Below are 54,161 nucleotides of genomic sequence, written 5' to 3'. Positions count from 1 at the left end.
TCCGCTCAACACCAAGATCCTTCTTAGCGCTCGGTGCGGCTGGGTTGGCCGGTGGGGTCGAGGGTGAGGCCGAGCTCGATGCAGGTGGCGAGTTGGTGGGCCCAGGGCCAGGTTGCGGGGATGCGGATCTTGCGTTCGCGTCGGCCGCGGAGCTCGGGCTCGGCACGGCCGCATGCAACCCCACGGGTGCCCGACTTGGCGTCCACTTCACGCTCAAACGCGGAAGTCGATTCATTCGGGTCGTCTTGCTGTGCGTCGTCATCGCGCTGGTCGTCAGGCTCGCCTAAGACCAATTGCGTCGTGGCCACGAGCGAACCTCATCAGGGCAGCGCCTACCGAGATCCGGTCCGCCTCGAGGGCAGCCAGGATCAGCCCGTCAACCGTGACCGTGACCAGCCGGGCCGCCACGCCGGATTCGCCCTGCAGCCGCACGGGCCCGTTCGGAGTCGTGATCGCGTGGCTGGGAAAAGGATTGGACGGGCTGATGCTCGTACTTGTAGCTTGCAGTTGATCGTGACACCGACCGAGGAGGTGAGACCCATGAACGCTGTATCGATGTGGGTGCTCCCCCTTGCTGTCACGGTCGGGCGATTGACGTAGGTGTCGCCGGGAGCGCCTCGCCAACAAGGCACTCCCGAAAGGCAACACCTATGCACTCTCAGCAGGTCACCGCCGAGCTGTCGTCGAACGACGGGGTCGAGCGTGACTCCACGGTGGGCGACGTCTCCGGACGCCGGTCGCCGGCCTCCGGCGCCGATCGCGCGGCCCTCATGTTCGACGTGATCATTGCCGGGTGCGGGCCGACCGGTGCGATGCTGGCCGCCGAACTGCGGCTGCACGACGTGCGGGTACTCGTTCTGGAGAAGGAAACCGAGCCCGTGTCGTTCGTCCGCATAGTCGGTCTGCATATTCGCAGTCTCGAGCTGATGGCGATGCGCGGTCTGCTGGATCGCATTCTCCAGCACGGAAGACAGCGTCCGGCCGGCGGTTTCTTCGCCGCCATCCCCAAACCCGCGCCCAAGGGCCTGGATTCCGCGTACGCCTATCTGCTGGGCATCCCGCAGCCGGTCATCGTTCATCTGCTCGAAGAACATGCGATCGAACTGGGTGCGCAGGTCCGGCGCGGTTGTGCGGTGGCCGGTTTCGAGCAGGACGACGAGGGTGTGACCGTCGAGCTGGCCGACGGGGAACAGCTGCGTTCGCGCTACCTCGTCGGCTGTGACGGCGGGCGCAGTACGGTGCGTAAACTGCTCGGTGTCGGCTTCCCCGGCGAGCCCTCACGTACCGAGACGCTGATGGGCGAGATGGAAGTGGGCGTGCCGCAGGAGGAGATCGCCGCCAAGGTGACCGAAATCGGCGGGACCCATCAGCGATTCTGGCTCCGGCCCTTCGGCGAAGGGGTCTACAGCGTCGTAGTCCCCGCCGCGGGAGTCAGCGACCGCGCGGAACCGCCCACGCTCGAGGATTTCAAACAACAGTTGCGCACCATCGCCGGAACCGATTTCGGCGTGCACTCCCCGCGCTGGTTGTCCCGCTTCGGGGATGCCACCCGGCTGGCCGAACGTTATCGGGTCGGGCGGGTGCTGCTGGCCGGCGATGCGGCACACATCCATCCACCCACCGGCGGACAGGGCCTCAACCTGGGCGTTCAGGACGCATTCAACCTCGGCTGGAAACTGGCCGCACAGATCCGCGGCTGGGCCCCGGAAACGCTGCTGGACACCTACCAGGCCGAACGTCATCCGGTCGCCGAGGACGTGCTGGACAACACCCGCGCCCAGATGGAACTGCACTCCACCGAACCGGGCCCGCAGGCCGTGCGCAGGCTGCTCACCGAACTGATGGACTTCGACGAGGTGAACCGCTATCTGATCGAGAAGATCACCGCGATCGGCATCCGCTACGACTTCGGCGAAGGCCCCGACCTGCTCGGCCGCCGCCTGCGCGACATCGACGTGAAACAGGGCCACCTCTACGGTCTGCTACATCGCGGCCGTGGCCTGCTGCTGGACCGCACCGAACGCCTGACCGTCGGCGGCTGGTCAGACCGGGTCGATTACCTTGCGGATCCCACTGCGGAACTGGATGTCCCGTGCGTCCTGCTACGCCCCGACGGCCACGTCGCCTGGATCGGCGAGGATCAGCAGGACCTGGACGACCACCTCTCCCGCTGGTTCGGCAAGCCCGCGAACTGATTTCGCCTGAGCAGTGGTCACCCTGCACATATGTGGCGAGATGGCGAACAGATCTGCGGCGGAGCTGGGAGTGGTCGGCGTTCTCGTCGGACATCCACCGCCCGCTGGCATGGCGGGAAATGGCCATGCCGGCGTGTCGGTAGCCGGTCGTGCTGTCCGGGTCTCGACCAGGGTCCCGGCGAGTCTGATGTTCATGTCGGCCTGATGCGGTGAAGGTCTGTGTGTGGCGGGGTGTCTGGTTTGACAAGCGGGCACGGTTTTCCAAGGTCGAAAGCGCCAGCCTGAACCGACCATCGGAAAGCCGTGCCCGTGTCGCTGTCTTCCCCGATCGATGTCACCTTCGGCGAGTTGTCTGAGTCTGTCGCTGATGATGAGGCCGCCGGCGCGCGTTGGTCGCCGAGATCGTCTCGGCGCGCAGGTACCCCTGGTCGCCCTGCTGGAGACGAGCGCGCGTCAGCGCGGACACGTTCGGCTTCTCGATCGGCACCAGCCCGACGTTGCACGTCTCGGCCACCAGCAGCCCCGCACAGGATGACCGCGAAGTCCTCCATCGGCGAGTCGGCGCCAGAGATGTGTGTGAAGTCGGCCGACAGCCCGGTCCGGTCGAACACCTCCAGCAGCAACTCGGGGAAGTCCACCCACGGCAGCATCCCGTCGATCAGGGCGCGGAACGCGGTCATCAGCGGCGGCTCGGCCAGCGGCCCGAGCTTTCCACCTGCAGACGTCCGCCGACGGGCTGCGCCGCAGTGTTGCTCCCCAGCCCGTCCAAGACCCGGGCGCAGGCCCCCTCCAGTGCCGAGGCCAGATGCCCGGCCGGTTCCTCCTCCAGCTCCAGCGCCACCAGCACCCGCGACCGCGCGGCCTCCCATCCCTCGCCTTCCAACAGGCGGGCGCGCGGGTACCGGGCCGGCGACGCCAGCTTCACCGTCGGTACCGGCTCGGTCTCGACGCGCCCGGCCCCGATCCCACCGATCTCGGCGACCCGGTCCAGCTCCCGCACCCGCCCCGACGCCTTCACCGGCGAGGTCCGCAGCTGCTCCAGCTCCGACACCCGCCGGTCTTCCGGCACCTGGAGCAGGCCCCGCAGCGCCACAGCGGTCTCGGCAGGCGTCCGCTCGGCCGGCAGCCTGTACAGCCGGGATTGCTCGGCCCGACGCACCTCGCTGACCAGCCGGGTCAGCGTCGTGATCCCAGCAGGCAGCAAGATCCCGGCCGCCAGCATGTACGCCACCGCCCGGTCGGACAACGCGCGCGGCCCCTCGGCCGAGGCCCACACCCGTGCCGCGATGAACGCCCGCACGTCCTGCTCCCGGCCGGCGAACTCCGACAACCCCAGCAGGTCGCGGATCTCCCAGGAATGCTCGTAGGCGGTCTTGCGCCGGGCCAGGTAGTCCGGCGCGCACGCCGGATCGACCTCCACCTGCTCGGCGGCGAACTCGACCACCTCTGCCGGCACCTTCAACGGAGTGTCCGCAAGAAACGTCTCCAGCATCTGGACCGTGCCCCACTGCACCACCCAGCCCAACTTGCCCGCCACCACCGCCCGCGCCTTGGCATCCAGGCGGAAGAACTGCTCCAGCTCGTCGACCGTCACCTCACCACGAAACCGCCGATACCGCCGATACCGCGCCCGCGATGTGATCGTGTGGCAGACCGGCACCGCCCGGCTGCTGGCAGGGCGCAAGACCGGCCCGGTGTTTCTCACCGACCGCAAGGCGCGCCCCTCGGTGGCGCTGGTCGACGTCGACCCCCGCACCAGCCGTGCCCGGCTGTCGTACCGACGGGCAGCGGAGGTGTTCGAACAGCACACCACCGACCTACCGGGCGGGCTGTACACGCTGCACCAGCTGCGCCACTCCGGCCTGACGCACGCCGCCGAGGACGGCGCCTCCACACCGATGCTGATGGCGCTGTCCGGGCACACCTCGGTGCGATCACTGGCCGAGTACGCCCGGGTGTCGGCCGAGGCGCTCGGCCGGTGGCAGGCCGAACGCGACCCCGCCGGGCGCAGAGCTGGAGGCCGACGATGACCGGGCCGGACTACGCGGTGGCCCAGTAGCGGCCCCACGCAAGGTGCTGGACCCCACTGGCCCTTCAGCAGCAGGCGCCGAAAACAACGCTTAGCTGCGTCGGCGCTGGTAGAGAGGTAGGTACTCGCGGATCTTGCGGCGCACGTGCGGCCGCTGGTCGCCGAGTGAGATGCCCAGCGTCGGGAACTGCTTGGCGATCTCCAGCGCGGTGAGAGGGCCCGGCGCTGTAGCTGTGTGACCAGGCGTTTGCGAGGGTGAAATCGAGATCCGGTCGGTGGTGCTCGAGCCCGCCGAGTACGCCGTGCTGAGTCCGGAGCGCGAGGAACCCCCGGGACACAGATCGCGCACCGATTAGGTTTCCGCGCCGCGCCCGTCTGTACGTGTGAGATCGACTCACGAGAGGCTGGCACGATGCGGAAACTGATCTTCGCCATGAACGTGACCCTGGACGGCTACATCGCCGCGACCGGCGACGACCTCGGCTGGAGTGGTGGGGAGGGACCGGACTCATCGCCGAGCGCCGAGCTGTTCCAGTGGTGGTCCGACCGGGTGGGGGTGACCGGCCTGGCGCTGTACGGGCGCAAATTGTGGGAGGCGATGAGCTCCCACTGGCCGACCGCCGACCAGCAGCCTGGCGCCACACCGGCGGAGATCGAGTTCGCCCACCGCTGGCGGGACATGCCGAAGGTGGTGTTCTCCTCGACGATCGACAAGGTCGACTGGAACACCCGCCTGGTCACCGGCGACGCGGTCGCCGAGATCGCCCGGCTCAGGGCCGAGGACGGCGGCTCGATGGACATCTGCGGCGCGACGCTCGCCGGGGCGGCCATGCGGGCCGGGCTGATCGACGAGTACGTGCTGGTCACTGCACCGGTCCTGGTGGGCGGCGGCACGCCGTTCTTCACCGCGCTGGACAGCTGGGTGAACCTAAACCTGGTCGAGACGCGGACGTTTCCCGGCGGCGTGGTGCTGACCCGATACGAGACGAGGCGATGAGCACGGACCAAGTGCCCGGCCCGTAAGGCCAGGTCGAAATCCTTCCTGGCGTGCTCACCGTGACCCTCGGCGATGAGGGAACCTTCCCCGGCCCTTCCTCGCGTTCCGAGTGAGCTGTTGACCGACTCGCTGAAGATGAGGACGCCTGCCCGTGCGCTGGGCTCGTCGACGATGGGGACTTGTCTGATCACAGCGTCGCGGGCAGGCTCAGCCATGGTTTGTCGGTGGCGTCGAATCCGGTGAGCTCGGCGACCTTCCCGTCGACGATGTGCAGGACCGCGATGTTGAACAAACGGTATTCCGGGTCGTCGGGGGTGCGGAGGTACAGCACGGCGGCAGGCATGCGGTTGACCGTCGTGGCGATGCAGCGCCAGTCGTCGTAGCCGCGCTGGAAGAGCCCATTGGAGACCCAGCCGTCCACCGCGTCCTTGGCCGTGACGATCAAGGTGCCCGGCTCGGGCAGCATCGCGAAGCGCAGGTCGTCGCGCAGCAGGGCCATCAGCCCGTCGAGGTCGTTGCGCTCGTGGGCGTCCATATACGACTTCACCACGCCGCGCTCGTCATCCGACAGCTCGTGCGTGGCAGGGCTCCGCCAGTCGAGGCGGCGGTCGGGCAGTTGCTCGCGCATCGTCACGCGCGCCCGCTGCAGTGCGCTGGTCACCGATGCGACGGTCAGCTCGAGGGCGTTGGCGGCCTTCGACGCCGGCCAGCCGAGGACGTCGCGCAAGATGAACACCGCCCGCTGCCGCGGCGGCAGGTGCTGGACGGCGACGATGAACGCCAGCTCGATCGTCTCCCGCGCCACCACCGATTCCTGCGGGTCCTCCGGGAGCATCCGGTCCGGGTAGGGCTGCAGGTAGTGCACTTCCGAGCCCTCGCCCGGCAGCTCGGCAGGCACGGGTGTGCGGTCGTTGCGCTTCTCCAGGAAGTCGAGGCAGGCGTTCGTCGCGATCCGGTACAGCCAGGTCCGCAGTGCGGCGTGGCCCTTGAACGACTCCCGCTTGTTCCACGCCCGCAGGAACGTCTCCTGCGTCATGTCCTCGGCGTCCTCGTAGTTCGCGAGCATCCGGTAGCAGTGCACCTGCAGCTCACGCCGGTAGCGCTCCGTGATGAGCGCGAACTGTGCTGCGTCATTTGAGCGGGCCGCCGCGATGAACGCGGCCTCGTCGTCGCTCAGCAGTCTGGCGTCGGTCATGGTCGTCAATCCTTCCGCAGGTGGCGAGGGGCTACCAGAACTGACGACGTGGCGGAGGATTTCTGAGCGGTGAAGCCGCTGACACCTGGCCGTTCGTCAGGCCGGATGGGTCGGTCGATCCAGGGGACGTGTTCGGGTCGGGCACACCCTCGGTGTCGAGGTGGGGTCCCCGTAGTACTGGGGAAAGATCGGGCGGATCTGGCTGGTCTGGCTGATCGCCCAGTGCAGCGGCCGATCCCGGCCGGCCAGCGGCAAGCCCTATGCGTCGTCTTCGGCGTCCGGGTCACGCAACGGGCGGTGGCTGCCGCCGAGGTCGGGTAGGTGAAAGCTGTAGTGCCCGTCGAAGCTGATGTGGTGGCGCACGAACGGCGACAACCGCGGCACGTCCTCGACGAGCACCGGATAGCCCTGGGCGCGCAGCTCGGCCAGGGCGCGGTCCATGTAGACGGTGTTCCACAGCACGATGCAGTTGAGCACGAGGCCCAACGCGGACAGCTGGTCCTCCATGCCGTCGTAGTAGGCCTTGGTGACCTCGCCCTTCTTGCCGTGAAACACGCGTCGCGCCAGGTCGTGGCGGCCCTCGGTGAGGTTGGCCTGGGACTTGATCTCACGCCGGTAGGGCTCGTCGTCAGCCAGGCGGAGGATGTGCAGGGTTTTGAAGATGCGGCCGTAGTGGGCGATCGCCTGCCCGAGCGAGGTCGGGTTGCCGTCGCGGGAGATCATCCGGGTGACCTCGTGCGCGGACACCTCACCGGAGTGGATCGACACCGCGACCCGGCACATGTCCTCCCAGTGCTGGGTAATCCGGTCGAGGTCGATGCGGCCGCGGGCGGCGCGGTCCAGCGGGCCGTAGTCGGCGGCAGGGTCGATGCGCCACAACCGCTGATCTGGCAGGTTGGCCGGCTGGGGCCGGTACTGGCGGCCCAGCAGGTGCAGCAGGCCGAACACGATGTCGCTGTAGGACCCGGTATCGGTGATGATCGCCTCCGGCGCCACGCCGCCCTGCTGGCGTAGCACCACATCGACGGCGTGCAGTGAGTCGCGCGGGGTACCGGACAGCACTTTCGCCGCGAGGCCGGCGGCCTGGTCGTTGATCATGTTGAGCCGGGTGATGCCGCGTTTGCGGCCGAAGCACTTCGGGTTCGGCCGGGCGTAGAGGGTCCGGACCGGGACGACGAACCGCAGCCCGTCCACCGAGGCAACCAGCCCACCACCCCACGCCTGCGCCGGCTCGATTTCCGCCTGGGCCTCCACCAGGGGCACGTTCGCGCCCAGCACCGCGGCGACCGACAGGCGCACGTCGACCAGCGACGCCGGATCGGGCACCGCGGACAGCGCGGCCACGTGCAGCCGGCCGTCGGCGTCCACGGTGGCCGGGGTGTCCGCGTCCAGCCGGGACGCCACCTCGCGGTGGGCGGCGTCCAGCGCCGTGGCGTGGCCGGTGAGCATCGGCGCCGGTTGCTCGGGCAGGCCGAGCGCGTTCATCCCCGGCCCGCGGGCGGTATCCCATGCCGCGCCGGACAGCAGATGAGCGCGCGGGTCGCGCCGGCGGGAGGACGCGGTGGCGAAGATGCTGCGGTGCTTGATGTGCCGGTGGAACTGCTCCAGCAGGCAGAACACGTACGCCGCCCGATCGACGGTGCCGTTCGGGTGGCCCGGCGCGTACACCACCCGCTGCCAGCCCCCGGTGATCAGGTCGTGGTTGACCTGCCGGGCGTCCAGGTAGCTAGCCGGGAGCTTCGACTTCACCGTCAACAACGTGGCTAGCGTCCTCATCGCCGCCAGCACCGCAACACCGTCGCCGGTCGCGCCTAACTCCACCGTCTCCATCAACAGCGGCAGGAACGGCCGCACCGTCGCCAGCCAGCCGACCGGCCAGCTCCTCCATCCGCTGCCCGTCCAGCTCGGCGTCGGTGGGTGGCACCAGCTCGTCGATTGCCGCGACCGCCGCGGCGAGCTTGCCGGCGTTGCGGGACACCCGCGGGTAGCGGCGCAACTTCTCGTTCGCCGACGGCGGCCTGCCGTCCCTCGGCGACCAACCGCTCCAGTGTGGCGATGCCGGGCAGCAGCGCTCGCCGGTCCCGCAGCCACGCGATCGCACCCTCCAGGATCGCCTTCGGCCCGTCCCCGGTCACCCACGCCTGATCGGCGATCCACGCGGACAGCTCGGACTCCACTGCGGCGAACGAGCTCAGCCCGCACTCCTGCTGAATTTCCCAGGCGTGTTCGAGCTTGGTCTTCTCCCGTTCGGTGTACTGCTTGACGCAGGACGGGTCCTCGATGTCCAGCTGCTCGGCCAGGTAGTCCACCAGCTCGACCGGCACGTCCAACGGATCGGCCAGGAACATGCCCAGGTGCCGAACCGTGACGACCTGGAGGGCGAAGCCCAGGCGCGAGTGATCACCACGTCGTTTGCCGATCAGCCGGGCGATCCTCGTCATCGAGATGGAAGAACCGCTCCAGTTCCACCCGCGACAGCGACCCGAACCGGCCGTAGCCCTCCAGCCCCTGGCTGGTCACGGCGACATGATCGCAGACCTGCCTGAATAGCCCACAACGAGGGCCCTTACCGCCGGATCTCGCGGACTTGTTCCTCACGGGGTGGTTCGGGCGCCAGTAGTCGGCCAACGGGGAAGGGAGGGCCCAGAAGGCTGCCGATCAGTGGGCGATCAGCCGTAGTTCTGAACCCACACCCTGACCGTGTGGGACTTGGGGCTGAGAGTGACGGTGGCCCTCCACTTCTCGCCGGCCCTCGCCCAGTTGATACGGGTGTACATCTTCCCGCCCACGCAGTAACCGCGGTCGCGCTTCGCGTTGGCCCACCCACCACCTTTGCCGAAAGCACCGGGCACCCATTTATACAGAGTGGCCGTGGCCGCGGTGCCGTCCCCGCCGTTCCAGCACTGGGTGACGATCTGCAGGACCTTGGCCTGGCTCTTGATCGCCCCGGTATCGATGCCCCTGGTGTTCCCGCCGCCGTCCCAGATGGTGAACCAGCGGGGCTGGCTCACCTGCTGGACGGAGACGGCGGCCGTCGCCGGAGTCGCCGCCTGGGCGGCGGGGGCGAGAAGCGTGCCATTCGTAAGGGCGCCGGCGGCCAGGATCAGTGGTAGACGTCTCATCGTGCTTCCTTTCGCTGGTCGTCGTGGACATGGGAAAGGTAGGCCGGCGCGCGTTGAGTCCTTGTTGAGTCCGGGTTGAGGCCCAGCAGGCGCGCTCGATCGGGGTGTCGGTGAAACAGGAGGCCCCAGCGCTGAGGACGAACGAGCGAGGACACAAGCCCGCACCCGCTCGTCACCATGCCCCCATGGCCGCGGCGACCTTCGACATGCTGATCGAGCAGGGCATCGACGACGACTACGTCCTCACCGTGCGTTCCCCGGCGGAAGCCCTCAGGGTGGCGGCCCGCCGCAGCCTTGGGAGCCCCTGGCCTTGTCCAGGGCATGCCCTGGACAGCACGTGCTGTCCCGGCTTAGCGCTAATACTCGCAAGTAGAGTCCCGGCACCCCAAGACCACCACTCGGCTCCTCAACGAAGGTGGCGGCGCATGGAACCGCTACGCCGCCGGGCAACACGCACGGTCACCATCGAGCTCCACGGAGCCGACAGCTCGTGACAGTTGAACAGGCGAGAGACCGGTACCCCGGAAGGTGCACCGTTCGTCCTATCAGGGTGTCTCGCGCTGTAGGTCTTCCTGCGGCAAGTCGGCGATCGCGCCCACCAGGAGTGGTCCGTTCAGCAGGTCGGCGGTGAACGTCACGTCGGTGAGGCGGGCCGCCATCGCGAACATCCGCGCGAGGCCGTGTTCGGACAGGTCGCCGTACTGCTGGTCCCAATCGTCGTCCGAGCTCGCTTCCAGGGGCAGGCCGAACTCGCGCATGAGGCCGGCGAGCCGGTCCGTGTCGGCACCGGAGCGATGCTCGGGAGCGGTCGGGTCGAAAGCGGTGATCACGATGCCGTCGGCGGCGTAGTGGAAGTAGTCGCAGGCGTAGTCATGTCGTAAGACGGACACCACGTCGGTGCCAACCGACAGCCGCGACAGCGTCGGGTCGTCCGTCCCCGACCAGCCGCACGGCTCCACCGCCGCGCACCCATCGCGGGGGCCAGACCAAGTACGAGAGAAAGGGGCAGTGCCCTGCCCTGCCTGAGATGTCGCTGATCAGTGGGTACGGCGACGGGGTGCCAGGACCTCGGTGACCTTGGCGATGGCTTCGGCGCCGGGTTTGACGTAGCGCATGGCGGTGCGGGGGTTCTTGTGGCGGGTCTTGCCCATGATGAGCTGCAGCGGGATCTCGGCGTCGCCGAGGTGGGTGGCGGCGGAGTGGCGCAGCTGGTGCAGGTCGAGCCCGGCGTAGGTGTCCAGCAGGACGCGGGCGCGGTCGTAGCCCAGGCGGGCGCGGCCGGTGTGCGGGCAGATGTCGCCGGCCGCCGGCCGCCTGGCCGGGACGGGGCGGCGTTCGGACAGGAACAGCGGCCCGTGCGTGCGCGTGCTGCCGTCGGGGAGCCGGAGGCTGCGGGGCAGTAGGTGGGCGGTGCCGGATTCCCAGTACACCCACTCGATGGCGCCGCCCTTGGACCGGACCGGCGCCCGCCGATGCTCCAGGTCGAGGTCCTCGACGTTCAGCGCCAGGATCTCCGCTGCTCTGGCGGCCGTTTCGTAGAGCATGCGCCACAGCGTTCGCCCCCGGAGCGGGATGTCCCGGCGGGACAGCAGCCGGTGGATGGTGGTCTTGGCGACGGCGCGGGTCTCATCCGCGGTTTCCTTGCGGCGTTCGGCGTCGGCCGGGACCGAGGGGGCGGCCCAGTGCTTCTTGGTCTGGCACCAGGTCAGCCAGGAGGTGACGGCGGCGCGGTTGCGGTTCCAGGTCGCCGGCGCGCGTCCGCCCCACAGCTCGATGAGCGCCTGGCCGACTTCGGCGTCGGTGACGTCGGCGAGCGTGCGGTCGCGGCCGAGCAGGACGGTGGTGCGGTCGATGGCCGAGGCGTAGGCGCGGTGGGTGTTGGGGTTGGCGGTGCGCGCGGTGGCGAGGAAGGCGTCGGCGGCCGCCGCAAGCGTGACGTGCCCGCCGCGAATGGCTGTGATCTTCGGCGCGGCGCTCATGCCGCCCGCCAGACGACGCCTTCGGCGATGTACCGGATAACGTGCCGGAGTCGCGCAGCGTCCCGGTGGAGGGTTGTCCTGGTTGTCGCGCCGTCGTGATCGTTCATGTACGTGATAATAGATCATTATCACGTACATCTCTTGGGCGGTGCGCAGGGCCGGAAACCGGGCTCTCGGGGTTCGGAGGACGCAGATTTCCCCGTCTGCATGAAACGGCCGACGGCCCAGCCTGTGAGGAAGGCGGAGCCGCCGGCGGGATTGAGGGCCGGGTCAGACGGGATCGTGGACGATGCGGTGCACGTCGCTGCCCGGTTCGGTGTGGAAGTGCAGGCCCTTGGCGGCCAGGCGCTTCTCCATCTCCTCAGGGTTCTGGTCGGCGGTGTCGGGCAGTTGGTAGTACTCCTCCAGCAGGGCGCGGGCGGCGTCGTTGTCGCTGACCGCGCAGTCCCAGAGCACCTGCTCGCCGTCGAGGCGGATGCCGAAGGCGAAGAAGGCGCAGCACGCCTTCTCGCGGGCGGCCAGGTCGCGTACCTGCTCTTCGACGCCGGGTTCGGCGCGCAGCCGGAAGCGGATGCCCTCGGCGGTCTTCTCCCTGCCGAGCAGGTACCGGCCGAACAGGTGTCGGTATTCGTCCAGGCGCTGCTGGGGAGTGTCGGGGGCGGTGGTCATGTCGCAGACGATCGGGGTGGAGGCGGGTGGGATGTCCATGACGGGGACTCCTTCGTGAAGGGGGCGCCGGTGGCCTTGTGGCGCCGTCGCCTCAACCGTAGAGTCTGGACCATACTCCAGAGTCAAGAGGTGGTGCGGCGTGAAAATCGGGCAGGTCGCCGGCGAGGCCGGAGTCAGCGTGGACACCGTGCGTTTCTACGAACGCCGCGGCGTTCTCCCGGCCGCCGGGCGCAGACCGTCGGGGTACCGGATCTTCGACGCCGCGGCAGTGGAGCGGATCCGTTTCGCCAAGGGGCTGCAGGAACTGGGCTTCACCCTGGATGAGGTGGTCGACGCGCTGGCCGCGCACGACGCGGGCGGGGCCACCTGTGACAGCGAGCGGTGGCGGCTGGAGGCGGTGGTGGAGCGGATCGATGCCAAGATGGCCGAGCTGGCCAAGGCCCGGCGGGCCGCCGTGGAAAGCCTGCAGGACTGCCGGTCCGGCCGCTGCCGGTTCGGTCAAGTCACCCGCGACTGAGCGCCTGGCCCTGCGGGCGCGGCCCCCGTCGCTTGCCGGCCGTTCAGGCGCTGACGGGCCGGTCAGCGCAGCGGGAGCAGCCGGGGCACCAGGCGGACGTAGACGACCATGCCCATCACCTCCACCAGGGTCTGGGCGATTACGACCGCGGCGGCGATGGCCAGCGCGTCCGGCAAGGCCAGCGCGAGCGGCAGCACGACCAGGGAGTTGCGGGTGGCGCCGGTGAACACGATCGCCCGCCCGGCCGGTGCGTCCAGCCGGAACAGGCGGGCCACAGCGAGGCCGGCGGCGGCCATCACGGCCAGGAACAGCACGTAGAACGGCACCACGGCGGCGACCGCGGCCAGGTTGCCGTCCAGCTTGGGCACCTGGGAGGCGACCACCGTGATCAGGGTGACCGCCATCAGCGGCACCATCGCCGCCCCGGCCACCCCGACGACCGCGCGCCCGGCCGGGCGGCGGGCCGCCCACGCCTGGGTGAGCCAGGCCAGCGCCAGCGGGATGACGATCAGCACCAGAAACGCCTCGACGAACGGCCCCGGCTCGACGATGCGCCTCAGCTGCTCGCCCATGAACGCCACCAGCAGCACCGGCAGCGCGATCATCTGGGCGAGCAGCAGCAGCGGGGTGGCGGCCAGCAGCCGCCGGGCATCGCCCCCGGCCAACCCGGAGAAGACGATCACGTAGTCGACACACGGCGTCAGCAGCACCACGATGAAGTTCACCACCAGCGCGGCCACCAGGAACCGGCCCGCGCGCAGCGCGCGCACCAGCTCGGCGGCGGGCACCTGCAGGAACGTCACATACAGCAGAGCCGCCAGCACCGGGTTGATCGCATGCTCCAGCACCGGCCCCAGCCCCGGACCGGCCCACCCCGCCACGGCACCGGAAGCGATCGCCCCCACGTAGATGGCGACCTGATGCCGCTCCATCCCCGCCACCGGTCCCGCCTCTGGGCCCGCCTCTGGGCCCGGCGTCGGCTGTGCCTGCTGCGTCACCGCTCATCTCCCGCTCGTGCCGGCCCATCGCCCGAGGTGACGGTACCGGCACCACCTGACCGGCTCGGAGCCGGGCAGGAGCGTGCCACGTTCGAGGTCAGCACCCGCAGCTGCTCCCACCACAGCCGCAGCCGGCGCCCGTGGCCGCGCCGGCGGCCGTACGCGAGGTGCGGCGGCGGTGCAGCCACCACATGCCCGCCGCGGCGGCGATCAGCAGTCCGGCCACGGCGAGCAGCGTCTGTTCGGCCAGCGCGGCGCCGGCGCCGGTGAGCAGCCCGGCGCCGATCAGCACCGGCAGGGCGCAGCACGCCGCGCACGCCAGCACAGCCAGCGCGGCGGTGACCTTGCTGCGCAGCGGCGGCCCGCCACCCTCGGTGGTGCGCTCGCCCGGCGCCCGCCGCCGCGTGCGGTGAGCGGTACGGTGAGCGGCGCGGTGACGGGCACGGCGGGTGCGCTGGTGGATGCGCGGTGGTCGTGGTGGGTGCTCACGTCGCCAGTTCTCCTCGGGAGGGTTGGGGGGCGCGGTTGCCTTCGGCCAGGCCGGCGAACGGGAGGGGACAGTCGGGGCAGGTGCAGTGGGTCAGGCTGTCGCAGCCCGCAGTGACCACCTGCTGCAGCGCGGTCCGGATGGTGGTCAGGTCGGCGATCTTCGCCTCGACTTCGGCGATCTTGGCTTGGGCGCGCTCGCGCAGGTCCGGGGTGCGGTGGCCGTGCCGGCCGGTGTCGAGGAGTTCGGCCACCTCCTCCAGGGTGAAGCCGAGCCGCTGCGCGGCTTTGATCACCGTGAGCAGGGTGACGGTCTCGGGTGGGTAGGTACGGTGCCCGCCGGGGCTGCGCGCCGGTTCGGCGATCAGGCCGCGGCGTTCGTAGTAGCGCAGCGTCTGCAGGTTGACCCCGGCCTGCTCGGCCACCTGCCCGCTGCGCAGGTACGGCCCGTCCCACCCTGGCCGGCCGTCCTGCAGCACGATGTCCTGCCTCACGACGGCCGTCCCGCCCCGGCGGCCTCACCGATGAAGGCGCCGCCGGCGGTGCTCGTGGTGGTGGCCGCGCGGCTGCCCTCGAACGCCAGCCCGGCCTGCGCCCAATCCTGTTTGCCGCCCGCGTAGACGCGCACGTCGGCGTACCCGAGCCGGGCGAACGCCGCAGCGGCGATCTTCGAGCGGTTGCAGTACGGGCCCGAGCAGTAGACCACCACCAGGGCGGCCCGATCGGGCGCCACCTGCCCGGCCAGCTCGGCCGACACCTGATCGGGCACGTTGCGCGCGCCGGGCAGGTGCTCGGCGGCGAAGGCGTCGACCGGCAGCGCCTCCACCAGTTGCACGCCCCCGCGCTCCAGCAGCGCGAGCAAGTCCTCACGCGTGATGCGCTCCATCACCAACCTCCGCTCCCGGCCGCGTTCACGCCGACGCGCCGGCGCGCTCGGCCAGCGCGTCGAGCACCTCGACGTGCGCGGCCGGGACCGTCACCTCCAGTGCCAGGCTGCCGTCGGCGATGGTCAGGGTGAAGGTGAAGAAGGAGCAGCAGCCGTTCTCCCGCGCGGCCAGCTCGGCGGCCCGGGCGGCGTGGGCCGGGCTGAAAGCGAGTTCCAGCCGCAGCCGCGTCGGCTCGGGCCGGGCGAGGGCCTGGACCGCGTCGGCGAACAAGGCGTCGAACTCGGCCACCCGCAGCGGTTGCTCGGCGGTGGGCAGGGTGCACGCTGAGGGAGCCCATCCCAGGTCAAGGGCGACGTTGTGTGTCATACCCCGACGGTAAACCTGTACCCAGGTACCGGATGCAAGCCCCCTCATGGCGTAACGCCGAATCCGATCCCGTCCCGAAGGTCCGGCAGCAGCTTCCCCTTTCCACTTCCATCGAATATCGTCGATTGACGATGAACAAGGACGAAGGGGCGCTGCCGCGTGCGGAGGCCGAGGAGTACGCGAGCTGGTTCAAGGCGTTGGCCGACGCCACCCGGATTCAGATCGTGTCGTTGCTGGCCCGCCGGCGCGCGCCGATGAGCGTGGGCGAGATCGTGGCCGTGTCCGGGGTGGGCCAGTCGACCGTCTCGCACCATTTGAAGATCCTGGCCGAGGTTCGGTTCGTGCTGGTCGAGCGGCAGGGCACCTCCAGCCTGTACCGGATCAACGAGAACTGCGTGAGCTGTTTCCCGACCGCCGCCGACGTGGTCATGGGCAACCCCGTGCCGGCCGCGCCCACCTGCGAGTGAAGGAGCGTCGCCATGGCGCATGACGAGATCATCGACCGCTACTCCGCCCTGGCCCGTGCCGCGGACGCCGGCCGGACGGTCGCCGACTGCGGGCAGGACGCGTTCGAGCAGGGCGGCTTCGGCGCGGCCGGCTACGACGACCTGACCGTGCTGCCCGAGGGGGCGGTGCGGGCCAGCCTGGGCTGCGGCAACCCGGTGGCCGTCGCCGAGCTGCGACACGGCGAGACGGTGCTCGACCTCGGCTCGGGCGGCGGCATCGACGTGCTGCTGTCAGCGCGCCGCGTCGGCCCGTCCGGGACGGTGTACGGGGTGGACGCCAGCACGGACATGCTGAGCCTGGCCCGGCGTAACGCCGAGCAGGCCGGCGCGGCCAACGTGGAGTTCCTGCACGGCACGATCGAGCGGGTGCCGCTGCCGGACCGGGCGGTGGACGTGGTCATCTCCAACTGCGTGATCAACCTGTCCGGCGACAAGGCGGCGGTGCTGGCCGAAGCGTTCCGAGCGCTGCGACCCGGCGGCCGGTTCGGCGTCAGCGACGTTGTCGCCGCGCACGTCCTGGACGAGCAGGCGCGGCAGCGGGCCGAGCAGCGCATCGGCTGCGCCGCCGGATCGCTCACCGTGCAGGAGTACCGGGACCTGCTGGCCACGGCTGGCTTCGTCCACATCGCCATCACGCCGACCGCCGACCACGGCGACGGTGTGCACTCGGCCATCGTCCAGGCCGTCAAGCCCGCCATCGGGCCCGGCCTGGAAATCCGGCCGATGCGAGAGAGCGATGCCGAACAGGTGCTGGCCATCTACCAGGCCGGGCTGGACACCGGCCAGGCCAGCTTCGAGACCACCGCACCCAGCTGGGAGGCCTTCACGACGAGCCGGTTGCCGCACCTGCGATACGTGGCGACCGATGGCGATACCGGCCAGGTGCTCGGCTGGGTGGCCGCCTCGACGGTCTCGGCCCGTCCGGTCTATGCCGGAGTGGTCGAACACAGCATCTACGTCCACCCGGGGTGTCAGGCTCAGGGCATCGGCCGAGCACTGCTGGTGGCGTTCCTCGCCGCCAGCGAGGACGCGGGCGTTTGGACCGTCCAGTCCGGCATCTTCCCTGAGAATGCCGCGAGCCTGGCCCTGCACCAGGCGCTCGGGTTCCGGGTGGTCGGTACCCGTGAGCGCGTCGGCTGCCACCACGGTGTCTGGCGAGACGTGCTGATGATCGAGCGTCGCAGCACCGTGGCCGGAGCCTGACTCTCACTCGGCATCGTCGGCGGGAACATCGGCGGTCCCGCGGTGGTTGTATGCCTCGTGGCCGGTGTGCTCAGTGTCCCCGGGCCTCACCTTTCGCCTTCGCGGACTACCGTTCGGCTGGAGCCGCGTTGCGCCTTTCGCCGAGAGGCGACACGCACACCGGTGCGCACACGTTGAAGGCCCCGGGCCGTCTCTTTGACGGCCGGGGCCTTCGTCATGTCCGGGCTGTCGCTGCGGAGTCGGCGGCCAGGTGCTCGGCTCCTGGGACCGGCAGCGGACTCGCCTGCGGATACAGCAGCCGGATCAGAGCCAGACCGAGCGCGGTCCCGGCGAGCTGGGCGGCGATGAAGCCGGGCGCGGAGGCGGGGGCAATGCCGGCGAAGGTGTCGGTGAGGGTGCGGCCGAGGGTGACGGCCGGATTGGCGAAGCTGGTGCTGCTGGTGAACCAGTAGGCGGCGCCGATGTAGGCGCCGACGGCGGGCGGCGCGAGCGCGGCGCGGCCGGTGCGGGACAGGGAGAAGATCAGGGCGATCAGCCCGGCGGTGGCCACGATCTCGCCCAGCCACAGCCCGCCGCCGGTGCGCTGGTGGGTGGAGGCGGTGACGGCGGGCAGCTCGAACATGAGGTGGGCCAGCACCGCACCGCCGAGCGCGCCAGCGACCTGGGCGGGCAGGTACGCCAGCAGGGCGCGCCCGGCCAGGCCGTCGCCGGTGCGGCGGGACAGCAGCCAGTCGGCCAACGAGACGACGGGGTTGAAATGGGCTCCGGAGACCGGCCCCATGATGAGGATGAGCGCGGTCAGCGCGAAGGCGGTCGCGGTGGAGTTCTCCAGCAGTTGCAGGCCGACGTCGCCGGGCGAGAGCCGCTGGGCCATGATGCCCGAGCCGATCACCGAGGTGACCAGCAGACCGGTGCCGACTGCTTCGGCGACGGCTCGCCGGGCCAGGGCGCTCACGAGCTGCCCGCAGCCGCCGGGACGCCGAGTTCGGCCAGCAGGGTCTGTACCCGGCGTTCGATCTCGTCGCGGATGGGCCGCACCGCCTCCACCGACTGCCCGGCCGGGTCCGCCAGAGCCCAGTCCTCATAGCGCTTACCGGGGAAGACGGGGCAGGCATCGCCGCATCCCATCGTGATGATGACGTCGGCGGCCTGGGCGATCTCGTGCGTCCACGGTTTCGGGTACTCGCCGGTGATGTCGATGCCGCGCTCGCGCATCGCCTCGATGGCGGAGGGGTTGATCTGCTCGCCCGGCTCCGAGCCGCCGGACCAGCCGATCGCCCGGCCTGCGGCCAGGTGGGTGAAGAAGCCGAGCGCCATCTGAGAACGGCCGGCGTTGTGCACGCACAAGAACAGCACGATCGGCGTGCCGGAGCTGTCCTTGCCCTCGACGCGGGCCAGGGCGCGCAGCCGCTGGCGGGCGAAGCGCTCGGCGATCAGGGGCAGGAAGTTGGCCACGGTGGCGCGGCCGGCGAACTGGTCGTAGCTGGTGTGCAGGAACCGGTCGATGGTCTCGGCGCCGAAGGTGCCGTCGAACTCGCCCGCCAGAGTGCGGGCGGCAGTCAGCAGGGCGTGCTGCTGGTCAATGGTCAGGTCGGAGCGGCGGTAGGCGGGCTGCGTCATGGCGTGTCCTTGGGCAGACGGTGATGCTCGCCGGTGCCGGTGGCTGGGGCCAGGGCGGTGGCGAGCCGGTCGACGCGGCCCGACAGGTCGGTGTAGGCGCGTTCGAAGGCGTCGTCGGTGTCGGCGGGCACGGGGTCGGGCACCGACCAGTGCAATGGTGGCCGGGCGGGCAGGTGTTCGTAGGCGTTGTCGCAGACGGCCACCACGAGGTCGCCGTCGCGGACGGTGTCGCTGATGTGAGCGGTGGCGGCCGGGTTCAGGTGCAGGTGGTGGCGGCGGGCGGCGGACAGGGCGCGTGGGTGCACGCGGGTGGCGGGCATGGTGCCGGCCGAGGTAGCGGGCAGGCGGCTGCGCCGCTGCCACAGCGCGGCGGCCAGCTGGGAGCGGGCGGAGTTGTGGGTACAGACGAACACCACCCGCTGCGTCGGCTCCGTCGCCGGCAGCGCCGGTGCGGGGACGAGGCCGGCCAGTGCGGCGGGTACCAGGCGGACGTAGCTGCGCCGCCGATCGGCCTCCGAGCGCGCCCGCACGATCAGCCCGGCCTCCTGCAGCACCTTGAGGTGGTGGGCCAGCAGGTTGGACGACAGGCCGAACGCCTCGCCGAGCTCGCCGGGTGAGCGGTCCCCCAGGAGCAGGTCGTCGATCATCGCCAGCCGGATCGGGTCTCCGAGTGCGGCATGGGCGGCGGCCCGCCCCTCCACATCTGATATCTCAATCATAATTGAGTCAATTTTGACTGAGATGAATGCGGGCGTCAAGCTACCCACGTGCACCCGCCTTCCGGCCCGTCAAGACGGCCACGTGTACGCCACCCGCGGCAGAAGATCGCCGGGTGACTGTCGGTAGCGGATGGTTTGCTCGGGTCTATGACACCGGTGAATTGGGAGCGCTTACCGGGCGAGACGGTGGAGGAGTTCGTCGCGGCGATGCTGCTGCTGAGGAACCCGCACGGCAACCGGATCACTCCCTCCCGTGGGGACCGCGGCGTGGACATCCGCATCGCCAACCCGGACGGCTACGACATCTACCAGGTCAAGCGCTACTGCAGGCCGCTCACCGCCCGGCAGGCGAGCGACGTCGAGGAGTCCTGGCGGCGTTTCGTCGCCGAGACGCTGCCCGTGCTTGCGGTCCGCTCGTGGACGCTGGTCATGCCGTGGAATCCCACCCACGAGCGGCTGGAGTGGCTGGAACGGCTGACCGCGGGCAGCGGCCTGCGCATCGCCTGGATGGACCGCGACCGTCTCGATGCCATGGCGGCCGACCATCCGGCGCTGATCGCCTACTACTTCGGCGACGGCGGCGAGCGGATTCAGCATCTGATGGCGCAGGCGTTCCAGGGTGCCCGGCCCATGCCTGAGCCCGCGCAGCTTCCGGCGGAGAATCTGCTGGCGGCCGCGATCGAGCGCTACGAGGGGCTGGCCACGGCCTTGACCGACGTCGATCCGTTCTACCGGTACGAGTTCGAGGTCCGTGAGGGGCGGGTGAGGCAACTGCCCTGGGACGCGGACGCCGACAACCACGCTCTGATCGCCTTCGTGCGATACCTGCAGCTCAACGAGCGGCACTACCTGGTGATGCGGCTGGTCGCGCGGGCGGTGGAGTCGTTCAGCCTGCGCCCGATCACTGGCACCTTCGAACTGCAGGTCCCCATCGACTCGGCCGAGCAGCAGGCCGTGGAGGAGTTCCTGCGCTACGGTGCCCCCTTCGTCGACATCGACGGCGCCATCGCCCACACCTCGGGACCGCCCGGCCTGCCCGGCGAGTCCGGCCCCGGCAGGCTCAGCTTCATGGTCACTGCCGGCGCGGCCGGTGATCGTCCCGATCTGGAGGTCCGTCTGATCGGCCCCGACGACACCGTGCTCCACACGCTGGACCTGGTGCAGGTGCGCGCCTCACGCGGCGTCGACGGCTTCGGCATCTGGCTGGAAGGCCAAGACCCGAGCGGCCTGCTGCGCTTGCGGTTCCTGCTCAACGCCGGCGACCGCGACATCCTGCGGCCTGTGGTGGACCTGGCCGAGTTGCCCGGTAAGACGCCCGCCGAGGCGCTGCCAGCGATGCGCCTGCTCGCGGACTTTGTGCCGGGAACGACCGTCGTGCTGGCGGTGCGTGGTGGCCGGGCCTATCCGCCGCGCTGGCCGGCGCAGGATTCTGACTTGGCTGTGCAGGCCCGGCGGGAGCTGAAGATCCTGGAGGCCATGCAGGTGATCCAGGCTCACAGCTACCAGCGCATCGTGATTCCGGAGCCGGGCAGGACATCCAGCCAGGAGCTTGCCCAGATCGTGCGGCTGGCCCGGCTGTTGCAGGGCCCGGTCGAGGCGACCTGGACGTACGTGGACTTCCCGATCCACTCCGCCGCCGGCCCGCCATTCGCCGCCGGTGAATCTCCCGTCGCCGTCATGCACGAGTTGCACGCACAGCTGGGTGGACGCCAGATCCCCTTGGGCATGTACCGGTGTGTCAGCTACCTCGCCGCGCGCATCGCCGACCCCGCCGAAGCTGCCGCTCCCCAGCCGGGCGGCACCATCCGCCTGCTGCCAGGTTCGAACAACCGAGCGGTCATCACCGCGATCCCAGCCGAAGAGGCCATCGCCGCGCTCACCGCTCAGGCCGACACACCGCCGAACCGGTGAGCCCCGGACGCATCAAAGGCGGGCGGGCTCGGCCAGCGGCGTGAACAGCGCGCCCAGCCGGGCCACCTGGCCAGGGACGATCCAGTAGTAGACCCAGGTGCCGCGCCGCTCGCTACCGATCAGCCCCGCGGTGCGCAGCACCTTCAGGTGGTGGCTGATGGTGGGAGCGGTCAACTCGAAGGCGTCGGTCAGGTCGCACACGCAGGCTTCGCCGCCGGCGTGGGAGCCGATCATCGACAGCAGCCGCAGCCGGACCGGGTCGGCCACGGCCTTGAGCAGTACGGCCAGTTCGGCCGCCTCGCCTTCGCCGAGCGGCTGGCGGGCGATCGGCGCGCAACACACCGCGCCCTGCGCGTCCTTGCTGTTCGGAACGAGGGGCAGGGCGGTGGCGGTCATGCGGGAGCCTCCGAGACTGGCGGGTGGTTCGACGTTCGTCTAAATGATAGGCGGTGATAGCCGACCAGCGAGGCGGCGGCGACCAGACAGGTCAGCGTGACGGCGGCCATCACCCAGCCGTACCCGGCCGCGTGCGCGACGGCCAGGGCGGCGGCCGGACTGACGGCCTTGGCCACGGTGGCAGGCAGGGCCAGGCGGCCGGACAGGCCGGCGTAGGCGGTGGTGCCGTACCGTTCGGTCAGCAGGTGCGGCTTGGTGATGGTGCCCACGCCGAAGCCGAGCCCGAACAGCAGCACCGCGGCGATCGCGCCGGCGGTGGTGGCGCCGATCAGCGGCAGCGTGGCGGCGGCTATGGCCTGCAGGGCGAAGATGGCGGCGGCGATCAGCGCGGCGGGCAGGCGGCGCTGCAGCGCGGTGGTGATCAGCCGGCCGGTGACCGACAGCACGCCGAGCAGCCCGGCCACGCTCGCGGCCAGCAGCGGCGGGTGGCCGAGGTGGATCAGGTAGGTGATCAGCAGGACCGAGACAGTGGCCACGCCCGTGCCGTGCAGGGTGAAGGCGGCTCCCAGCAGCCAGAAAGCCGCCTGACGGGTGGCGGTGCGCACCAGGACCGCCCGCTCACCCGCCCCGCTCCGGGCCTGGCCGGGCACGGAGGCGGCGGCCGAGGCGGGAGCCGGTGCCGGCGGCGCGGTCCGGGCCGCGCGGGGCCAGCGCACGGCCAGGGCGTGCAGCGGAATAGCGGCCGCGCCGTAGAGCACGGCGAGGATGACCAGGGCCTGACGCCAGCCGTACGCCTGGGCCAGGGCGCCGGTCAGCGGCATGAAGATGGAGGAGGCGAACCCGGCCACGACGGTCACCGCCAGCAGCGCCGTGGCGCGGGCTGGGGCGGTGAAGCGGGCGACGATGACGGCGAAGGCCGCCTCGTACAGCACCATGCCCGAGGCGACGCCGATCACCACGAACACCGCGTACAACTGGGCCACGGTGCGCACCTGCGACCAGGCCAGCAACGCTGCCGTGCCGAGCACCGAGCCCGCTGTCATCAGGGCGCGGCCGCTGCGGGCGGCCCGCCACCGGCGCGCCCAGCGCCGCGACGAGCACCGAGGTCGTCAACGCCAGCGAGACGCGGGAGGCGCTCGCGCCCAGGTCGCGGCTCATCGGCGTGAGCAGCACCGAGAAGCTGTAGTACAGCACGCCAAAACCGATGGTCTGGGTGACGGCCAGCGCTGCCACCAGCCGCCACCCGCTGCCCGCAGGGCGGCCCGGCGCGACAAGAGGGCCGCTCTCGCCGCCGACCGAGGCAGCGGCGAGAGGATCGACGGCGGGCATGAGGTTCTCCTTGAAGGGGATGCGGCAGCAGGCGGGGGTGCTCGGAATGCGGGTCAGCCGCAGCAGCCGCCGCCCTGGGAGACCCCAGCGGTCGCCAGCGGCAGCGGGGTGCCCAGCAGGCCGCCGCTGATCCCGGTGGCCAGGCCGACCCGCTGCTCCTGGGCCTCGGCCAGGCTGGAGGAGCACACGCCGGTCTCCGGCAGTTCCAGCTGCACGTCCCGGGCGGCCTCCCAGTCACCCGCCAGCGCCGCGACAACGGAGCGGGCCTGCTCATACCCGGTGGCCAGCAGGAAGGTCGGGGCCCGGCCGTAGCTCTTGACCCCCACGGCGTAGTAGCCGTCCTCGGGGTGCGCGAGCTCGTCGGCGCCATGCGGCGGCACCGTGCCGCAGGAGTGCGCGTTCGGGTCGATCAGCGGTGCGAGCGCGCGGGTGGAGCCGAGGACCGCATCGAGGTCCAGACGCAGCTCGCCGGCAATGGCGTGGTCGGGGCGGTAACCCGTCGCGCTGACGATCTGGTCCACCGTCACGTTCTGCTCGTGGCCGGACGGGTCGCGGCTGATCACCCGTACGTGCTCGCCGTCGCGTTCGATGGCGTGGGTGAAGAAGCCGGTCACCAGGCGGATGCGGCCGCTTTCGACGTGGGCGTGCAGGCGGGTGCCGAGCGCGCCGCGGGCGGGCAGCGCGTCGGCCTCGCCGCCGCCGTAGGCGCGGCTGGCGTTGCTCGCGCGAATCGCCCAGGTGATCGGAGTGTCGGCCAGCTGGGCGAGGGCGAGCAGGGTGGTGGCGGCCGAGTGGCCGGCGCCGACGACCAGGACGTGCTTGCCGGCGTAGCGGTCGCGGTCGGCGCCGAGTACGTCGGGCAGCGCGTGGTCGACCAGATCCGCCGCGTCGGCCTCGCCGTGGGCGGGCAGGCCGGAGGCGCCGAGCACGTTGGGGGTGGCGTAGGTGCCGGAGGCGTCGATGACGGCGCGGGCGTGCAGCTCGCTGCCGTCGGCCAGGTGGATCAGGAACGGCGCCTGCTCGCGGCCGGCGGTGCGCACGCGGTCGTAGCCGAGCCTGCTGATCGCGCTCACTTTCGCGCCGGTGCGGATCCGGTCGCCGAACAGCTTGGCCAGCGGCGCCAGGTAGTCCTCGATCAGCTCGGCTCCGGTCGGCAGCCACTCGGCGGCCGGCGCGCTCCAGCCGTCGGCTTCCAGCAGACGGCGGGCGGCGGAGTCGATGTTGTACTTCCACGGGCTGAACACCCGGACGTGGCCCCACTGGGCAACCGACGCGCCCGCCTGCTCACCCGCCTCTAGCACCACGAAGTCGAGGCCCCGCTCAGCGAGGTGGGCCGCCGCGGCCAGCCCGATCGGGCCGGCGCCGATGACCACGATGGGCAGGTCACCGGGCTGTGCGGCTTGGCGGCTGGGCTCCAGTTCGACGGCGGTGGGACCGCAGCATCCGCTCATGGTGCTTCTCCTCAGTGTTGCGCGGGCCGTACCGGTCCGCGCTGTTTTGAAGGCTGTCTAAGTAGCTCGTCGGCAGGATGCCCGACAACTTAGAGGCATGTCAAATTAGAGGTGCATCTAATCAGAGGGCACACGAATCTGGGGCCGCTCATGCGCGGGCGCATCGATTATCTTGGGTTGTCGGACCCTTCCAGCAGGTCAGAGGATGATGATCTCTTCTTTCACGTAGGCCAAGTTGACCGAACTCAGGTCCGCTGGGTCGGCGTCCTCCTCCCGATGGTTATCTGGGGTTGTCAAGCGAAGTAGCTAGGAGGCCGGTGCCCAGGCGGGTGATCTGGTGGATCACCATGTTGGCGTGGCGGGTGCTGGTGATCAGTCCAGCGCGTTGCAATACCTCCTGATCGGCTCGGCCATCGTCCTGCTCGGTACGGCAACAGGAGGCTCGGTCAATCCGGCACGCCAGTTCGGACCGGCCGTGGCGTCCGGCCGCCTCGACCTTCTGTGGGTATACATGCTTGCGCCCCTGGTCGGGGCGGGGATCTCCGCCACCATCCTGAACCGTGTGCACAAGCGCCGCGAAGTGCTGACGCACCGGCTCTGCGGTACACATCCGAATGGTTCCCCGCTGTGAACATGAGCCGACGTTCCGGCCAGCACACCACCCCTGCCGCGCCCATCCTGCTGGCCATCACCGGCTACCCACCTCCACCAGTGATCTCGCCAGGAGTCCCCATGCCCACCAGCACCCTCCCGCCCGCCACAGCACCAGCGCCTGAGCTGATCGACGCCTTCAACCGCGACGGCTACGACCCGCTTCTGTGCGCCGAACTGCGCCCGCGTCTCATCCACTGATGGACATCGTGCAGGTCAGTGCCCAGGTCGATGCCGAGCGCCGGGTGTCCAGCCAGGAACTCCTGCGCTCGCTCGCGCACGACCACGGGGTGGCCGTCTTCTCCGCGCGCGACCTTTGGAGACCGTTCGATTACACACGGTAGCTACGATGTGGTCATGGAGCTCTTCCCTGCCATGCCGCTCGCGGAGTGGGCCGAGGCCAAGGAGACCTTTCACCGGTTCACGCAGATTGTCGGCAAGATCCGGCTGTCGGTGAGCAACCGGCGCAACCACTGGTGGCACGTGCCCTTTCATCTGACCGGGCGCGGGCTGACCACCCGGCCGATGGGTGGGCTGGGTGAGCAGCCGCTGTTCAGTATCGACTTCGACCTCGTACGCCACCGCCTGGTGGTGGACGTGCTGGACGGCCGCAGTGCGGAGTTCAGCCTGATCGGCCGGTCAGTGGCGTCGTTCCACGAGCGGCTGTTCGAGACGCTGGCGGGGCTGGGGATCCGGCCGGAGATCTGGGCGGTGCCGTTCGACCTGAGCGACGACACGCCGTTCGCCGAGGACACCCTGCACGCGCGCTACGACCCGGTGCTCATCAACCGGTACTGGCGGATCCTGTCCCAGGTGGCGCAGCTCCTCGACCGGTTCGCGGCGGACTTCTCCGGCAAAATCAGCCCCGTGCACCACTTCTGGCACACGTTCGACATTGCCGTCACCCGGTACACCGGGCGCGCCGCGCCCATATCGCCGGAGACCGATCCGGTGACGCGCGAGGCGTACAGCTGGGAGGTCATCAGCTCAGGGTTCTGGTTCGGCGACGAGGAGCGGCCGTGGCCGGCCTTCTACTCCTACACCGCGCCGGAACCCGAAGGGCTGGAGCGGGAGCCGCTCCGTCCCGAGCAGGCCGAGTGGATCGCCGCGCGCGGCAGCCACCTGGCGGTACTCCGGTACGACGATGTCCGCGCGATGGGTAATCCGGTCGCCGCCGTGCTGGAGTTCCTTGACAGCGCCTATCAGGCGGGTGCCCGGCTGACGGGGCTCGATGTTCACGCGCTGGCCTGTCCGGGGGGCGTCACGGACCCGCATGACGCGAAGGCCTGAACACACGAGAGCGCCCGCCCTCCAGGGAGGGCGGGCGCTCAACGAGTGCGTACCGGTGCGCAGGTCGCCTCTCGACGAAAGGGGCAACGCCCACCTCGCACGGTCGCATGGACGTCCTCTCCCAGTCCGACGACGGACGGTCCCTGGTCGCGGACTACCATGACGACACATGGGCACCGCCTCGATGTTTACCGTCGTCGGCGGGAAGGCCGGCCGAATCGACACCGGTCAGGCGGACCGGGTACGCGGCCTCCCACTCTGACGATCGTAAGGGGAACGGATGACGCGCGATCAGCGATCGGCGAACCCGACTCGGGCCAGGCGATGGCTCCGCACGATGCGGGCGCGGGATCCGCGCGAGGCACACCGCGCTGCTACCCCGCTGGAGCTGCTGTTCGACCTCTGTTTCGTGGTCGCGGTGGCGCAGGCGGCCGCCCAGTTGCACCACCACGTGACCGAAGCCCACCTCGGCGTCGGGCTGTTGGGCTATGCGATGGTTTTCTTCACGATCTGGTGGGCGTGGATGAACTTCACCTGGTTCGCCTCGGCCTACGACACCGATGACGTTGCCTATCGGCTGCTGACTCTGCTCCAGATGGCGGGTGCTCTGGTACTGGCGGCCGGGGTGCCCGCCGCCGCGACCTCCTATGACCTCACCGTGATCACCATTGGTTATGTGGTGATGCGCGTGGCGCTGGTCGCCCAGTGGCTGCGGGTAGCTCGGCAAGACGCCACCGGCCGCCCGGCGGGGATCCGGTACACCGTCGGCATCATGGTGGTCCAGGCAGGCTGGCTTGTTCGGTTGGCGCTGCCGCATCCATGGGACTACACGGGGCTCGCGGTGCTCGTGATCGCCGAACTACTGGTGCCGATGTGGGCCGAGTTGCGGGGCACGGCCACGTCTTGGCACCCTGGCCACATTTCTGAACGCTACGGGCTGTTCACCATCATCGTCCTCGGCGAGGTCATCTTCGCTAGCCTTACCAGCATCCAATCCGCATTGTCCGAACACGGCGTTTCCGGGCAAATGCTGCTGATAGCCGCTGGCGGCCTCATCCTGGTGTTCACAATGTGGTGGATCTACTTCATGGGCCCGGACACCGCCCTGAGCACGCCGCGTATCGCATTGCTCTGGGGTTACGCCCATTACCTGCTGTTCGCCGCAGTCGCCGCACTCGGCGCAGGCCTACAGGTCGCCGTTGACGTGGCCGTGCATCGCGCCCACGTGGCCGCGACGACCGCGACGTTCGCCGTGGCGGTTCCCCTGGCCGGGTTCCTCCTGGTCATGTGCTGGCTGCGCCGACTGACACACACCGGCCTGGCACATCCGAACCTGATGGTTACCGGGGCAGTCATCGTGCTGGTGCTGGCCTTGGCCACCCCCGTCCTAGGCGTCGGCGGGGTGATCCTGTCCATCGGCATCGCCGCTGCGGCCACGCTGACAGCAGCTCTTGTGGCCACGCACCGCGACGGGGTACCCCACCCTCCACCGGAGGCACGGTGACATGGTGCTCGATCTCCATCGACTGGCACACCTCATTGCCGTGGCGGAGGACGGCGGCATCGCCACAGCCGCACGCGCCTGACAAGTCCCAGCAAGCATCGCGATCACGCTCATGCCGAGAGGATGCTCGATGGGTCAGCGTCCTGTCAGCCGCGCGCCGTGGTAGGCCTTCGCTCCCAGCGGCGGGAACGTGTCTTCGACCGGACGGTCCATGGGTCGTCCCTTTCGCATGGCCTGGGATTCAGTCCGTGACCTTGCTGGCCGCCCGGTACTCCAGGTGCGCGTACTCGGGGTGCCGGATCAGCCACCCCGCGATGAAGGGACAGACCGCGAGCACCCGCAGGCCCTCCGCCCGGACGGATTCGACGCCTTCGCGCGCCAGCATGGAACCCACACCTCGTCCTTCATAGGCCGGATCGACCTCGGTGTGGACGAAGGCGACAAGCTCCGCCGTGCGAATGTAGGCGGCGAACCCCGCGAGCGTCTCGCCGTCGTGGGCCTCGAATCGGTTGGCGGTGTGATTGTGGGTCACGATGATCATGTGGTGGTCTCCGAGGGTCGGGTGATGAAGCAGTCGGTGTGGGTGCCGGCTCAGGCCGCGATGGTGGCGTGCATCTCCCACACCAGGATCTCGGCCGGCTCCGTGGCGATCACCCGCTGGCCGCCGATGGCGGTGAACCGGGCCGCGTCGCCGGTCACCAGCTCCCCCGCCCCCTCCAGGCTGACGGCGCCGCGCGCGACGAACAGGTGCAGGTAAGGGGCCTCGGGGAGTTGGACGGCCTGACCGGGCTGGAGCCGGGCGGCGTACAGGGCGGCGTACTTGTTCCTGATGCGGATCGCCGCTTCGCCGTCGTGCTTGCTCATGCCCGAGGCGACCGGGACCAGGCCACCGGAGAGCAGTTCGTGCTCGATCTCCAGTTGTTCGTAGCCGGGTGTGATGTTGTTCTCATCCGGTACGACCCACATCTGGATGAAGTGCACCGGGTCGCGGTGGACTTCCCCGCCGAGTCGCCAGGAGTCGTTCTTCTCCGAGTGCAGGATGCCGCGGCCGGCGCTCATCCGCTGCGCCAGGCCGGGATAGATCACGCCGTTGTGGCCGGTGGAGTCCTGGTGGACCAGCGAGCCCTCCAGAACCCAGGTGACGATCTCCATGTCCCGGTGCGGGTGGGTGTCGAAACCGGTGCCGGCGTCGACGACGTCGTCGTTGTTGACCAGCAGCAGACCGTGGCGAGTGTTGCGGTGGTCGTAGTGCTGGCCGAAGGAGAACGAGTGCTTGGAGTCCAGCCAGCCGAAGTCGCTCGTGAAGCGCTCCGCGGCGCGGCGAATGTCCACGCCGTCCGGAAGGATGATGTCGCTCATGGTGCCTGACCTCTCTATGGGTGGTGAACCGGGTGCGTTTCAGGCGGTCTTGATCGCCGAGACCTCGAACTCGAGGACGATCTTGTCACCGACCAGGACGCCGCCGGTCTCCAGCGCGGCGTTCCAGGTGATGCCGTAGTCCTTGCGGCTGATCGTGGCCGAGCCCTCGAAGCCGGCCCGGAGGTTGCCGAACGGTCGGTCGAGGCGCCCTCGAACTCGAACGGGATGGTGATCGAGTTGGTCACGCCCCTGATGGACAGGTCACCGGTCAGCTCCAGGCTCGTCTCGCCGGTCTGGCGGACGCCGGTGGTGACGAACGTGATCTGCGGGTGCTCGTCCATCGCGAGGAAGTCGTTGCTGCGCAAGTGCGCGTCCCGCTGCTCGTTGCGGGTATCGATGCTGGCGGCCTGGATGGTGACGTTCGCGCTGGACCGGCTCGGGTCGGCGCCGTCGGCGGTGAAGCGGCCCTCGAACTCGTTGAACGAGCCGCGGACCTTGGTCACCATCGCGTGCCGGGCGACGAACCCGATCCGGGTGTGCGCCGCGTCGATGACGTAGACGCCGGACAGGTCGGCCAGCGCGGGGGGATGGCGTGGGCGGTGGTCATTGCTCTGCTCCTTCTGGTCAAGTGGGCGTTACCCATTTAGGTGACGCATCACGTACATGACGCATCCAACTTAGGTGATGTGTCAAGTATTCCCGGGTAGGCTTCTGTCCATGGACGCAGCGAGCCCGTGGCTGACCGAGCAGCAGCAGCATGTCTGGCGCAGGTGGTTGGCGTTGAACGCGCGGCTGCCGGCGGCCCTCCACCGTGAGCTGCAGGCAGACGCCGGTCTGTCCCTGCAGGACTACGACGTGCTGGTCCGGCTCACCGACACGGCCGAGGGCCGCATGCGGGTCTCCGACCTCGCCCGCGCCCTGCAGTGGGAGCGCAGCAGGCTGTCGCACCATGTCACCCGTATGGCGAGCCGCGGACTCGTCGAGCGCGAGGAGTGCTCCGACGACGGGCGCGGCGCCTTCATCGTGCTGACACCGGCAGGGCGTGCGGCCATCGAGCAGGCGGCACCGGCTCACGTGGGCACCGTGCGCAGACTCGTCTTCGACTCGCTCTCCGAAGAGGAGCTCGACAGCCTCGCCGCCATCACCGACAAGGTGCTCACCCAGTTGGAGCGGGACGCGACGCCTTGAACGCGGCAGATCCCCGCGTTGGCGCACCCGGCGTTGGGCGCCGAGGTGGAGTTCGAGCGTGTCGCGGTCACCGCCGAGCCTGTCGTGATCTATGTTGACTGCCCGCCTTCGGCCACCGAGTGCGGGCTGTCGTTGGTCGTGGCCCATGGTGGCTCAGCGGGTGTCGCGGGCCGTGCGCTTGATGAGGTCGGTGACCGCGGCGGGTTCGGAGACGGAGACCGCGTGGGAGGCGTCTTCCACGGTGACGGTGCGGGCGTCGGCGCGTTCGGCCATCCACTGCTGGGCCTTGGGCGGGATGTTGTAGTCCTGTCCGGCGATCAGAGCGTAGGAGCGGATGTCCTTCCAGGCGGCCTTGGTGGCCTTCTCCTCCAGGGCCAGGATGGAGACCGGCCGCTGGGTGGCGGCCATGATCGCGGCGGTGGTGGCGGGCACGTCGGCGGCGAACTGCTTGCGGAACTTGTCCTGCTTGATGGTCAGCTCGGTGCCGGTGCGGCCGCCGGGCAGGGGGTAGAAGGCGGTGTTGAGGGTCTCGGCCAGGGTGCTGCCGGGGAACTTGGCGGCCAGCTCGCCCGCGCTCTCGCCTGCGTCGGGGATGAACGCGGCGATGTAGACCAGGGCCTTGACGTCGGGATCGCCAGCGGCGGCCTGGGTGATGACCGAGCCGCCGTAGGAGTGGCCGACCAGGACCACGGGCCCTTGCACGGAGTCCAGGACGCTGCGCAGGTAGGCGGCGTCGCTGCTCAAGGAACGGCACATGTCACGTGCCCCTCTCGTGGGCCGCGCATAGCGGCCAAGGCTCGCCAGATGCTGGTGGCGGCTCTCTTGGCCTGAAGCTTGGGTGCGGTGCGTCCGGCTTGCGCGAGATGCTGCAGCGCCGAGTGCCGGAGCTGATGCAGGGTCCAGCCCTGGCGGTGCGGGTCGAGTTCGGCGGAGGCGGTCTTGAACAGGTACTCGGCGCGAGGGTAGGACAGCCGCCCCCGGCCGGTGGTGGGGTCGATGTCGGCTGTGGCCGGCGCTCGGCGTCCGGAGGCAGGGGGCGCGCCGGTCGGCCAGGAACACCGGCCCCGAGGTGCGGCCGGTCAGCAGGCGGGGCAGGATCCGGGCGGTGGGGTGGGCCGGTGCACGTATTGAATGGCGCCACCCTTGGAGACGACGCGGGCCCGACGGAACTCCAGATACGTCCGCCTGGGTGAGGAGACCTCCGCGTGTATCACCACCGAAGCCGACCCCGTCCAGCGCCGCCGTCCCCGCTGAGCTCGACCCTCCAGCCGGATGAACTCACCAGGTCACGTGATCGGCCACACTCGCAGCACCTGATCGTCGTCGGGATCGAGCGCGACCCGGTAGCCGACCGCGTGCAGCGCCTCCTCATGCGCCGCTCACGCCCGTCCCGGCCGGACGGGATCAGGCGGGCGGGTCTGCGTAGACGTCGTGCAGCATGCCGGTGGCTTGGCCGACCTCGATGAGGTGCCCGTCCGGGTCGCGCATGTAGCAGCGGATCTCGGCCTTGCGGTCGATAGGCTCGGTGAGGAACCGGGCGCCGAGCGTCGTCGCGTGCGTGTGGAAGGCGGCGATGTCGGCTACGCGGACGTTCATGAAGGCGGTCACCGGGTCGCCGGGCTCGGGCGCCCGCAGCGTAACGTCCGGTTTGTCCGGGGTGGGGCCGCCGCCGGGGTTCATGATGATCCACGTGTTGGCGACCTTCACGATCGCCGGGTTCTCTTCAAGGACGACCTCGCCGCCCAGGACGTCCGCGTAGAACGCGCGCGAGCGGGCCACGTCCCGGACAGTCAGAAAGTGCGTGACTACGAGCCCCTCGACGGGCGCGGGCAGTTGTTCGCGGTCGACCATGCTCATCCCCTCACAGGTTGTGGTGCGCTTTGTGCGCCCAGCGGGCGGGGTCGGCTCCAGGGCGTCCCGATCCCAGCGGGCGACCTCGGCAGCGGGCCTCACTGCAAGGTGTCACGGGTCTCGTGCGAGTCGGCCACGCGCAGCCGCGGCCAGACCTGCCGCCCCATCGCCGTCCCCCCTCGGCCGGATCGGTCGTGCGCCGTTCTCGCGCAAGGGGGTCATGCCCGGCCGGACGGGGGTTAGTCAGGCAACGAACGTCACATCTGGCCGACGTCTTGGTCTGCTTCGCGACGTAGTCGACCACCTCGTCAGGAAACTCCGCCCACCCGCGCGGGAACCGCCCGTGCTGCGTGAAGTACTTCAGCAACAGCGCAAAGGCCAGACGAGTGCCCTCCTGCTTCGCACTGGCCAGGCCGACCTCATCGCTCAGGACGGTCCAGTGCTCAATGATGTCGGCGTACGGCTACCAGTGCCGAGTCATGTACAAGCAAACGGGCTCTGTCGCTGATCTTGGGACGTGGAACGATCTGGTAGTTGATCGTTTGCGGAGTGCGTTCCGGGATGTGTTGAAGAGTTACTCTCGCATTGGGCGGGGATCGTGGTCGAGGTCGTGGAGCGGGTCGCGGGGATGGTGACTCTGCCCGCCCGGTGCCGAGCCGACGAGGGGACCTGTCCACACTGCGGTGTGGCGTCGGGTCGGGTGCATGACCGATATGTCCGGCGGCTGGCCGATGCCGCGCTGAGCGGGGTCAAGACCGTGCTGGCGGTGACAGTACGGCGCTTCAAGTGCATGAACGCCAGGTGTGCGGCGGCGACGTTCGCCGAGCAGGTGGAAGGGCTGACCAGCCCGCACGCCCGCTTCACCCCGCTGCTCAGGCAGATGCTGACGTCGGTGGCGGTGGGCATGGCCGCCCGGGCGGGTGCCCGGCCGGCGGCTCGACTCGGGATGCTCGGTCGCCAAGGGGGGTCCCGGTAGCAATGAAGAAATTTTCAACGAAATAGCGTCTGACCTGCGGATAGCCCGGTCTCTGCGGCTAAGGTCTCGATTCGCTTACGGTGCGGATCATGGAGCGACGATCCCAAACTTCAGCGAGGACTGACCTTTTGCAGCGAAGTTTGAGCATTGTCACCGAAGTTTGAGTGGTGAGGGAGGATGATCGCCGGTGTTGGCCTTCTGCCGTTGAGTGACCAGACGCTGTTGGTTGGCGGTCCAGCGGCAGCGCTCTGAGCACCATTTCGGTGAACGCCCCTTGGCGATGGGGAGTGGAGTGCCGCAGGTCCAGCAGGCTCGTTGGCGGAACCTCTTGAGGAAGGCGTTCTGGCATATGCTGGAGCACCAGCGAAGACGGTTGTCCGAGCCGATGTATTTTCCGCATTGCTCGCAGGTGGAGGTGATGGGCGGCCAGGGGTCGGGAGCCGGTCTGGGATCGCGCCTGGGACGGGTCGCTTGTCGGCATTGGTGGGAACACCAGCGAGCCGAGCGTCCGGCCAGCGGGGTGGTGACCCGGGAGGCGACGAGATATCCGTCGCATCCGATGCAGCGGCCCCGCCCAAGGATGCGTCGGAGGAGAGAGGCGTCGCGGCCGGCGACTGCTTCCAGACGTTCCCAGCTGAATCGTCCTATGCGACGTGGAGGGGTCCGCACGTAGGTGCGCAGGGCTGTGGGTTTGAGGTGGTTGACGCGGGCCAAGCGATCGATGTAGGAGTCGATGCTCTCTCCGTGGCGGGGGCGGGCGTCGATGGGTAGCCGGGAGGGCAGGCGCTCGTCTGTCATCGCGGGCCTGTCAGCCGGGCATCGGAGCTGTGGTCGAGCGGGATTGCCTTCAGGCTCTCCTTGGTGATCTTCTCGCTGCCGGTCAAGATGGCGTCCAGGGCGGCGCCGCGGATCAGGTGAGACAGCGAGCCGATCATGCCGCTGGTTCGGTCGTGGAGATAGCGGTCCAGGCCGGTGAGGCGGCCGGGCTTGTGGTTGTGCAGGCGCAGGGAGCCTTCCAGGGTGGCGACCAGGCCCTGCCATTCGGCGTTGTAGGGGAGCGGGGCGGTGGGGATCAGAGTGAAGCGTCCGGCGATCTGCTGTCCGCGGGTGCCGTCGAACAGGCCTTCGCGTTCGACGTTGATCCCGGCGTAGACGAACGTCGCCGGGATGCGTTCGGAGAAGTACTTCAACGTGTCGGAGACCTCGGCTCCAGCCCTGGTCGACAGTGAGATGTTGTGCAGTTCGTCGACGAGGACCAAGCCCACCCGGGCGTCGGTCAACACCCCGCAGGCCGACTCCAGGATGTCGGTGATGTTCGAGCGCGGGCGGATGGGCAGCCCGAGGAATCGGGTGAACTCCACCGCCACCATCCGCGCTGTGGCGGCGGGCGGGACGGTGATGTAGACGACCGGGTCGATCGCTCACCCCGGGATGGCGGGCCCGATCCAGCAGTTCGTGGGAGCGGCCGAGTTGGGTGATCGCGGTGGTCTTGCCCGTGCCGGCCGGGCCGGAGACGATCAGTCCGCGGCGGGCGCTGACCGCGTGCCGGTTCAGCAGTAGCAGGCGGCGCCCGCAGGTGACCGTGCGCTGGACCGTCGAGGTCGCCACCACCAGCAGTCGGGTGTGATAGTCGATCCGGGCCTCGTCATAGCGGGTCTGTGCGGTGGTGGTGAGCGCATCGCGTTCGACGTCACTCATGAGTTCAGGGATGGGCGGCTGGTCCGCGACGAAGGCCCGCCAGCCGGGCAGGGTTGTCAGATGGCGGTCCGGTTCTTGCGGGCCGTCGCCGGAAGAAGTGAGTGTGCCGTGCGGTTGTGTCATCGCCTTTTCCAGGGGTCGGCGAGGGGATCGAACAGGCCCAGCGGGATCACCTTGGCCAGCGGTTCTTCCTCCTCCGGCGGCGGTGGAGCGGTGTCCGGCGCGGCAGTCGGTGGCTTCGCAAGGGGCGGGCTGGCCTTGGTGCGGGCGGCCACCCGCTTGTCGCGGCGGGTGTGCTTGCTCGGCTTCGGCTTCGCCCTGCCGTTTTCCGTCTCCGGCGGGCCGGCATGGGCGCGGGTCAGCAGGGCTGCGGCGGCTTGTGCGATCTCTGCCTCGGTGCCCTCGGGAAGGCTCTGGGCGGCGTGGTCCCAGGCCAGTTCGCCGAAGGGGACCGGGGTGTGGCGCAGGTGCTTCCAGGTGGCTTCGATCCATTCCCCATCGCCGTGGTGGTTGCGTACCCAGATCCGGGAGATGTCGTAGGGGTCGTGGTGGACCTCCCACAAGCCCTTCTTCTCCGTGATGCCGGAGTGCTGGCGACGGATCAGATTCGGCCCGTCGTAGGTGCGCCGCTTGATCTTGATGCCGTAGTCGTTCACCGCCCGCCAGGCCGCGGGCAGCAACTCGATGTAGTCGTCGGCGCTGAGCGCGACCGGGACGTAACCGCAGGCCTCGACCAGGGTGGCGTACTTCTCGTTGGGCGTGAACGACCGGCCCGGGAGCAGCGGGTCACGCAGCCCATCGTGTTCACGGTTTTGCCACTGGGCAACGAGCCATTCGTCCAACAGCTCCTGCAACTCCGGCAGCGACCACAGCGGCTGCTTGTCCAGGTTGCGGCCGCGGTGGTCGGTGCTGCGGCCGGTGTAGCCGGCCACGAACTGCGCGAAGAGAGTGCCGACCGAATCCAGCATCTTCTCCACGTGCCCCTTCTGGAACGGGGCCGCCTTGTGCGTGGGCTGGAAGTCGATCTCCAAGAACCGGCAGGAGGCGCGGAAGTTGCGGGAGATGAACGCCTTGCCGTGATCACACACGATCATCTCCGGCACGATCACCGGTTTGGCGGCCGCGTGCTCCAGACGCTCGTCGATGTCCAGCAGCCGACGGTAGGGCAGGACCGACCGCGACATCCGTAGGGCGTCCACCCAGCCTGGCCGCATCAGCTCGGGGGTGAGGGTGCGGGCCAGCAGCACGCTGGCATCAACCGCTTTCGTGGTCGGCCGCAGCACCGCCGCGGTCACCGTCCTGGTCGCGACATCGATCATGCCGGTGAGCTCGATCTTGCCCACCACCCCGTCGTCGAGGCGGACCAGCACATCCAGTGGGGTGGAGTCGATCTGCACCACCTCGCCCGGCGCGAACACCGTCCACTGCCCGAACGGCGCCTTCGCCCCATGAGCGCGCGAGCGGCGGGTGCGAGCCGTGCCCGAGATGAGGCTGCCTTGAGACAGCTTGCCCACCAGCCGATAAAGCGTGGTCTGCGAGGGCAGCTCGACCGACTTACCCGTCTCCTTCAAGATTTCGCCGGTCCGCCAGATGAGGTAGGTCCCGGTTCGGGTGGAGTCATCCTCAGCTTCCTTGATCGCCTGCCGCATGGCCTCGACCACCGCGTCATCGGTGTTCCCGAACCGCGGTCGCTTGCGCACCGGCCGGCGATCTACCAGCCCCAGCAGCCCTTCGGCCAGGTAGCGACGGCGGTAGTTGCCGACCGTGCCCACGCCGACCCGGTAGCCCGCAGCCGTCAGTTCAGCGGCCTTGGCCCGCTCCCGCGCGGTCAGCGAATGGCGGGCCGGGTCGTACTCGGCCCGCGGAGCCGCATCCTCACCTGCGGCGGGATCGACGCCGTGGAGAACTTCCAGGATGTGGCCCTCCCACCACAGAGCCTTCGCCCGCGCATACTCCGGCAGCGCCTCCAGCAGCGAGACCGGCGGCAGCGGCATCCGCACCGGGCTGCTGAGCACCTCGAAGCTCTCATCGCCCAGCAGCATCGCCAGCGCAACCTTCCGCGGCGAGCCGTCCTCGTCGGTCAGCGTCACCGCCTGGGCGGACACGGCGAGCACCGCCCGCATCTGCCCGCCGAACCGCACCCACTCGCCCACCCCGATCGAGGTCGGCCTCGTCGGCCTGCGCATCTGGTTCTCCTCACCGCGTGTGCCTGACCTTGGACGCAGCAATCGGCCGTGACCCCGGCTCGCCCGCTCCAGCCCGCCAGTCATCCCGTCGCCCGTCCCGTCGGACATACACACCACAGTGGCACTGCCCAGCAGGGCGCCACCGAGATCAGCGTGAAGCGCCCCGGTCCAGAGCAGGTGGAACAGCATCGGCAACACCCGCAGGACATTCCCGGTTTCCTCGGCTCCCGCGCGCAGCGGGCGCGACTGCCGGAAGACCTCGGCCAAGCGCTTAGCGACGTCCCGCTCACGGCCGCACCGCTGGTGCCGGTAACGGGCCAGCCACCGCAGATTCGCCATGAACACCGGATCCGGGACGCCGACGTGCACAAACTCCCAGCCAACCGCCGAACAGGCCCGCTCGGTCGCGGCGAACGCCTCCGCGGTCCGCTCGTCGACCTGGTCCTCAGCACGGACATCGACCACCCGGGCACGGCCATCAGCCAGCCGTACGAAATAGTCAGGCGCGTGCCGTCGTGCCTCTTCGCCCTCGCGCCAGTGCAGCCAGAACGGCTGCGAGGCGATCCCCACCACATCCGGGGTGAAATCCAGCAGGATCAGCCAGTCCCGCTCCAGCCACGACTCGTAGCCCACATGGTCGCCGGTGGTCGCTGCGTAATACCAGCCAGGGAAACTGCGATCGCCCTTGTTCCAACGGAATCCGCGCACGGGCGGCACGCTCTCGAACCGGACGCTCCACCCGGCACCCAACCCGATACGCCGATGCTGGGTGCCATCGAAGAAGTCCAGGTCGAAGGCGGTGAGCGCGGGATCGCTGTAGGTTTGTAACGGTTCTTCCACCGTCTCCCCAGGCAGCCAAGCTTCAGCGGTCACTCAAACTTCGGTGAGAAACCTAGTGTTCACCAATCTTCGGTGACAATGCTCAAACTTCGCTGAAAAAGAACACTCCCGCTCGGCGTTCTCGGGGTCCCGGTAGCAATGAAGAAATTTTCAACGAAATAGCGTCTGACCTGCGGATAGCCCGGTCTCTGCGGCTAAGGTCTCGATTCGCTTACGGTGCGGATCATGGAGCGACGATCAAACTTCAGCGAGGACGTCGGCGTTGGATGGGGTCGGCTTCAGCGGTGACGCGGGCGGAGGTCTCCTCGCCGAGTTGTACATAGCGGCCGAGGCTGGCCAGGTGCTGGTGGCGGCTCTTGGCCTGCAGCTCGGGCGCGGTGCGGCCGGCTTGCGCGAGATGCTGCAGGGCCGAGTGACGGAGCTGGTGCAGAGTCCATCCCTGGCGGTGCGGGTCGAGCTGGGCTGTGGCGGTCTTGAACAGGTATTCGGCGCGCGGGTAGGACAGCCGGCCCCGGCCGGTTACGGGGCAGACGTCGCCGGTTGCGGGCGCCCGGCGGCCGGAGGTGGGGGCGCGCCGGTCAGCCAGAAACACCGGCCCGGCGGTGCGGCCGGTCAGCAGGCGGGGCAGGATCCGGGCGGTGGGAGTGGCCCAGTGCACGTACTCGAGGGCGCCGCCCTTGGAGACGACGCGGGCGCGGCGGAACTCCAGGTCGAGGTCCCCGATGTTGAGGGTGAGGATTTCCTCGGCCCGGGCGGCCGTGTCGTACAGGAGCCGCCACAGCACCCGTTCCCGCAGCGCGTGCGCGGGGTCGGTGAACAGCTTCTCCAGCCGGGCGGCCGGGATGGCCCGATCACCGCGGCGGGCGGGCTTGCGACGCTCCAGCCTCCGGGCCGGGTTGGTGACCAGCAGTTCCTGGCGCTGGGCCCAGGTGGTGAAGGAGACCAGCGCGGACAGGTGCCGGTTCCAGGTGGCGGCGGCCGCGCTCTTCCACTGGTCCATCACCGCGGCGTACTGCTCGGGCGTGAGTGTGGCGACCGGATGCTGCGGCCCGGCCACGGTGGTCAGGCGGGCGAGGGTCTCGGCGTAGCCGGTGCGGGTGGTGGCCGCGGTGAGGGACTCCAGGAAACGGTCGACGGCGGCGGCGACCGTCGAGCCGGTCGCGGGGTCGGTCGGCGGGCCGGGGAAGGCCACGACGGACACGGGCGACCTCCTCCAGGGCGATGTGACACATAATGTAGCCGAGTCGCCGTCGTGGCGGCGGATGCCGAGCTGGGCGGACATGGGCCGGTAAGGGTGAGTGTGACAGATAATGCAAGTTCTGTGTCACAGATGTGCGGCGCCATGGGTAGTGGCTAGGTGGTCGTTCGCGACCGGGCCTCGGCGGCCCAATGAGGTGCGTTCCACCGGTCGGCGATGGTGGCGGCCTGAGCGAAGTGGGCGGCGACCTCGTCGTCGTGGCCGAGGAAGACGGCCAGCTCGCCGAGGGTGCGGGCGACCGGGCGCAGCTCCACGGACAGGCTCGTGGCGTCCGGCGGAGGGCCGTCGCAGCGCGCAAGCAGCGTCGCGTAGATCTCCTCGGCCGCGGCGCGGTCGTCCGGGGCGATGGCGGCCATCGCCCCGGACGGTCGTGAGGAAGGTGAAGAAGTAGTCGGGCCGGATCGGGTCCGAGATGCGTACCCGGCGGGCTTCGTCGATCAGGCCGTTGGCGTGCAGGGCGAGGACCAGCAGGTCGGAGGCGATCGGGCCGAACGCCTCGTGGAAGGCGCGCATCTCCTCCAGGTGCTCGCCGAGCGTGCCGTTGTTCACCCAGATCGCGGCCAGCGCGAGGCCGAGGAAGCCGACGGCGTGCAGGGATCCGGCGCGCCGCATGCCGTCGGCGGCCTCGGTGTAGAGCCGTTCGGCGTCGGCGAACCGGCCCTCGATGAGGGCCAGGGTCGCCAGCACCACCTCGGCGACGCCGATCGCTTCGGGCAGCCGGTAGGTGCGCGCGAGGTCGAGGGCCTTCGCAGTCGCGCGGCGCATGGTGGCCGGGTCGTTGGCCCCGGCGGCGGCGCTGGCCTGGTTGAGCAGCCCGGTGACGCGATAGACGGGCAGGTCGTGCTCGGTGCCGATCGCCACCAGTTCGCGGCAGAGGTTGTCGCGTTCGGGCAAGCCGCGGTGGCCGCGGGTAAAGACCTGGAGGGCCGCCGCCCGCAGGCGTGATACGGAGGCTTCGGCTCGGCGTGACAAAATGGAGGGCCGTTCGTCCGTCCCTTGATGCTGCGAGGTTCTCCGTGAGCAAGCACGTGGCCCGCGAGCCGCTGCGCCGTAATTCGCGGTCCAACCGGGCGCGCATCCTGGCCACGGCCCGTGAGGAGCTGGGGCGGAACCCCGATGTCACGCTGGAGGAGCTGGCGCGGGCCGCCGGGGTCGTCCGGCGCACCCTCTTCGGGCACTTCCCGGGGCGGGCGGCGCTGCTGGAGGCGCTCGCCGAGGAAGCCGCCGAGACGTTGCGGAGCACGGTGGAGGCCGGGCCGGAGTCGGGGGAGCCGGCGGAGTCGGCCGAGCGGGCGTTGGCGCGGTTCGTACTCCGGATGTGGCCCGTGGGCGACCGCTACCGCATGCTGCTGGCGCTCACCCGGCGGGACCTCGGCTCCGAGCGCCTCGACGAGGTGCTCGCGCCGGCCCGGGAGGCCGCCATCGGGATCCTGGAGCGCGGGCAGCGGGACGGCGTCTTCCACTCCCATCTGCCGCCGGCCGTGCAGAGCGCAGGCCTGATGGCGTTGATCGTAGCTCTGGTGGAGTCCGTCAACACCGGCGCGCTGGAGGACGACGGGCACCGGATCGCCACGGCCACCCTCATCGCGGCCGGCGTGCCGGAGGATCGGGCGAGCGCGGTGGTCGAGGAGGTTGCGTCGGCGATGGCTACGGCTCTTCCGGCCCCCGGCGCCTGATTTCTCTCCGGCCGACCCGTTCGACGAGGTGTCCCGGGCGTCGTCGCGGCGGAAGGTGACCGACTTGCCGGAGAAGTGGGCGGTGAGGCCCTGCTCCGTGGTGGTGACCGAGCGCAGTCGGAGGCCGCCGGGGATGTTCCGCGGCGATCGGCTCGGCGAAGACCTGGCCGAGCAACTCTCACCGGCCTCGGGCAGGGCGACGCGGCCCGCGACCTTGAAGTCCTTGAAGGTGACGCGGTCGCCGGAGGCCGCCGAGACGGTCGTCGTCGCGGTGACCTCGAAGCCGAGGGTGGTCAGGACGCGGGCGCGGATCCGGTCGGAACCGTAGCCCGGGGTCAGTTCCAGGCCCAGGGCGTCGGACAGGTCCGCGTACGACGGAAGACGGTCGCCTCCGCCGAGCGGGTCCGAGCCTCGCTGTCGTCGTCCGGCTTCATCAACCCGTCCATCCGCAGGGCGAGTTCGGTCACCGGCAGCGGGCGGTCGGAGCCGTCGGCGGGTTCGTACGAGTACGAGTACGAGTACGAGTACAAGTACGAAAACTCGCACTCCTGGTCACGGTCGTGCTCGGGGCGGGGCCGGTACATCGGCCCTCCTCCAAAGGGCTTCGGGGGGCAGGGAGTTGGGGGCGGACATGTGTGAGTGCGAGGGGGGTGCGGGCACGGGTTTCAGACGGGACTCGGGGGCGACCCGGTCTTCCGTACGTGATCGACCTTCGCGGCGGCGGTGTCCGGGGCGACTCCGGCGGCGATGAGGGCGGCGGTTGCGGCGCCGGTGCCGTCGTCGGGGCACAGGCCGCGGTCGACGCAGTCGAGCAGGGCCAGCAGTTGGGCCTCGATGGCTCGGGCGAGCGGGTCGGGCGGGACGGTGGTCTGGAAGACGCCCTGTCGGCGGCCGTGGGCGAAGACTCTCGTGGCCATGTCGCGGGCGGGGGTCAGCAGTTCGTCGACGCGTGCGCGTGCGAGGTCCTGGCCGCGGGCCAGCCGGATGAGGGTGCGGTAGCGGTCGCCGACGGGCCACATCATGAGGACGAATCGCGCCAGGTCCGCGACGGCGTCGGGGGTCGGGGCCGGGGCACCCGCGACGGCGCGCCGGATCGCCTCCGCGGCCTCGGCGGCCAGGCACTCGACGAGCGCGGTCCGGCTGGCGAAGTGGACGTACACGGTGCGCCGGGCCACACCGGCGGCGGCGGCGATGTCCTCCAGGCTGCTGTCGGGGTCGCGGGTCAGTTCCCGCCGAGCAGCGTCGAGGATCCGGGCACGGGTGGCCCGCGCGTCCCGACGCTGCGCCGAAGTCGAGGTCGAAGTCGGAGCAGGAGGGGGCGGCGTCTCGTGGGGCCGGGCCGGAGACCGCCTCGGCCTCGTCGTCGGTGTTCGTGCTGGTCGGCTGGTCACGTCGGTACCTCGAAGGCGGGTGGGAGGAGAGAGTCATCGCGATATTTGCACATCGATGGGCAATAAACTAGTCTGCACATCGATGGGCAATTAAGCGATTCCGCTCAAACATGGTCCAGCAGATCGGCTCCGTGATCGGCGTCAGCGTCCTGGTCGCCGTCAGCCGTACTTGCTACTTGGTCCGGGCTTGCCGGACCGCGACGCCGCGAAGGCGGCTTGGGGGTTGAACTCATGACGCAGGTGACCCAGCGACCGCCCTTTGGCGAGGACTCCCCAGCCAGGGGGTCCCAGGCGACCGACCGCGTCCGCCATCGGACGGTTCAGGCAGGCGTGCTGGAGGTTCCGATCCTTGAGGCCGGCAGCGGGCCGCTCGTTGTGTGCCTCCACGGGTTTCCCGACCATGCCGCCAGCTGGGCAGGGATCCTCGACCGCCTTGCGCAGGAAGGGTATTGGGCGGTCGCGCCCGCACAGCGCGGATACTGGCCCGGCGGCGCGGCTCCCGACGGTTCCTATCGCATTGCCTCGACCGGCCAGGACGTCCTGGCCCTGATCGAAGCGCTCGGGCGCGAGCAGGCGGATCTCATCGGCCACGACTTCGGAGCCGCGGCGGCGTACGCGGCTACGAGCCTCGACCCGAGGCGTGTCCGCAAGCTTGTCACCATGGCGGCTCCCCATGGCCGTCAACTGATGACCTCATTGGTCACTGACGGTGACCAGCAGCGACGCAGCTGGTACATGTTCTTCTTCCAGACAGCCATGGCGGAGGCGGCCGTCGAGCTCGACGACTTCGCCTTCATCGACCGGCTCTGGCGGGAATGGTCACCCGGCTACGAGCTGCCGGACGCGGAGCGTGCCGCGCTCAAGGAAACCCTGGGTGCTCCGGGAGTCCTGACCGAGATCCTGGGCTATTACCGCCAGTTGTTCACGCCGCCGCCCGCGGACGAGGCGGCCCAAGCCCTGGAAGCCCGGGCGTTCGGTGCCATCACCGTCCCGTCGCTCTACCTCCACGGTGCCGACGACAACTGCTTTTCCGCGGAGGTGAGCGAGGGCATGGACGACCTGTTCACGAACGGCTTCGAACGCATCGTCGTACCCGGCGCAGGGCACTTCCCGCACCTGGAGCAGCCCAAGACGGTCGCCGACCACATCCTGGGCTTCCTGAACGGCTGACCCCCCTCCAACCACCCAGAACTCGAAGGGTTGACCGAACCATGACTGATAAGGAAAGGCAGGAGGCCATGGCTGTGACGACTTCTCCGTACGCGAGCGACGCACTGGCCGAGGGGACCGTCGACGCGGTGGTGATCGGCGGGGGCGCCGCGGGGCTGAACGGTGCACTGATCCTCGCCCGCTCCCGCCGCTCGGTCGTCGTGATCGACAGCGGCTCCCCGCGCAACGCGCCCGCGAAGGCCGTGCACGGCCTGATCGCCTTGGACGGCACCCCGCCGTCCGAGATCCTTCGACGAGGCCGGGAGCAGGTGCGCCAGTACGGCGGACGCGTCGTGCTCGGCGAGGTGGTCTCGGCCGAGTCTGCCGCCCCGTCGGCGGACGGGGACCTGCGGTTCACCGTCACCCTGGCCGACGGCCGCCGCATCACCGCTCGCCGCATCCTGGTGGCCACCGGCCTCACGGATGTGCTGCCGGAGGTGCCCGGGCTCGCCGAGCACTGGGGGCACAGTGTGGTGCACTGCCCGTACTGCCACGGCTGGGAGGTGCGCGATGAGCCCATCGGTATCCTCGCCACCGGTCCGGTCTCCATCGACCACGCGTTTCTGTTCCGTCAGCTGACCGAGGACCTGACCTACTTCACCCACGGCACTGACCTGGACGAGGACAGCCGCGCCCGCTTCGCCGCCCGCGGCATCCGCGTCATCGACACCCCGGTCACCGAGGTCGTCGACGACGAGGACGGTGCCCTCGCCGGGGTGCGCCTGGCCGACGGCCAGGTCGTGGCCCGCCGCGTCCTCGCGGTCGCCGCGCAGCTGCAGGCCCGCACCCAGGGCCTGGAAGGTCTGGGCCTGCCGGTGCGGGACCTGCCGAAGGGCCGCGGTTTCGCCTCCGGCACGGCCGGCACCACCGAGGTGCCGGGTGTGTGGGTGGCCGGCAACGTCACCGATCTGGTCGCCCAGGTCGGGGCCTCCGCAGCGGCCGGCGCACTGGCCGGCGCCGACATCAACAGGATGCTGGCCATCGCGGACACCGACGCGGCCCTCCAGGGGATCGCCGAGGCAATCCCACAAGGGGCCACAGGATGATCTTGAAGCCCTGAGATCTCAGCCCGTCACCCGCCCGCCTCACCTTCATCGGTGAGGAACCGATCTGTTTTCCCATCTGGAAACCGATCAGTTTCCAGACGGCTTTCAGTCATGCCCAGCAAGCAGGCAGCAGGAGCGTCCCGCCGAGGTCAACGCCACCCTCCTCGACTTCCTCGCCCGCCTCGACGACTTCACATCCTCGGCTTCCTGAATAGCCGACCCACCCCAACCAGATGGAGGACGCAACAATGTCGGAGCGCAATCCCATTCTGATCACCGGCGCCGGCGGCCAAATCGGTGCTGTGAGCAGGGTGATGGTCGACATGCTGCTCGAACAGGGCCACCCGGTGCGCGCGTTCGTGCGACGGGACGACGAACGCGCGCAGTCGTTGCGCGAGGCCGGGGCCGAGGTCTTCGTCGGCGACCTGCTCAAATTCGCGGACGTGGCCGCCGCGCTGAAGGGTGTCCGGCGCATCTACTTCAGCATGAGCCTGTCGCCGTACTACGCCGATGCCCTCACCCTGATGGCCGCGGCGGCGCGAGCCCAGGGCGACATCGAGGTCTTCGTGAACATGTCCGACTACGAGCAGTCGTACATGACGCTCGAGAAGATGACCACATCGGATGAGGAGCGGCGTTCTTGGCTCGGCGGACTGGTCACGGACTGGTCACCGCAGCAGCGGGCGCACTGGGTCTGCGAGCAGGTGCTGGACTGGTCCGGCATCCCGACCGTCAACGTGCGTGCGACCCTGTTCGTCGAGAACCCCTTGATGACCTGGCTGCCACTGGGCCCGCTGAGCAACGGTGAACTGCGCCTGCCCTTCGGCAACCAGCGGCTCGCGCCCATCGCCGTTCACGACGTGGCAGAGGTGTGCGTGAAGATGCTGGTCGACCCCGCACCGCACATCTCGAAGTCCTACGAGCTCACCGGCCCGGAGCTGAAGGACATGTACGGGTTCGCTGAGGACTACGCAGCCGCGCTGGGACGCCAGGTCGCCTACATCCCCGAGGAATTGGAGGCCTGGCACGAGGCCTTCATAGACGAGACCTTCCTGCAGGAAACCCTGGGCGACACTGCGGCCCAGCACGTGGCGGCGCGCATGAGGACCCTGACCAGGCTGGTCGCCGGCGGGCGGGTACGACGTCGTCACCGACCAACTGGAAACCCTGCTCGGGCGCCCACCGCGGACCATGCGGTGGGCGCTGCAAAACAATACTCGCCTGCGCGAACTGGCGGTTGCCCCGAACCACGAGCGCTCCGGAGCAGAACATGACGCCACACCGGAGTCCTCAGCCTGAGGGGTGGCTCTCAAGGCGTCGGGGCGGGCGAACAAGGGGCGCTGTTGACGAGCGGCGAACCAGGCGACAAGTAACCCCTGAGTAACTTTCGGAGCCGGATCTTCCTCGTCGGACTCGTCGTGGCCCTCGTCCTCGCGGGGATCGGGCCAGCGGCCGAACGGCTCGACCTGGTCAGAGCCTTCGGCTCCGAGTGCCCCGGGGCCCTTCGTACGGTGCGACACCAAGGATCACGCGTGCTCCCCTTGGTGTCGGGCATGCGCGAGCAGCGCGGCCACGACGTCGTTCGCCTGGTCCTCGGTCTGTTCAACGACCGTGCCCACCGCGTCGGTGGTGCCGCTTCCGGGCCCGGTGAGGTCCACCCGGGTCGGCCGGCGCGGGGCGATGATCTCCGGCTCGGCCGGGGCGCCGGTCTCCTAAGCTTCGGCGAGCGCGCGGTAGACGGAGGCGACCGAGGGGTGCTGTCCGGCGTTCTTACCGGTCTTGATGGTCAGCTGCTTTGCGATCTCGGGACGGGGACGCCTTTGTCCTTCAGTGCGCGGGCGAAGGTGAGCATGTCGTCGTCGATGACCTTCGGCCGTCTGCCGTGGTTGCCCCTGGCCGCGGCGGTCACCTGGCCCTCCAGGGTCTTCTCCCGGATGTAGTCGCGCTCGATCTGGGCGGCGGCGGCCAGGACGGCGAAGAACATCGCGCCCATTCAGCCCGTCACCGCTCGCCTCACCTTCGTCGGCGAGGAACCGACCTGTTTTCCCATCTGGAAACCGATCAGTTTCCAGACGGTTTCAGCCATGCCCAGCAAGCAAGCAGCAGGAGCGTCCCGCCGAGGTCAACGCCACACTCCTCGGCTTCCTCGCCCGCCTCGACGACTCCACATCCTCGGCTTCCTGAATAGCCGACCCACCCCAACCAGATGGAGGACACAACAATGTCGGACCGCAATCCCATGGACAAGAACACGACATCGCGACAGCGGGCCCTGGTGGTCGGCCTCGGGATCAGCGGGATCGCCTCCGCGCTGCGACTGCATCGCGCGGGCTGGGACGTGGTGGTGCTGGAGAAGGCCCCCGAGCGGCGCCGCGGCGGATACTTCATCGCCCTGTTCGGGACCGGGCTCGCCGCCGCCGAACGGCTGGGCATCGCCGATGCGGTGCCGAATCGCTTCGCTCCGGAAGGCGTGAGCTACGACATCGACCGCACGGGCCGGCGCCGCCGCGGTGTGGGCTACGCCGATGTGTTTGGCGGGTCTCGAATGGTGATGCGGGGCGACATCGAAGACGCGGCCTTCACCGCCCTGCCCGACGAGGTCGAGATCCGGTACTCGACCGTGCCGATCGCGCTGGACCAGTACCTCGACGGGGTGGACGTCGAGATCCGCGACCTGACGACGGAGACGACGACCGTCGAACGGTTCGACCTGGTGGTCGGGGCAGACGGACTGCGCTCGACGGTGCGCCGGCTTGCGTTCGAGCCCGAGCAGAGCCCGATCCGTCGGCTGAACTACATGATCGCCGTGTACAGCCTGCCCGAGCCGGTACCTGGCTACCGCCTACAGGACGGGCTGTACATGGGCGAGGCGGGCCGATCGGTGTGGGTGTTCTCGTTCGCCGACCGTCCGCCGTCGGTGCTGTTCTCCTACCGCACCGACGACGTGGACGCCGAGTTCACCCGGCCGGCCATCGACTCGCTGCGCGCCGCCTACGGCCCCGAGCCCACCGGCTCCACGCTCGGTTGGCTGCTCGACCAGTTCGAAAAGGCCCCGGACCACCTGTTCGACTCCGCCGAGCAGGTGCACCTCGACCACTGGCACCGCGGCCGAGTCGTGCTCGTCGGCGACGCCGCGTGGTGCCTGACCGTTTACTCCGGCATGGGGGCATCCACCGGCCTGGCCGGGGCGGACCTGCTCGGCACCATGCTGGAACGCCACCCGCACGACGTGCCACGAGCGCTGCAGGACTGGGAGGACCGCCTGCGCCCGTTCATCGACCACCACCTCGGCAGCGGTGTGAGCATGCGCGGTTTCTTCACCCCAGGCAACCGCGCCGAGTTGCTGCTTCGGTCCGTGATGATCCGCCTCGCCCGGCTGCCGATCGCCGGCTGGCTGCTCGCCAAGATGATGACCAACAGGGCGCGGATGAAAAGTCTGGATATCGCCGCCGCTGCAGCGTGAGTGGAGTTCCTCGAATACGAGCGGGAGAACGAGGTCGTCTGGGCCCGCAACTTCGTCGAACGAATGCTCGGACGCAAGCCGCGCACTGAGGCTTTCCGCGCACTATCACTGCGCACAACGCAGGATCACTGCACGAACACAGCGCAACTACCATCGGAGGTCGGGATGAAACCGAAGATCGTGTCACCGCAGCACCTCGTCGAGGGCATCGCCGTCGCTGCGTCCGACCAGAGCTGCTCGATTTCGGTGGGGATCCGGCGATGAACGCCCCGGCCCGAGCCCGCGGCGCCGCGGTGCAGGTCAAGGCGCCGCCGCTGTTGTACGGCCTTTCCTTGGCTGCGGCGCTGGCGATGCACCAGTGGGTACTGCCCTTGCCGCTGTCGCTGCCGGGGCTCACCTACGCCGGGGTGGTTCTGGTCGTGGCGGGGCTGGGGTTGGGCCTGTCCGGTGTGGTGACCGTGCTCGCACACCGCACCACGCTCGCGCCGCACCTGCCGGTGTCGCGGCTGGTCGTGGCCGGCCCGTACCGGGTCAGCCGCAACCCGATGTACACCGGACTGTCGCTCGCCCTCGTCGGCGCCGGCCTCTGCGCCGGGTCGTGGTGGCCGCTGATCGTGGCACCGCTGTGCATGCTGGCCACCTACCGGTGGGTGATCCGCGCCGAAGAGGCCTACCTGCTCGACCGCTTCGGCGCCGACTACCAGCGCTACCGAGCTCAGGTGCGGCGCTGGCTCTGACCCACCCTGCAGGGCCGACAGGCCGGGCTCTGCCCGTGAGCCGACCGCACCGCATCTCATCGCTTCCCCCGCAGGCGTGCGGGTGCAGGATCTCGGGGCATGGCGGGCCTGCAGTCCGGTGCCCAGGCGGCGATGTTCGTGGGCTACCGCGCCCGCGCCGGCACCGGTGGCGCGGTGCTCGCCCACACCATGGCCGACGCCGTCCTCGACGTCCGCATCAACGGCACCTCGCACGGCGAGATCGGTATCAACACGCTACTGGCCGGCTCCTACGGCGTGCCCGTCGTGCTGGCCAGCGGCGATGAGGCGGCATACGCGGAGTTCAAAGCCCTGGCGCCCCAGGCCGCACCGTGCCGGTCAAACGCGGTCTCGGCCAGCACGCGGCCGACGGCATGCACCCCGACGAAGCGCACGAACGCCTGCAGCGCGGCGCCAGCCAGGCGATGCGATCGCACGCCACCACAGCACCGGCCTCGGTGCCACAGCCGCTCCGCCTCGAGGTCGACCTGCACAGCCGCGCACGGCGGACCTGGCCGCTCTCCTGGCCGGCCTCACCCGGAGCGGGCGCACCGGCGCCTTCGACGCCGAGACCATGACGGCCGGCTACGGCATGCTCCACGTCATCGCCGCGCTCACCCAGAACGGGCCGTAGGTACCCAGGGGGTGGCCCGCGCCCGGCGCAAGCCACCCCTACGATCAACCGCCTGCGCCCTCTCCCTGCAGAAGGCGCGGCGCAGAACCTGTCAGGGCGTCAGCCCCAGCTCGCGAAGTTGCGCGGGCCGCAGCGGCCGCCAGCCGCTGGTGTCGAGCTTGGCCAGCTCCGCCTCCACGTCAACATTGATGACGCCGAAGAAGTTGATGTTGTCGCTGTGGCCGGGCGAGATGTGCGACAGGATCTCGTCGCTCACCTCCCGGCCCTGGGAGCGCAGCTCCAGCACCGCTCTGGAATAATATTCTGTCGTCCAGGCGACCACGGAGTTGGTCAGCAGGGTCAGGCACCACGCCTGCTCGGTCTGCTGCTCCAGGTGCGGCCGGGTGATGGCGCCCTGCTGGGCGTAGTGCAGGTCGCGGCGCAGCGCATGCAGACTCTCCCCCTTGTTCAGCTGCCGGGAGATCTTCCGCCTGAAGGCCGGGTCCGACAGATATTTCGCGAGGTGAACGGTCCTTCTGAGCATGCCCCACTCCTTCAGCGCGGCGGCCAGGGTGTTCTGCCGCGAAGCGGCCGACCACTTGCCGACGATCAGCGAGGCGGTGGCCTGCCCGTACTTCAGCGACCCCGCCATTCGCAGCAGGTCCGGCCAGCAGCCGGCCACCAGGTCCTCATTCCAGCGTGCGCCCAGCAGCGGCCCGGCACGCGGATAGCGCTTGGCGATCTCGGTCGGAGTCTCGTCCCGCACCAGGGTGACCCGGGTCAGATCCCGCAACCGCGGGGTCAGCGCCTTGCCGACCAGGTCGAACAACGCAAAGTTGATCAACGTTGCTCCGTGACTATCGGTCGCGTGCTCGGCGATCGGAAGGTCGGTCGCGTTGCCCAGGAAGTCGTCCAGGACGAAGTGCGCCTCCCGCGCCGTCGGCACGATGATCTTCGTGCCGTACGTCGACCACTGATCGGAGACATGGGTGTACGTGGACAGCACCTGACCACCGTGAATGACCATGTTCCGGCCGGTCAGAGTCTTGCCTCGGACGGGGAACCGCTGGCCGTCGGAGGAGCTCATGGTGCCACCGCCGAACACCTTGGCCAGCTCCAGGCCGTAGTGGTGGTCGACGATGACCGTGTTGGCCTCGCGCAGCGTCTCCTCCCGCACGTACCACTCCATCGTCCAGGCCAGCACGTCGTAGGACACCCCGCACGCCTCCGACATGCGGGCCAGGCCCAGGTTGGTGGACATCGCGATGAGCACGGCCAGAATGTTGCGCTTGGTCTCCACGGACGTGCTGAGCTTGCGCCCACCGGCGTGGGTGAAGCAGTCCAGGAAGTGCGTGCGCGCGTCCAGCTCGATCAGCAGCGAGGCGATCGGCGCGAACGGCAGCATCGCGGCCAGCTCGTCTTTGAGCGCCTTGGCCTCGGCGGGTACGTCCTCGGCCGACAGCGGCGGCACCACCAGGTGCTCGTCCTCATCCAGCCGGACCATGCCGGTGTCATCGGGCGCGGCGCCGGCCAGGGTCTGCTCCAGCTCCTGCAGGGCGGCGTGCAGTTCCTCCTTTCCCTGCTCCAGCGCATCGGCCGCGTTCGGCGGCTTGCCCACCAGGCGGCAGTACTCGCCGCGCCGGAGCGCCCACTGCTCGGGCGTGTACAGGTAGGTGGCCGGGTCGGCGTAGCGGCGCGAGCCGGGCACGAAGACGTCCCCACTGCGTAGTCCGTCCCGCAGGCACAAGATCACGCACAGTTCCCAGAAGTGGCGGTAGGCGGTGTCCTCGCCGGACTTGCGGGCCTTGGTCAGGCGGTCGGCGTACTTGGCAGGCACGAAGCCGGTCGGCGCCCCCGCGGGCACCTTCCGGCCGCCGAGCCGGTTCATCTCCTTCAACATGGACACTGCCTCCATCAGCTCGGCCATGCCCGGCCCGCCCTGGAAGTCGATCGCGGCCAGCACGTTCGGCGTGAACTGGCGCAGGTAGGTGTAGGAGGACTCCAGCTCCGACAGCCGGCCGTGGTCCCGGGGCAGCGGCGTCCACGCATCAGAGGTGATCTCCCGCAGCCGCTGCATGCCGATCCGCTCGCGCAGCATCCCGCCCACCTCATCATCAGGGATCGACGGATCGGCCAGCACCGGAAGGATCACGTCCATCACCAGCTGCCGGGCCTCACCCTTCTTGGCCCGCTCGACCAGCGCCTCATCCGTGCCGAGTCATCCCCAGCCCCGCATCCACCACCAGCATCCGTTCCAGGTCGGCGCGGACCTCAGCGGTCAGCAGGTGCCCCACCAGCTGCGAGGTCAGATCAGAGGCCGCCTTGCGCGCCGCGCCGACCATCTTGGCCAAGATGAGCACGCCGGGCCGGATCACCTTGGCCGCCATCAGATACTCGCGCGCCAGGTTGAACAGCAGCGTCGGCGAGTCGTGCTCCATTGCCCGGTCCAGCAGGAACTGCTCCAGCTCCTTCATCGCCTGGCTGCCCGCCGGAGCTGTCTGCCACTCCAGATACTTGGCGATCAGGCTCAGATGATCCGAGCGGGTCTGATCGCGCTTGCCGTACAGCCGCAGCGCCGCCGGGGTCACCCCCAGCCGCTCGGCCACCCGTGCCACCGCCGCGGCCGGCGCGGCGGTCACGTCGTCGGGTACGAACCCGAGCCAGGGCAGTGTGCACAGCTGGACCAGCATGCCCAGCCGGTCGACCGGCCCGCGGCCCTTCCCCGGGTCGACGAAGGCCACATCCGCCGCCGTCGGCGTGAAATACCTGATCAACTCATCGCTGGCGATCTCCGGGTACGAGCGCAGCTGCTCCAGCTGCTCCTCGGAGAACATCTTCTCGGACAAACGCACCACCTCTACCTGCCGTACCGGACGAAACCGGAACGAACGTAGCGGCAGTGATCACTAACTCGTCAAATGCAACCGTTTCCCCAGTTCAGGGGCTATTTCGTTGGAAATTTCTTGATTGCTACCGGGACCCCCAAGGACACCCTGCTGCGGCTGGTCCGATCGCATCCCGAGCCGCCTGTTGGGAGGGTGCGGGCCGTGGCGGTGGACGATGTCGCCCTGCGCAAGGGCGACATCTACGCCACGATCGTGGTCGATTTGGAGGCCCGGCGTCCGGTGGAGGTGCTCCCGGGCCGGAAGGCGGGCCCGGTGGCCGCCTGGCTGGCCGCTCACCCGGAGGTAGAGATCGTCACCCGGGATCACGCCCGTGCCTACGCCGAGGCCGCCCGCACCGGAGCGCCTCAAGCCCGGCAGGTTGTTGATCGCTGGCACGTCTGGAACAACCTGACCGAAGCCGTGGAGAAGACGGTCGGCGCGCACCACGGCTGCGTCAAGCATGCGTATGCCGACCTGCCCGGCAACCAGGGTGAGTTCGCGACCCCGCCCGAGCCGCCGGACGGCTACCTGGACGTCCACGGCCGCGAACGCGCCGTGGTAGCCCGGACCAGGAGGCGATACGCCGAGGTTCAGGAGCTGCTGGCCCAGGGCCGCTCGCTCAGGGGCATCAGCCGGGACCTGAATCTCGACTACTACGCCGTGCGCCGCTACGCCCGCGCGGCCGGTCTGGAGGAACTGCTGGTGGCTGCCACGCACCGCATCACGCTGCTGGATGCCTACAAGCCATATCTGTATGAGCGGTCGCCGAGATCGGCGCCGCGCTCGCCGAGCTGTGGGGCGCCAGCGCGCCAGCCACCTGGAACCGCAACCAAGCCGCCATCACCTCCTGGCTGCTCTGGTGCCTGACCAAGAAGCACTGGGCCGCCCCGTTGGTCCCGGCTGAGGCCGAACGCCGCAAGGAAACCGCCGATGAGACCCGCGCCGTGGCCAAGACCACGATCCACCGGCTGCTCTCGCGCCGCGACATCCCACTACGCGAGCGAACGCTCTGGCGAATGCTCTACGAGACCGCGGCCAGAGCGGCGGAGATCCTGGCGCTGAACATCAGGACCTCGACCTGGAACACCGGCGCGCCCCCGTCCGCTCCAAGGGCGGCAACGTCGAATGGGTGTACTGGGAGCGCGGCACCGCCCACCTGCTGCCCCGCCTGCTGCGCCTCCCGGACGGCACCTCCCGCGCCCACGGCCCGCTGTTCCTGTCCGAACGCCGCCCCGTCCCCGCCCGAAGACCTCCGACCGCCGACATCTGCCCGCACACCGGCCGCGCACGCCTCGGCTACGACCGCGCCCGCGTCCTGCTGGACACCTACGCCGGCCTCGACCTGCACCAGCTGCGCCACTCCGCCGCCACCCACCTCGGCGAGGCCGAAGTCCCGCTGCAACTCATCATGGGCAAGACCCGGCACAAGAACCCCCGCACCGCCATGCGCTACGTCAAACCCGGCGCCGACGCCATCGCCAAGGTCACCGAGGTCCTGGCGCCCCGCCGCCGTACCCACTGATCAACTGAGTGGCGGCATACCGGGGCCAGAGGAAAATCCCGGCCGACGAGGCAGGCAGACACACCTTCCAAGATCAACGATGCAGTGTGAAACCGAACGGAATCCGGCGCAAGCACGTTCGTGATTCAGAGTGAACCGCCCCGACTTTGATGGAGACCTCAACGGTTGATTCCGGCGGGTTCGCTGGGTTGGTGTTGAGCGTAGTAGAGAGCCTCGTACTCCTCT

General features: G+C 69.6%; 60 protein-coding genes and 3 pseudogenes. 27 read left to right on the top strand and 36 right to left on the bottom strand.

What is annotated here, in order from left to right:
- Nucleotides 1-23 precede the first annotated feature (23 nt).
- On the bottom strand, nt 24-308 hold the full coding sequence (locus ACIBI9_RS58560; protein WP_397236260.1) for a hypothetical protein: 285 nt from the start codon (nt 306-308) through the stop codon (nt 24-26).
- A gap of 462 nt (nt 309-770) precedes the next feature.
- Between ACIBI9_RS58560 and rox the strand changes: the two genes are divergently transcribed.
- Entirely contained in the window at nt 771-2,195 is a 1,425-nt protein-coding gene (rox, locus tag ACIBI9_RS58555; protein WP_397236322.1) for a rifampin monooxygenase, read from the top strand.
- Between the two features lie 679 nt (nt 2,196-2,874).
- Here the strand turns inward: rox and ACIBI9_RS58550 are convergent.
- Nucleotides 2,875-3,789: a DUF4158 domain-containing protein gene (locus ACIBI9_RS58550; RefSeq protein ID WP_397236258.1), complete on the bottom strand. Its 915-nt coding sequence runs from the start codon at nt 3,787-3,789 to the stop codon at nt 2,875-2,877.
- A gap of 49 nt (nt 3,790-3,838) precedes the next feature.
- Here ACIBI9_RS58550 and ACIBI9_RS58545 point away from each other — a divergent pair, with 49 nt between their 5' ends.
- Together ACIBI9_RS58545 and ACIBI9_RS58540 are read left to right on the top strand one after the other, a co-directional pair.
- A complete protein-coding gene (locus ACIBI9_RS58545; protein WP_397236256.1) occupies nt 3,839-4,225 on the top strand; it encodes a tyrosine-type recombinase/integrase in 387 nt (128 codons plus the stop codon).
- 411 nt (nt 4,226-4,636) lie between these two features.
- On the top strand, nt 4,637-5,221 hold the full coding sequence (locus ACIBI9_RS58540) for a dihydrofolate reductase family protein (RefSeq protein ID WP_397236254.1): 585 nt from the start codon (nt 4,637-4,639) through the stop codon (nt 5,219-5,221).
- A 187-nt stretch (nt 5,222-5,408) separates the two neighbouring features.
- Here the strand turns inward: ACIBI9_RS58540 and ACIBI9_RS58535 are convergent, their stop codons facing one another.
- The 7 genes from ACIBI9_RS58535 to ACIBI9_RS58505 all read right to left on the bottom strand — a co-directional run bounded on the left by ACIBI9_RS58535 (nt 5,409) and on the right by ACIBI9_RS58505 (nt 12,225).
- Nucleotides 5,409-6,416 carry an RNA polymerase subunit sigma-70 gene (locus ACIBI9_RS58535; RefSeq protein ID WP_397236252.1) on the bottom strand — a complete coding sequence of 336 codons (1,008 nt, stop codon included), beginning with the start codon at nt 6,414-6,416 and terminating at the stop codon, nt 5,409-5,411.
- Nucleotides 6,417-6,674: 258 nt separating this feature from the next.
- A complete protein-coding gene (locus ACIBI9_RS58530; protein WP_397236250.1) occupies nt 6,675-8,165 on the bottom strand; it encodes a transposase in 1,491 nt (496 codons plus the stop codon).
- Nucleotides 8,166-8,245: 80 nt separating this feature from the next.
- A complete protein-coding gene (locus tag ACIBI9_RS58525) occupies nt 8,246-8,857 on the bottom strand; it encodes a DUF4158 domain-containing protein (RefSeq protein ID WP_397236248.1) in 612 nt (203 codons plus the stop codon).
- 228 nt (nt 8,858-9,085) lie between these two features.
- On the bottom strand, nt 9,086-9,538 hold the full coding sequence (locus ACIBI9_RS58520; protein ID WP_397236246.1) for a hypothetical protein: 453 nt from the start codon (nt 9,536-9,538) through the stop codon (nt 9,086-9,088).
- A gap of 545 nt (nt 9,539-10,083) precedes the next feature.
- On the bottom strand, nt 10,084-10,497 hold the full coding sequence (locus ACIBI9_RS58515) for a DUF6461 domain-containing protein (protein ID WP_397236244.1): 414 nt from the start codon (nt 10,495-10,497) through the stop codon (nt 10,084-10,086).
- 78 nt (nt 10,498-10,575) lie between these two features.
- On the bottom strand, nt 10,576-11,517 hold the full coding sequence (locus ACIBI9_RS58510) for a tyrosine-type recombinase/integrase (protein ID WP_397236242.1): 942 nt from the start codon (nt 11,515-11,517) through the stop codon (nt 10,576-10,578).
- 270 nt (nt 11,518-11,787) lie between these two features.
- Complete coding sequence (locus ACIBI9_RS58505) at nt 11,788-12,225, bottom strand: hypothetical protein (protein WP_397236240.1); 438 nt, start codon at nt 12,223-12,225, stop codon at nt 11,788-11,790.
- Nucleotides 12,226-12,325: 100 nt separating this feature from the next.
- Between ACIBI9_RS58505 and ACIBI9_RS58500 the strand changes: the two genes are divergently transcribed.
- Nucleotides 12,326-12,703 (top strand): MerR family transcriptional regulator, encoded by a 378-nt coding sequence (locus tag ACIBI9_RS58500; RefSeq protein WP_397236237.1) that lies wholly within the window; start codon nt 12,326-12,328, stop codon nt 12,701-12,703.
- A gap of 62 nt (nt 12,704-12,765) precedes the next feature.
- Here the strand turns inward: ACIBI9_RS58500 and ACIBI9_RS58495 are convergent, their stop codons facing one another.
- The 5 genes from ACIBI9_RS58495 to ACIBI9_RS58475 all read right to left on the bottom strand — a co-directional run bounded on the left by ACIBI9_RS58495 (nt 12,766) and on the right by ACIBI9_RS58475 (nt 15,440).
- Nucleotides 12,766-13,701, bottom strand: coding sequence for an arsenic resistance protein (locus ACIBI9_RS58495; RefSeq protein ID WP_397236235.1), 936 nt, complete (start codon nt 13,699-13,701; stop codon nt 12,766-12,768).
- A 97-nt stretch (nt 13,702-13,798) separates the two neighbouring features.
- The gene (locus ACIBI9_RS58490) at nt 13,799-14,026 is read right to left on the bottom strand and encodes a hypothetical protein (RefSeq protein WP_397236233.1); all 228 of its coding nucleotides are present in this window, start codon (nt 14,024-14,026) and stop codon (nt 13,799-13,801) included.
- A gap of 160 nt (nt 14,027-14,186) precedes the next feature.
- A complete protein-coding gene (locus ACIBI9_RS58485) occupies nt 14,187-14,681 on the bottom strand; it encodes a MerR family transcriptional regulator (RefSeq protein ID WP_397236231.1) in 495 nt (164 codons plus the stop codon).
- Entirely contained in the window at nt 14,678-15,073 is a 396-nt protein-coding gene (locus ACIBI9_RS58480; protein ID WP_397236229.1) for a rhodanese-like domain-containing protein, read from the bottom strand. The genes ACIBI9_RS58485 and ACIBI9_RS58480 overlap by 4 nt, the downstream gene beginning before the upstream one ends.
- Nucleotides 15,074-15,098: 25 nt before the next feature.
- A complete protein-coding gene (locus ACIBI9_RS58475) occupies nt 15,099-15,440 on the bottom strand; it encodes a hypothetical protein (RefSeq protein ID WP_397236227.1) in 342 nt (113 codons plus the stop codon).
- Nucleotides 15,441-15,571: 131 nt separating this feature from the next.
- Here ACIBI9_RS58475 and ACIBI9_RS58470 point away from each other — a divergent pair, with 131 nt between their 5' ends.
- On the top strand, nt 15,572-15,907 hold the full coding sequence (locus ACIBI9_RS58470) for an ArsR/SmtB family transcription factor (RefSeq protein WP_397236225.1): 336 nt from the start codon (nt 15,572-15,574) through the stop codon (nt 15,905-15,907).
- Nucleotides 15,908-15,919: 12 nt separating this feature from the next.
- Complete coding sequence (arsM, locus tag ACIBI9_RS58465) at nt 15,920-17,149, top strand: arsenite methyltransferase (RefSeq protein ID WP_397236223.1); 1,230 nt, start codon at nt 15,920-15,922, stop codon at nt 17,147-17,149.
- Nucleotides 17,150-17,363: 214 nt separating this feature from the next.
- On the opposite strand, the gene ACIBI9_RS58460 is transcribed toward arsM, so the two are convergent.
- The 3 genes from ACIBI9_RS58460 to ACIBI9_RS58450 are packed head-to-tail and all read right to left on the bottom strand — an operon-like array spanning nt 17,364 to nt 19,488.
- The gene (locus ACIBI9_RS58460) at nt 17,364-18,104 is read right to left on the bottom strand and encodes an aquaporin (RefSeq protein ID WP_397236221.1); all 741 of its coding nucleotides are present in this window, start codon (nt 18,102-18,104) and stop codon (nt 17,364-17,366) included.
- Nucleotides 18,101-18,769 (bottom strand): arsenate reductase ArsC, encoded by a 669-nt coding sequence (locus ACIBI9_RS58455; RefSeq protein WP_397236219.1) that lies wholly within the window; start codon nt 18,767-18,769, stop codon nt 18,101-18,103. Before ACIBI9_RS58455 ends, ACIBI9_RS58460 begins: the two co-directional genes overlap by 4 nt.
- Complete coding sequence (locus tag ACIBI9_RS58450; protein WP_397236217.1) at nt 18,766-19,488, bottom strand: MarR family transcriptional regulator; 723 nt, start codon at nt 19,486-19,488, stop codon at nt 18,766-18,768. Before ACIBI9_RS58450 ends, ACIBI9_RS58455 begins: the two co-directional genes overlap by 4 nt.
- A gap of 147 nt (nt 19,489-19,635) precedes the next feature.
- Between ACIBI9_RS58450 and ACIBI9_RS58445 the strand changes: the two genes are divergently transcribed.
- Nucleotides 19,636-21,399, top strand: a complete 1,764-nt coding sequence (locus ACIBI9_RS58445) for a hypothetical protein (protein WP_397236215.1) — start codon at nt 19,636-19,638, stop codon at nt 21,397-21,399.
- A 12-nt stretch (nt 21,400-21,411) separates the two neighbouring features.
- Here ACIBI9_RS58445 and ACIBI9_RS58440 read toward each other — a convergent pair whose 3' ends face one another.
- From ACIBI9_RS58440 to ACIBI9_RS58430, 3 genes are all read right to left on the bottom strand, one after another.
- Nucleotides 21,412-21,795 (bottom strand): metalloregulator ArsR/SmtB family transcription factor, encoded by a 384-nt coding sequence (locus ACIBI9_RS58440; protein WP_397236213.1) that lies wholly within the window; start codon nt 21,793-21,795, stop codon nt 21,412-21,414.
- The gene (locus ACIBI9_RS58435) at nt 21,792-22,823 is read right to left on the bottom strand and encodes an MFS transporter (RefSeq protein WP_397236211.1); all 1,032 of its coding nucleotides are present in this window, start codon (nt 22,821-22,823) and stop codon (nt 21,792-21,794) included. The genes ACIBI9_RS58440 and ACIBI9_RS58435 overlap by 4 nt, the downstream gene beginning before the upstream one ends.
- A 354-nt stretch (nt 22,824-23,177) precedes the next feature.
- Nucleotides 23,178-24,575 (bottom strand): FAD-dependent oxidoreductase, encoded by a 1,398-nt coding sequence (locus tag ACIBI9_RS58430; protein WP_397236209.1) that lies wholly within the window; start codon nt 24,573-24,575, stop codon nt 23,178-23,180.
- A gap of 337 nt (nt 24,576-24,912) precedes the next feature.
- Between ACIBI9_RS58430 and ACIBI9_RS58425 the strand changes: the two genes are divergently transcribed.
- From ACIBI9_RS58425 to ACIBI9_RS58405, 5 genes are all read left to right on the top strand, one after another.
- Complete coding sequence (locus tag ACIBI9_RS58425) at nt 24,913-25,206, top strand: aquaporin (protein WP_397236207.1); 294 nt, start codon at nt 24,913-24,915, stop codon at nt 25,204-25,206.
- Between the two features lie 2 nt (nt 25,207-25,208).
- Nucleotides 25,209-25,427: a hypothetical protein gene (locus ACIBI9_RS58420; protein ID WP_397236205.1), complete on the top strand. Its 219-nt coding sequence runs from the start codon at nt 25,209-25,211 to the stop codon at nt 25,425-25,427.
- Nucleotides 25,427-25,570, top strand: coding sequence for a hypothetical protein (locus ACIBI9_RS58415; protein ID WP_185105361.1), 144 nt, complete (start codon nt 25,427-25,429; stop codon nt 25,568-25,570). Before ACIBI9_RS58420 ends, ACIBI9_RS58415 begins: the two co-directional genes overlap by 1 nt.
- Before the next feature lie 13 nt (nt 25,571-25,583).
- The gene (locus tag ACIBI9_RS58410; protein WP_397236203.1) at nt 25,584-26,516 is read left to right on the top strand and encodes a DUF5996 family protein; all 933 of its coding nucleotides are present in this window, start codon (nt 25,584-25,586) and stop codon (nt 26,514-26,516) included.
- A 280-nt stretch (nt 26,517-26,796) separates the two neighbouring features.
- Complete coding sequence (locus ACIBI9_RS58405; RefSeq protein WP_397236201.1) at nt 26,797-28,020, top strand: low temperature requirement protein A; 1,224 nt, start codon at nt 26,797-26,799, stop codon at nt 28,018-28,020.
- 241 nt (nt 28,021-28,261) lie between these two features.
- Here ACIBI9_RS58405 and ACIBI9_RS58400 read toward each other — a convergent pair whose 3' ends face one another.
- The 4 genes and pseudogenes from ACIBI9_RS58400 to ACIBI9_RS58385 all read right to left on the bottom strand — a co-directional run.
- Nucleotides 28,262-28,561: a GNAT family N-acetyltransferase gene (locus tag ACIBI9_RS58400; RefSeq protein ID WP_346114091.1), complete on the bottom strand. Its 300-nt coding sequence runs from the start codon at nt 28,559-28,561 to the stop codon at nt 28,262-28,264.
- 50 nt (nt 28,562-28,611) lie between these two features.
- On the bottom strand, nt 28,612-29,379 hold the full coding sequence (locus tag ACIBI9_RS58395) for a pirin family protein (protein ID WP_397236198.1): 768 nt from the start codon (nt 29,377-29,379) through the stop codon (nt 28,612-28,614).
- A 39-nt stretch (nt 29,380-29,418) separates the two neighbouring features.
- Nucleotides 29,419-29,541: pseudogene (locus ACIBI9_RS58390) on the bottom strand (polyisoprenoid-binding protein); the annotation flags it as partial.
- Between the two features lie 131 nt (nt 29,542-29,672).
- Nucleotides 29,673-29,885, bottom strand: a pseudogene (locus ACIBI9_RS58385) (YceI family protein); the annotation flags it as partial.
- A gap of 211 nt (nt 29,886-30,096) precedes the next feature.
- Here ACIBI9_RS58385 and ACIBI9_RS58380 point away from each other — a divergent pair.
- A complete protein-coding gene (locus ACIBI9_RS58380; RefSeq protein ID WP_360696887.1) occupies nt 30,097-30,567 on the top strand; it encodes a MarR family transcriptional regulator in 471 nt (156 codons plus the stop codon).
- 153 nt (nt 30,568-30,720) lie between these two features.
- Here the strand turns inward: ACIBI9_RS58380 and ACIBI9_RS58375 are convergent, their stop codons facing one another.
- From ACIBI9_RS58375 to ACIBI9_RS58365, 3 genes are all read right to left on the bottom strand, one after another.
- A complete protein-coding gene (locus ACIBI9_RS58375) occupies nt 30,721-31,323 on the bottom strand; it encodes an alpha/beta hydrolase (RefSeq protein WP_397236196.1) in 603 nt (200 codons plus the stop codon).
- Between the two features lie 648 nt (nt 31,324-31,971).
- Complete coding sequence (locus ACIBI9_RS58370) at nt 31,972-32,424, bottom strand: VOC family protein (protein WP_397236194.1); 453 nt, start codon at nt 32,422-32,424, stop codon at nt 31,972-31,974.
- A gap of 4 nt (nt 32,425-32,428) precedes the next feature.
- Nucleotides 32,429-32,866, bottom strand: coding sequence for a DUF4158 domain-containing protein (locus ACIBI9_RS58365; protein WP_397236320.1), 438 nt, complete (start codon nt 32,864-32,866; stop codon nt 32,429-32,431).
- A 180-nt stretch (nt 32,867-33,046) separates the two neighbouring features.
- On the opposite strand from ACIBI9_RS58365, the gene ACIBI9_RS58360 reads away from it, so the two are divergent.
- A complete protein-coding gene (locus tag ACIBI9_RS58360) occupies nt 33,047-33,394 on the top strand; it encodes a transposase family protein (protein ID WP_397236318.1) in 348 nt (115 codons plus the stop codon).
- Nucleotides 33,395-34,188: 794 nt separating this feature from the next.
- On the opposite strand, the gene ACIBI9_RS58355 is transcribed toward ACIBI9_RS58360, so the two are convergent.
- A complete protein-coding gene (locus tag ACIBI9_RS58355; protein WP_397236192.1) occupies nt 34,189-34,755 on the bottom strand; it encodes a TniB family NTP-binding protein in 567 nt (188 codons plus the stop codon).
- A 113-nt stretch (nt 34,756-34,868) separates the two neighbouring features.
- On the opposite strand from ACIBI9_RS58355, the gene ACIBI9_RS58350 reads away from it, so the two are divergent.
- Nucleotides 34,869-35,021: a hypothetical protein gene (locus tag ACIBI9_RS58350; protein WP_397236190.1), complete on the top strand. Its 153-nt coding sequence runs from the start codon at nt 34,869-34,871 to the stop codon at nt 35,019-35,021.
- A 190-nt stretch (nt 35,022-35,211) separates the two neighbouring features.
- On the opposite strand, the gene ACIBI9_RS58345 is transcribed toward ACIBI9_RS58350, so the two are convergent.
- The 3 genes from ACIBI9_RS58345 to ACIBI9_RS58335 form a co-directional block, all read right to left on the bottom strand.
- Nucleotides 35,212-38,151, bottom strand: a complete 2,940-nt coding sequence (locus ACIBI9_RS58345) for a TnsA-like heteromeric transposase endonuclease subunit (RefSeq protein WP_397236188.1) — start codon at nt 38,149-38,151, stop codon at nt 35,212-35,214.
- Nucleotides 38,152-38,362: 211 nt separating this feature from the next.
- Entirely contained in the window at nt 38,363-39,319 is a 957-nt protein-coding gene (locus ACIBI9_RS58340; protein ID WP_397236186.1) for a tyrosine-type recombinase/integrase, read from the bottom strand.
- Nucleotides 39,320-39,471: 152 nt separating this feature from the next.
- On the bottom strand, nt 39,472-39,732 hold the full coding sequence (locus tag ACIBI9_RS58335; protein WP_397236184.1) for a hypothetical protein: 261 nt from the start codon (nt 39,730-39,732) through the stop codon (nt 39,472-39,474).
- Between ACIBI9_RS58335 and ACIBI9_RS58330 the strand changes: the two genes are divergently transcribed.
- The 3 genes from ACIBI9_RS58330 to ACIBI9_RS58320 all read left to right on the top strand — a co-directional run bounded on the left by ACIBI9_RS58330 (nt 39,722) and on the right by ACIBI9_RS58320 (nt 41,380).
- Nucleotides 39,722-40,321, top strand: coding sequence for a hypothetical protein (locus ACIBI9_RS58330; RefSeq protein ID WP_397236182.1), 600 nt, complete (start codon nt 39,722-39,724; stop codon nt 40,319-40,321). The two genes, ACIBI9_RS58335 and ACIBI9_RS58330, sit on opposite strands and share 11 nt — an antisense overlap.
- Before the next feature lie 71 nt (nt 40,322-40,392).
- Nucleotides 40,393-41,052, top strand: coding sequence for a TetR/AcrR family transcriptional regulator (locus ACIBI9_RS58325; RefSeq protein WP_397236180.1), 660 nt, complete (start codon nt 40,393-40,395; stop codon nt 41,050-41,052).
- A gap of 64 nt (nt 41,053-41,116) precedes the next feature.
- Nucleotides 41,117-41,380, top strand: coding sequence for a hypothetical protein (locus ACIBI9_RS58320; protein ID WP_397236178.1), 264 nt, complete (start codon nt 41,117-41,119; stop codon nt 41,378-41,380).
- Nucleotides 41,381-41,387: 7 nt separating this feature from the next.
- Here the strand turns inward: ACIBI9_RS58320 and ACIBI9_RS58315 are convergent, their stop codons facing one another.
- Entirely contained in the window at nt 41,388-41,636 is a 249-nt protein-coding gene (locus tag ACIBI9_RS58315; protein ID WP_397236177.1) for a hypothetical protein, read from the bottom strand.
- An 81-nt stretch (nt 41,637-41,717) separates the two neighbouring features.
- Nucleotides 41,718-42,443: a TetR/AcrR family transcriptional regulator gene (locus ACIBI9_RS58310; protein WP_397236175.1), complete on the bottom strand. Its 726-nt coding sequence runs from the start codon at nt 42,441-42,443 to the stop codon at nt 41,718-41,720.
- 231 nt (nt 42,444-42,674) lie between these two features.
- Here ACIBI9_RS58310 and ACIBI9_RS58305 point away from each other — a divergent pair, with 231 nt between their 5' ends.
- The 3 genes from ACIBI9_RS58305 (at nt 42,675) to ACIBI9_RS58295 (ending at nt 45,972) form a co-directional block, all read left to right on the top strand.
- Nucleotides 42,675-43,613, top strand: a complete 939-nt coding sequence (locus tag ACIBI9_RS58305; RefSeq protein WP_397236173.1) for an alpha/beta fold hydrolase — start codon at nt 42,675-42,677, stop codon at nt 43,611-43,613.
- A 74-nt stretch (nt 43,614-43,687) separates the two neighbouring features.
- Entirely contained in the window at nt 43,688-44,698 is a 1,011-nt protein-coding gene (locus ACIBI9_RS58300) for an NAD(P)/FAD-dependent oxidoreductase (RefSeq protein ID WP_397236171.1), read from the top strand.
- Nucleotides 44,699-45,000: 302 nt separating this feature from the next.
- Nucleotides 45,001-45,972 carry an NAD(P)H-binding protein gene (locus ACIBI9_RS58295; protein ID WP_397236169.1) on the top strand — a complete coding sequence of 324 codons (972 nt, stop codon included), beginning with the start codon at nt 45,001-45,003 and terminating at the stop codon, nt 45,970-45,972.
- A gap of 512 nt (nt 45,973-46,484) precedes the next feature.
- Here the strand turns inward: ACIBI9_RS58295 and ACIBI9_RS58290 are convergent.
- Nucleotides 46,485-46,682, bottom strand: coding sequence for a hypothetical protein (locus ACIBI9_RS58290; protein WP_397236167.1), 198 nt, complete (start codon nt 46,680-46,682; stop codon nt 46,485-46,487).
- Between the two features lie 237 nt (nt 46,683-46,919).
- Here ACIBI9_RS58290 and ACIBI9_RS58285 point away from each other — a divergent pair, with 237 nt between their 5' ends.
- From ACIBI9_RS58285 to ACIBI9_RS58270, 4 genes and pseudogenes are all read left to right on the top strand, one after another.
- A complete protein-coding gene (locus tag ACIBI9_RS58285) occupies nt 46,920-48,161 on the top strand; it encodes an FAD-dependent monooxygenase (protein WP_397236165.1) in 1,242 nt (413 codons plus the stop codon).
- Nucleotides 48,162-48,425, top strand: coding sequence for a hypothetical protein (locus ACIBI9_RS58280; RefSeq protein WP_397236163.1), 264 nt, complete (start codon nt 48,162-48,164; stop codon nt 48,423-48,425).
- Nucleotides 48,422-48,898 carry a methyltransferase family protein gene (locus ACIBI9_RS58275; RefSeq protein ID WP_397236161.1) on the top strand — a complete coding sequence of 159 codons (477 nt, stop codon included), beginning with the start codon at nt 48,422-48,424 and terminating at the stop codon, nt 48,896-48,898. Before ACIBI9_RS58280 ends, ACIBI9_RS58275 begins: the two co-directional genes overlap by 4 nt.
- Before the next feature lie 99 nt (nt 48,899-48,997).
- Nucleotides 48,998-49,494 (top strand): annotated as a pseudogene (locus ACIBI9_RS58270) (M55 family metallopeptidase).
- Between the two features lie 147 nt (nt 49,495-49,641).
- On the opposite strand, the gene ACIBI9_RS58265 reads toward ACIBI9_RS58270, so the two are convergent.
- Both ACIBI9_RS58265 and ACIBI9_RS58260 read right to left on the bottom strand, forming a co-directional pair.
- Nucleotides 49,642-51,687 carry a Tn3 family transposase gene (locus tag ACIBI9_RS58265; protein WP_397236159.1) on the bottom strand — a complete coding sequence of 682 codons (2,046 nt, stop codon included), beginning with the start codon at nt 51,685-51,687 and terminating at the stop codon, nt 49,642-49,644.
- Between the two features lie 46 nt (nt 51,688-51,733).
- Nucleotides 51,734-52,375, bottom strand: coding sequence for a DUF4158 domain-containing protein (locus tag ACIBI9_RS58260; RefSeq protein WP_397236157.1), 642 nt, complete (start codon nt 52,373-52,375; stop codon nt 51,734-51,736).
- A gap of 201 nt (nt 52,376-52,576) precedes the next feature.
- On the opposite strand from ACIBI9_RS58260, the gene ACIBI9_RS58255 reads away from it, so the two are divergent.
- Nucleotides 52,577-53,281, top strand: coding sequence for a transposase (locus tag ACIBI9_RS58255; protein WP_397236155.1), 705 nt, complete (start codon nt 52,577-52,579; stop codon nt 53,279-53,281).
- A gap of 142 nt (nt 53,282-53,423) precedes the next feature.
- Nucleotides 53,424-53,936: a tyrosine-type recombinase/integrase gene (locus tag ACIBI9_RS58250; RefSeq protein ID WP_397236316.1), complete on the top strand. Its 513-nt coding sequence runs from the start codon at nt 53,424-53,426 to the stop codon at nt 53,934-53,936.
- Nucleotides 53,937-54,161: the final 225 nt, after the last annotated feature.

Source organism: Nonomuraea sp. NPDC050451, from assembly GCF_044458585.1.
Note: the sequence above shows the minus strand (reverse complement) of the source record. Positions and strands in the feature narration are given on the sequence as shown.

Bases quoted from the DNA above. Each gene is read 5' to 3' on its own strand.
- ACIBI9_RS58520 (WP_397236246.1), bottom strand. From the start codon at position 9,538: ATGAGACGTCTACCACTGATCCTGGCCGCCGGCGCCCTTACGAATGGC.
- ACIBI9_RS58475 (WP_397236227.1), bottom strand. From the start codon at position 15,440: ATGACACACAACGTCGCCCTTGACCTGGGATGGGCTCCCTCAGCGTGC.
- ACIBI9_RS58470 (WP_397236225.1), top strand. From the start codon at position 15,572: ATGAACAAGGACGAAGGGGCGCTGCCGCGTGCGGAGGCCGAGGAGTAC.
- ACIBI9_RS58370 (WP_397236194.1), bottom strand. From the start codon at position 32,424: ATGAGCATGGTCGACCGCGAACAACTGCCCGCGCCCGTCGAGGGGCTC.
- ACIBI9_RS58505 (WP_397236240.1), bottom strand. From the start codon at position 12,225: ATGGACATCCCACCCGCCTCCACCCCGATCGTCTGCGACATGACCACC.
- ACIBI9_RS58480 (WP_397236229.1), bottom strand. From the start codon at position 15,073: ATGGAGCGCATCACGCGTGAGGACTTGCTCGCGCTGCTGGAGCGCGGG.
- ACIBI9_RS58375 (WP_397236196.1), bottom strand. From the start codon at position 31,323: ATGTGCCGTTCCTTGAGCAGCGACGCCGCCTACCTGCGCAGCGTCCTG.
- ACIBI9_RS58445 (WP_397236215.1), top strand. From the start codon at position 19,636: ATGACACCGGTGAATTGGGAGCGCTTACCGGGCGAGACGGTGGAGGAG.
- ACIBI9_RS58535 (WP_397236252.1), bottom strand. From the start codon at position 6,416: ATGACCGACGCCAGACTGCTGAGCGACGACGAGGCCGCGTTCATCGCG.
- ACIBI9_RS58290 (WP_397236167.1), bottom strand. From the start codon at position 46,682: ATGTTCTTCGCCGTCCTGGCCGCCGCCGCCCAGATCGAGCGCGACTAC.
- ACIBI9_RS58380 (WP_360696887.1), top strand. From the start codon at position 30,097: ATGGACGCAGCGAGCCCGTGGCTGACCGAGCAGCAGCAGCATGTCTGG.
- ACIBI9_RS58285 (WP_397236165.1), top strand. From the start codon at position 46,920: ATGTCGGACCGCAATCCCATGGACAAGAACACGACATCGCGACAGCGG.
- ACIBI9_RS58415 (WP_185105361.1), top strand. From the start codon at position 25,427: ATGGACATCGTGCAGGTCAGTGCCCAGGTCGATGCCGAGCGCCGGGTG.
- ACIBI9_RS58420 (WP_397236205.1), top strand. From the start codon at position 25,209: ATGAGCCGACGTTCCGGCCAGCACACCACCCCTGCCGCGCCCATCCTG.
- ACIBI9_RS58525 (WP_397236248.1), bottom strand. From the start codon at position 8,857: ATGACGAGGATCGCCCGGCTGATCGGCAAACGACGTGGTGATCACTCG.
- ACIBI9_RS58455 (WP_397236219.1), bottom strand. From the start codon at position 18,769: ATGACGCAGCCCGCCTACCGCCGCTCCGACCTGACCATTGACCAGCAG.
- ACIBI9_RS58360 (WP_397236318.1), top strand. From the start codon at position 33,047: ATGGTGACTCTGCCCGCCCGGTGCCGAGCCGACGAGGGGACCTGTCCA.
- ACIBI9_RS58400 (WP_346114091.1), bottom strand. From the start codon at position 28,561: ATGATCATCGTGACCCACAATCACACCGCCAACCGATTCGAGGCCCAC.
- ACIBI9_RS58430 (WP_397236209.1), bottom strand. From the start codon at position 24,575: ATGAGCGGATGCTGCGGTCCCACCGCCGTCGAACTGGAGCCCAGCCGC.
- ACIBI9_RS58450 (WP_397236217.1), bottom strand. From the start codon at position 19,488: ATGATTGAGATATCAGATGTGGAGGGGCGGGCCGCCGCCCATGCCGCA.
- ACIBI9_RS58510 (WP_397236242.1), bottom strand. From the start codon at position 11,517: ATGAGCGCCGCGCCGAAGATCACAGCCATTCGCGGCGGGCACGTCACG.
- arsM (WP_397236223.1), top strand. From the start codon at position 15,920: ATGGCGCATGACGAGATCATCGACCGCTACTCCGCCCTGGCCCGTGCC.
- ACIBI9_RS58410 (WP_397236203.1), top strand. From the start codon at position 25,584: ATGGAGCTCTTCCCTGCCATGCCGCTCGCGGAGTGGGCCGAGGCCAAG.
- ACIBI9_RS58305 (WP_397236173.1), top strand. From the start codon at position 42,675: ATGACGCAGGTGACCCAGCGACCGCCCTTTGGCGAGGACTCCCCAGCC.
- ACIBI9_RS58335 (WP_397236184.1), bottom strand. From the start codon at position 39,732: ATGGCCGCCATCGCCCCGGACGACCGCGCCGCGGCCGAGGAGATCTAC.
- ACIBI9_RS58440 (WP_397236213.1), bottom strand. From the start codon at position 21,795: ATGACCGCCACCGCCCTGCCCCTCGTTCCGAACAGCAAGGACGCGCAG.
- ACIBI9_RS58395 (WP_397236198.1), bottom strand. From the start codon at position 29,379: ATGAGCGACATCATCCTTCCGGACGGCGTGGACATTCGCCGCGCCGCG.
- ACIBI9_RS58315 (WP_397236177.1), bottom strand. From the start codon at position 41,636: ATGTACCGGCCCCGCCCCGAGCACGACCGTGACCAGGAGTGCGAGTTT.
- ACIBI9_RS58275 (WP_397236161.1), top strand. From the start codon at position 48,422: ATGAACGCCCCGGCCCGAGCCCGCGGCGCCGCGGTGCAGGTCAAGGCG.
- rox (WP_397236322.1), top strand. From the start codon at position 771: ATGTTCGACGTGATCATTGCCGGGTGCGGGCCGACCGGTGCGATGCTG.
- ACIBI9_RS58405 (WP_397236201.1), top strand. From the start codon at position 26,797: ATGACGCGCGATCAGCGATCGGCGAACCCGACTCGGGCCAGGCGATGG.
- ACIBI9_RS58265 (WP_397236159.1), bottom strand. From the start codon at position 51,687: ATGGACGTGATCCTTCCGGTGCTGGCCGATCCGTCGATCCCTGATGAT.
- ACIBI9_RS58330 (WP_397236182.1), top strand. From the start codon at position 39,722: ATGGCGGCCATCGCCCCGGACGGTCGTGAGGAAGGTGAAGAAGTAGTC.
- ACIBI9_RS58540 (WP_397236254.1), top strand. From the start codon at position 4,637: ATGCGGAAACTGATCTTCGCCATGAACGTGACCCTGGACGGCTACATC.